Annotated in this window: 48 protein-coding genes and 1 tRNA gene (2 of these 49 running past the window's edge); 21 read left to right on the top strand and 28 right to left on the bottom strand. The window is 47.3% G+C overall.

Going from position 1 to position 57,671, the window contains the following annotated elements:
• Positions 1 to 598, bottom strand: partial view of a peptidoglycan DD-metalloendopeptidase family protein gene (locus IKW96_RS09125; protein ID WP_296573494.1) — the 5' end (the start) only. 740 nt of this gene lie to the left of the window's left edge; 598 of the gene's 1,338 nt are visible here — the first part of the coding sequence; the start codon lies at positions 596 to 598; the stop codon falls past the left edge of the window.
• Between the two features lie 193 nt (positions 599 to 791).
• On the opposite strand from IKW96_RS09125, the gene IKW96_RS09130 reads away from it, so the two are divergent.
• From IKW96_RS09130 to IKW96_RS09140, 3 genes are all read left to right on the top strand, one after another.
• Entirely contained in the window at positions 792 to 1,043 is a 252-nt protein-coding gene (locus IKW96_RS09130) for a heavy-metal-associated domain-containing protein (RefSeq protein WP_296573498.1), read from the top strand.
• A gap of 199 nt (positions 1,044 to 1,242) precedes the next feature.
• Positions 1,243 to 2,139 carry a hypothetical protein gene (locus tag IKW96_RS09135; protein WP_296573501.1) on the top strand — a complete coding sequence of 299 codons (897 nt, stop codon included), beginning with the start codon at positions 1,243 to 1,245 and terminating at the stop codon, positions 2,137 to 2,139.
• A 98-nt stretch (positions 2,140 to 2,237) separates the two neighbouring features.
• On the top strand, positions 2,238 to 3,089 hold the full coding sequence (locus tag IKW96_RS09140; protein ID WP_296573504.1) for a patatin family protein: 852 nt from the start codon (positions 2,238 to 2,240) through the stop codon (positions 3,087 to 3,089).
• 35 nt (positions 3,090 to 3,124) lie between these two features.
• Here the strand turns inward: IKW96_RS09140 and IKW96_RS09145 are convergent, their stop codons facing one another.
• From IKW96_RS09145 to IKW96_RS09155, 3 genes are all read right to left on the bottom strand, one after another.
• A complete protein-coding gene (locus tag IKW96_RS09145) occupies positions 3,125 to 3,874 on the bottom strand; it encodes a hypothetical protein (protein ID WP_296573506.1) in 750 nt (249 codons plus the stop codon).
• On the bottom strand, positions 3,864 to 4,361 hold the full coding sequence (locus IKW96_RS09150; protein ID WP_296573509.1) for an RNA polymerase sigma factor: 498 nt from the start codon (positions 4,359 to 4,361) through the stop codon (positions 3,864 to 3,866). Before IKW96_RS09150 ends, IKW96_RS09145 begins: the two co-directional genes overlap by 11 nt.
• Positions 4,362 to 4,625: 264 nt before the next feature.
• Positions 4,626 to 5,189: a biotin transporter BioY gene (locus tag IKW96_RS09155; RefSeq protein ID WP_296573511.1), complete on the bottom strand. Its 564-nt coding sequence runs from the start codon at positions 5,187 to 5,189 to the stop codon at positions 4,626 to 4,628.
• A 179-nt stretch (positions 5,190 to 5,368) separates the two neighbouring features.
• Here IKW96_RS09155 and IKW96_RS09160 point away from each other — a divergent pair, with 179 nt between their 5' ends.
• Positions 5,369 to 7,762: a cation-translocating P-type ATPase gene (locus IKW96_RS09160; protein ID WP_296573514.1), complete on the top strand. Its 2,394-nt coding sequence runs from the start codon at positions 5,369 to 5,371 to the stop codon at positions 7,760 to 7,762.
• A gap of 47 nt (positions 7,763 to 7,809) precedes the next feature.
• On the opposite strand, the gene IKW96_RS09165 is transcribed toward IKW96_RS09160, so the two are convergent.
• The 4 genes from IKW96_RS09165 to aroB are packed head-to-tail and all read right to left on the bottom strand — an operon-like array spanning position 7,810 to position 11,750.
• Complete coding sequence (locus IKW96_RS09165; RefSeq protein ID WP_296573517.1) at positions 7,810 to 8,403, bottom strand: DUF4364 family protein; 594 nt, start codon at positions 8,401 to 8,403, stop codon at positions 7,810 to 7,812.
• An 11-nt stretch (positions 8,404 to 8,414) separates the two neighbouring features.
• A complete protein-coding gene (gene aroC / locus IKW96_RS09170) occupies positions 8,415 to 9,494 on the bottom strand; it encodes a chorismate synthase (protein ID WP_296573519.1) in 1,080 nt (359 codons plus the stop codon).
• The gene (aroA, locus tag IKW96_RS09175; protein WP_296573524.1) at positions 9,475 to 10,707 is read right to left on the bottom strand and encodes a 3-phosphoshikimate 1-carboxyvinyltransferase; all 1,233 of its coding nucleotides are present in this window, start codon (positions 10,705 to 10,707) and stop codon (positions 9,475 to 9,477) included. Before aroA ends, aroC begins: the two co-directional genes overlap by 20 nt.
• A 2-nt stretch (positions 10,708 to 10,709) precedes the next feature.
• Positions 10,710 to 11,750: a 3-dehydroquinate synthase gene (gene aroB / locus IKW96_RS09180; protein ID WP_296573528.1), complete on the bottom strand. Its 1,041-nt coding sequence runs from the start codon at positions 11,748 to 11,750 to the stop codon at positions 10,710 to 10,712.
• Positions 11,751 to 11,985: 235 nt separating this feature from the next.
• Between aroB and IKW96_RS09185 the strand changes: the two genes are divergently transcribed.
• Positions 11,986 to 12,072 (top strand) — tRNA-Leu (locus tag IKW96_RS09185).
• Between the two features lie 340 nt (positions 12,073 to 12,412).
• Here the strand turns inward: IKW96_RS09185 and IKW96_RS09190 are convergent.
• Both IKW96_RS09190 and IKW96_RS09195 read right to left on the bottom strand, forming a co-directional pair.
• Positions 12,413 to 13,867 (bottom strand): HAMP domain-containing sensor histidine kinase, encoded by a 1,455-nt coding sequence (locus IKW96_RS09190; protein ID WP_296573530.1) that lies wholly within the window; start codon positions 13,865 to 13,867, stop codon positions 12,413 to 12,415.
• A complete protein-coding gene (locus IKW96_RS09195) occupies positions 13,857 to 14,531 on the bottom strand; it encodes a response regulator transcription factor (RefSeq protein ID WP_296573533.1) in 675 nt (224 codons plus the stop codon). The genes IKW96_RS09190 and IKW96_RS09195 overlap by 11 nt, the downstream gene beginning before the upstream one ends.
• Positions 14,532 to 15,460: 929 nt before the next feature.
• Between IKW96_RS09195 and IKW96_RS09200 the strand changes: the two genes are divergently transcribed.
• From IKW96_RS09200 to IKW96_RS09220, 5 genes are read left to right on the top strand one after another with little or no spacing between them, the layout of a single operon-like run.
• Positions 15,461 to 16,726 (top strand): 2-hydroxyacyl-CoA dehydratase family protein, encoded by a 1,266-nt coding sequence (locus tag IKW96_RS09200; RefSeq protein ID WP_296573537.1) that lies wholly within the window; start codon positions 15,461 to 15,463, stop codon positions 16,724 to 16,726.
• On the top strand, positions 16,723 to 17,892 hold the full coding sequence (locus IKW96_RS09205) for a 4Fe-4S binding protein (protein ID WP_296573541.1): 1,170 nt from the start codon (positions 16,723 to 16,725) through the stop codon (positions 17,890 to 17,892). The genes IKW96_RS09200 and IKW96_RS09205 overlap by 4 nt, the downstream gene beginning before the upstream one ends.
• A gap of 10 nt (positions 17,893 to 17,902) precedes the next feature.
• On the top strand, positions 17,903 to 19,213 hold the full coding sequence (locus IKW96_RS09210; RefSeq protein ID WP_296573544.1) for a 2-hydroxyacyl-CoA dehydratase family protein: 1,311 nt from the start codon (positions 17,903 to 17,905) through the stop codon (positions 19,211 to 19,213).
• 12 nt (positions 19,214 to 19,225) lie between these two features.
• The gene (locus tag IKW96_RS09215; protein WP_296573548.1) at positions 19,226 to 20,011 is read left to right on the top strand and encodes an acyl-CoA dehydratase activase; all 786 of its coding nucleotides are present in this window, start codon (positions 19,226 to 19,228) and stop codon (positions 20,009 to 20,011) included.
• Positions 19,992 to 20,723 carry a cytochrome c biogenesis protein CcdA gene (locus tag IKW96_RS09220; protein ID WP_296573552.1) on the top strand — a complete coding sequence of 244 codons (732 nt, stop codon included), beginning with the start codon at positions 19,992 to 19,994 and terminating at the stop codon, positions 20,721 to 20,723. The genes IKW96_RS09215 and IKW96_RS09220 overlap by 20 nt, the downstream gene beginning before the upstream one ends.
• 326 nt (positions 20,724 to 21,049) lie before the next feature.
• Here the strand turns inward: IKW96_RS09220 and IKW96_RS09225 are convergent, their stop codons facing one another.
• The 9 genes from IKW96_RS09225 to IKW96_RS09265 all read right to left on the bottom strand — a co-directional run bounded on the left by IKW96_RS09225 (position 21,050) and on the right by IKW96_RS09265 (position 29,898).
• Positions 21,050 to 24,220 carry an N-6 DNA methylase gene (locus tag IKW96_RS09225; protein ID WP_296573554.1) on the bottom strand — a complete coding sequence of 1,057 codons (3,171 nt, stop codon included), beginning with the start codon at positions 24,218 to 24,220 and terminating at the stop codon, positions 21,050 to 21,052.
• A complete protein-coding gene (locus IKW96_RS09230) occupies positions 24,210 to 24,407 on the bottom strand; it encodes a helix-turn-helix domain-containing protein (protein ID WP_296573558.1) in 198 nt (65 codons plus the stop codon). Before IKW96_RS09230 ends, IKW96_RS09225 begins: the two co-directional genes overlap by 11 nt.
• Positions 24,408 to 24,597: 190 nt before the next feature.
• A complete protein-coding gene (locus tag IKW96_RS09235) occupies positions 24,598 to 25,002 on the bottom strand; it encodes a hypothetical protein (RefSeq protein ID WP_296573561.1) in 405 nt (134 codons plus the stop codon).
• 13 nt (positions 25,003 to 25,015) lie between these two features.
• Positions 25,016 to 26,215 carry a plasmid recombination protein gene (locus tag IKW96_RS09240; protein WP_296573563.1) on the bottom strand — a complete coding sequence of 400 codons (1,200 nt, stop codon included), beginning with the start codon at positions 26,213 to 26,215 and terminating at the stop codon, positions 25,016 to 25,018.
• Between the two features lie 430 nt (positions 26,216 to 26,645).
• Entirely contained in the window at positions 26,646 to 26,828 is a 183-nt protein-coding gene (locus tag IKW96_RS09245) for a hypothetical protein (protein WP_296573566.1), read from the bottom strand.
• 111 nt (positions 26,829 to 26,939) lie between these two features.
• Complete coding sequence (locus IKW96_RS09250; RefSeq protein ID WP_296573568.1) at positions 26,940 to 28,280, bottom strand: AAA family ATPase; 1,341 nt, start codon at positions 28,278 to 28,280, stop codon at positions 26,940 to 26,942.
• The gene (locus IKW96_RS09255; RefSeq protein WP_296573571.1) at positions 28,277 to 28,603 is read right to left on the bottom strand and encodes a hypothetical protein; all 327 of its coding nucleotides are present in this window, start codon (positions 28,601 to 28,603) and stop codon (positions 28,277 to 28,279) included. The genes IKW96_RS09250 and IKW96_RS09255 overlap by 4 nt, the downstream gene beginning before the upstream one ends.
• Positions 28,584 to 29,690, bottom strand: a complete 1,107-nt coding sequence (locus tag IKW96_RS09260) for a site-specific integrase (protein ID WP_296573574.1) — start codon at positions 29,688 to 29,690, stop codon at positions 28,584 to 28,586. Before IKW96_RS09260 ends, IKW96_RS09255 begins: the two co-directional genes overlap by 20 nt.
• 4 nt (positions 29,691 to 29,694) lie before the next feature.
• The gene (locus IKW96_RS09265) at positions 29,695 to 29,898 is read right to left on the bottom strand and encodes a MarR family transcriptional regulator (RefSeq protein ID WP_117731963.1); all 204 of its coding nucleotides are present in this window, start codon (positions 29,896 to 29,898) and stop codon (positions 29,695 to 29,697) included.
• A gap of 204 nt (positions 29,899 to 30,102) precedes the next feature.
• Between IKW96_RS09265 and IKW96_RS09270 the strand changes: the two genes are divergently transcribed.
• Together IKW96_RS09270 and IKW96_RS09275 are read left to right on the top strand one after the other, a co-directional pair.
• Positions 30,103 to 30,588, top strand: coding sequence for a helix-turn-helix transcriptional regulator (locus IKW96_RS09270; RefSeq protein WP_296573578.1), 486 nt, complete (start codon positions 30,103 to 30,105; stop codon positions 30,586 to 30,588).
• Positions 30,557 to 30,874 carry a hypothetical protein gene (locus IKW96_RS09275; RefSeq protein WP_296573581.1) on the top strand — a complete coding sequence of 106 codons (318 nt, stop codon included), beginning with the start codon at positions 30,557 to 30,559 and terminating at the stop codon, positions 30,872 to 30,874. Before IKW96_RS09270 ends, IKW96_RS09275 begins: the two co-directional genes overlap by 32 nt.
• Positions 30,875 to 31,041: 167 nt before the next feature.
• Here the strand turns inward: IKW96_RS09275 and guaA are convergent, their stop codons facing one another.
• A complete protein-coding gene (gene guaA, locus IKW96_RS09280; protein WP_296573584.1) occupies positions 31,042 to 32,595 on the bottom strand; it encodes a glutamine-hydrolyzing GMP synthase in 1,554 nt (517 codons plus the stop codon).
• Between the two features lie 332 nt (positions 32,596 to 32,927).
• On the opposite strand from guaA, the gene IKW96_RS09285 reads away from it, so the two are divergent.
• Both IKW96_RS09285 and IKW96_RS09290 read left to right on the top strand, forming a co-directional pair.
• A complete protein-coding gene (locus tag IKW96_RS09285; protein WP_296573586.1) occupies positions 32,928 to 33,530 on the top strand; it encodes a hydrolase in 603 nt (200 codons plus the stop codon).
• Positions 33,531 to 33,543: 13 nt separating this feature from the next.
• Positions 33,544 to 35,133: a DUF1653 domain-containing protein gene (locus IKW96_RS09290; protein ID WP_296573589.1), complete on the top strand. Its 1,590-nt coding sequence runs from the start codon at positions 33,544 to 33,546 to the stop codon at positions 35,131 to 35,133.
• 47 nt (positions 35,134 to 35,180) lie between these two features.
• Here the strand turns inward: IKW96_RS09290 and IKW96_RS09295 are convergent, their stop codons facing one another.
• Together IKW96_RS09295 and IKW96_RS09300 are read right to left on the bottom strand one after the other, a co-directional pair.
• Complete coding sequence (locus IKW96_RS09295) at positions 35,181 to 36,047, bottom strand: NAD-dependent epimerase/dehydratase family protein (RefSeq protein ID WP_296573592.1); 867 nt, start codon at positions 36,045 to 36,047, stop codon at positions 35,181 to 35,183.
• On the bottom strand, positions 36,044 to 36,508 hold the full coding sequence (locus IKW96_RS09300) for a GNAT family N-acetyltransferase (protein WP_296573595.1): 465 nt from the start codon (positions 36,506 to 36,508) through the stop codon (positions 36,044 to 36,046). Before IKW96_RS09300 ends, IKW96_RS09295 begins: the two co-directional genes overlap by 4 nt.
• A 163-nt stretch (positions 36,509 to 36,671) precedes the next feature.
• Here IKW96_RS09300 and uvrA point away from each other — a divergent pair, with 163 nt between their 5' ends.
• Positions 36,672 to 39,494: an excinuclease ABC subunit UvrA gene (gene uvrA / locus IKW96_RS09305; protein ID WP_296573599.1), complete on the top strand. Its 2,823-nt coding sequence runs from the start codon at positions 36,672 to 36,674 to the stop codon at positions 39,492 to 39,494.
• 121 nt (positions 39,495 to 39,615) lie between these two features.
• Here the strand turns inward: uvrA and IKW96_RS09310 are convergent, their stop codons facing one another.
• Positions 39,616 to 40,407: a class I SAM-dependent methyltransferase gene (locus IKW96_RS09310; protein ID WP_296573604.1), complete on the bottom strand. Its 792-nt coding sequence runs from the start codon at positions 40,405 to 40,407 to the stop codon at positions 39,616 to 39,618.
• A gap of 296 nt (positions 40,408 to 40,703) precedes the next feature.
• Between IKW96_RS09310 and IKW96_RS09315 the strand changes: the two genes are divergently transcribed.
• Positions 40,704 to 43,451 carry a cellulose 1,4-beta-cellobiosidase gene (locus tag IKW96_RS09315; RefSeq protein WP_296573607.1) on the top strand — a complete coding sequence of 916 codons (2,748 nt, stop codon included), beginning with the start codon at positions 40,704 to 40,706 and terminating at the stop codon, positions 43,449 to 43,451.
• Between the two features lie 62 nt (positions 43,452 to 43,513).
• Here the strand turns inward: IKW96_RS09315 and IKW96_RS09320 are convergent, their stop codons facing one another.
• The 3 genes from IKW96_RS09320 to IKW96_RS09330 form a co-directional block, all read right to left on the bottom strand.
• Positions 43,514 to 44,236: a MerR family transcriptional regulator gene (locus tag IKW96_RS09320; RefSeq protein WP_296573610.1), complete on the bottom strand. Its 723-nt coding sequence runs from the start codon at positions 44,234 to 44,236 to the stop codon at positions 43,514 to 43,516.
• A gap of 100 nt (positions 44,237 to 44,336) precedes the next feature.
• On the bottom strand, positions 44,337 to 45,116 hold the full coding sequence (locus IKW96_RS09325) for a PhzF family phenazine biosynthesis isomerase (protein ID WP_296573614.1): 780 nt from the start codon (positions 45,114 to 45,116) through the stop codon (positions 44,337 to 44,339).
• A 5-nt stretch (positions 45,117 to 45,121) separates the two neighbouring features.
• Entirely contained in the window at positions 45,122 to 45,754 is a 633-nt protein-coding gene (locus tag IKW96_RS09330; protein ID WP_296573617.1) for a GyrI-like domain-containing protein, read from the bottom strand.
• A gap of 141 nt (positions 45,755 to 45,895) precedes the next feature.
• On the opposite strand from IKW96_RS09330, the gene IKW96_RS09335 reads away from it, so the two are divergent.
• The 3 genes from IKW96_RS09335 to IKW96_RS09345 all read left to right on the top strand — a co-directional run bounded on the left by IKW96_RS09335 (position 45,896) and on the right by IKW96_RS09345 (position 51,725).
• Positions 45,896 to 46,597 (top strand): GTP pyrophosphokinase family protein, encoded by a 702-nt coding sequence (locus IKW96_RS09335; protein ID WP_296573620.1) that lies wholly within the window; start codon positions 45,896 to 45,898, stop codon positions 46,595 to 46,597.
• A 34-nt stretch (positions 46,598 to 46,631) separates the two neighbouring features.
• Positions 46,632 to 46,967 carry a hypothetical protein gene (locus tag IKW96_RS09340; protein ID WP_296573624.1) on the top strand — a complete coding sequence of 112 codons (336 nt, stop codon included), beginning with the start codon at positions 46,632 to 46,634 and terminating at the stop codon, positions 46,965 to 46,967.
• A gap of 459 nt (positions 46,968 to 47,426) precedes the next feature.
• Positions 47,427 to 51,725 carry a glycoside hydrolase family 2 TIM barrel-domain containing protein gene (locus IKW96_RS09345; protein ID WP_296573627.1) on the top strand — a complete coding sequence of 1,433 codons (4,299 nt, stop codon included), beginning with the start codon at positions 47,427 to 47,429 and terminating at the stop codon, positions 51,723 to 51,725.
• Between the two features lie 50 nt (positions 51,726 to 51,775).
• Here IKW96_RS09345 and IKW96_RS09350 read toward each other — a convergent pair whose 3' ends face one another.
• Positions 51,776 to 52,471 carry a hypothetical protein gene (locus tag IKW96_RS09350; protein ID WP_296573629.1) on the bottom strand — a complete coding sequence of 232 codons (696 nt, stop codon included), beginning with the start codon at positions 52,469 to 52,471 and terminating at the stop codon, positions 51,776 to 51,778.
• Between the two features lie 289 nt (positions 52,472 to 52,760).
• Positions 52,761 to 56,135 carry a glycoside hydrolase family 97 catalytic domain-containing protein gene (locus tag IKW96_RS09355; protein ID WP_296573632.1) on the bottom strand — a complete coding sequence of 1,125 codons (3,375 nt, stop codon included), beginning with the start codon at positions 56,133 to 56,135 and terminating at the stop codon, positions 52,761 to 52,763.
• Positions 56,136 to 56,351: 216 nt separating this feature from the next.
• Here IKW96_RS09355 and IKW96_RS09360 point away from each other — a divergent pair, with 216 nt between their 5' ends.
• Together IKW96_RS09360 and IKW96_RS09365 are read left to right on the top strand one after the other, a co-directional pair.
• Positions 56,352 to 56,696 (top strand): hypothetical protein, encoded by a 345-nt coding sequence (locus IKW96_RS09360; protein ID WP_296573635.1) that lies wholly within the window; start codon positions 56,352 to 56,354, stop codon positions 56,694 to 56,696.
• A 148-nt stretch (positions 56,697 to 56,844) separates the two neighbouring features.
• Positions 56,845 to 57,671, top strand: the 5' portion of a protein-coding gene (locus IKW96_RS09365) for a hypothetical protein (RefSeq protein ID WP_296573638.1). The gene runs 235 nt beyond the window's last position; only the first 827 of its 1,062 coding nucleotides appear in the window; its start codon is at positions 56,845 to 56,847; its stop codon lies beyond the right edge, outside the window.

Raw genomic sequence — 57,671 nt, forward strand, 5'->3', positions numbered from 1 at the left:
CTGCACAGTCGGCAGTACAGCTGCAATCGTTCTCCACAGCTGTCGGAGGAGCCACAGTCGTTCCGCCGCCCACATTGTCTGAATATGTGAAATAAGACAGCGGATCGTAGTATGTTTTCGCAGGCCAGCCTGACGATAAACTTGTGCATATTCCGAAGTGCAGATGATTTCCCGAGGAATTGCCGGTACTTCCGACCTTAGCAATGATATCGCCCTGTTTTACAGCCGCACCGCCGCTTACGAGAAGCTGCGAAGCATGGGCGTAGAAGGTATAAACTCCCAGATCAGCATGATAGATTATGACCGTGTAGCCGTAACCGTCCTTCCATTCCGCGGAAGTGACCTGACCGCCGTATGCTGCAAAAATACTGGTTCCGCCGTTTGCTTCGATGTCGATACCGTTGTGATATCCAGAAGCATCGCTGATATTGCGGTTAGCGTCAAAATAAGTGGTTATGTTTTTGTACTGCGGCTCAGTAGGCCATACAGCATATACGGCTGCATAAACTTTATTGGCCGAAGGAAGCCTTATCTGTGCTGTGAATATCAATGCTATGGCAACAAGGACAGCCGAAGCTCTCCTGATAGTATTTTTCATATGTAAAACTCCTTTTTAAGAGGCAGATTCAATTGTCCGAAATACATATTACCATATTTTCACAAAAAAGTCAATCCGCGCTCACATGACGCTCCCCTTTCGGAGCTGTGTAAACGTAAAAACTCTTGACTTTTGTATCAAAATGAGCTAAAATTAATTCGTAATTATATGCTAACCGGAAGGAGTTTTATATATGTTCAAAACTACTATAAAGATCGATGGCATGATGTGCAATATGTGCGAGGCTCACGTAAATGATGCCGTTCGTGCAGCTGTTTCCGCTTCAAAGGTGAATTCTTCCCACAAAAAGGGCATAACAGAGGTCATTACCGACAAAGAACCGGATGAGACAGTCCTCAGGGAGGCTGTTGAAAAAGACGGATATAAGGTCCTCGGAATAACCACTGAGCCCTATGAGAAAAAAGGACTTTTCGGCAGAAAATAACTTCATACAGCTGCGGCTGAAGCTTTGCCCGTCAGAAAAAGGGCAGCAGCATCTCCTTTTTGAAATTGCTTTTTCACTATAGGGTCAAAATCGGCTCAAATTAAACGGAAAACCGTTTAATAAGAAAAAATAATTTTCAACTTTGTAGGAATGCACAAATCAAACTGATAAAAATTGTTGGCATTTAACAGGAGCAGTCATGGATACACTAAAAACCGAAGAATTTATAAAAGCTAATGCAAGACCGCTTGAAAAAGCGCTTTTCAACTATTATTTCGGAAACGGAACTCGTCAGCAGGTAGTTCATAGAGTCATGGAATTTCAGAACGACGACTGCGGCTTCGGAAACGCTATCGAGCCCGACTGCTGGAACCCGAACTCCACACCCATCGCCACGAACGACGCTGTATTCACTCTTTTCAGAGTGGGAGCTCTCGATGAGAAAAGCAGAATGACCGACAGGATAGTTCATTATCTCAGCTCGCACGACTCCTTTGACGAGGAAAAGAAGCGCTGGCTTTTTGCGATAGACAGCAATAAGGACTTCCCTCATGCAGTATGGTGGGAGAAGCAGGGGGACGGCATAAGAGCTTTCAATCCTTCTGTATCACTTGCTGCGTTTATGTGCTGTTTCTGCGAGGAAAAGCAGTTTTACGTTCAGATCTGCCTTGACGCATTTAATGAAATTGCCGAGCAGAATGAAATGATAGCAGACGACCTCAAGTGCTATCTCCTTGCATATGAGCTTATGGAAAGGCATAATATTTCTCTTATCGGCAGCAATTTCAATGCCAAGGCTCTGCTGTGCGAAAAGCTGGAACAGGTGATATGCAGCGATACTTCAAAATATGCGTCGGAATACGTCCCTAAGCCCTCCGACTTCTTCTGCGGTATGTTCGGACAGTTCATAACCGATAAGATACGTCCGCTGATAAAGGCGGAACGGGAGATACTGGCTGAGGTACAGCAGGAGGACGGCGGCTTCGATATCCCGTGGCAGTGGCACACGGACTATAAGGAGTTCGCACAGGCAAGAGAAATGTGGAGACCGAGAGTAACACTTGATAAGCTGCTTTTTTACAGATATAATGCCTGAGAGTTGTTAGTTATCAGTGCATTGTCCGGACATTTTCCACTGCTTACTATTTACTGATCACTAATAACTAACTACCGGCAACTCACAAGGAGAAAAAAATGAAATACGGACTTGTTCTTGAGGGAGGCGCTATGCGCGGTCTTTTTACCGCAGGCGTCATCGACGTCCTCATGGAAAATAATATCAGATTCGACGCGGCTGTGGGAGTTTCAGCAGGCGCTTGCTTCGGCTGCAACTACAAATCCGGTCAGATCCGCAGAGCCATCCGCTATAATACAAGATTCTGCAGGGACAAACGCTATTGCAGCACCCTTTCCCTCATAAAAACGGGAGATATGTTCGGAGCGGAGTTCTGCTATCACACTATCCCAGAAAAGCTCGATATATTTGACAAAAAAGCCTTTGATTCTTCGCCTATGGACTTCTGGGTGGTCTGTACCGACGTTCATACGGGCAAGGCTGTCTATCACAGGTGCGGTCCGATAAACTCGGAGGAAATGGAGTGGATCAGGGCTTCCGCTTCAATGCCTATCGCTGCGAGGATAGTCGATGTAGGCGGATACAAAATGCTGGACGGCGGCATTTCCGACTCGATACCTTTGAAGTTCATGGAGAGCAGAGGCTGCGGCAAAAACGTGGTTGTCCTCACTCAGCCACGCGACTACGTTAAAAAGCCTTCGGGCGCAATGAGGCTCATGAAGCTCAAGTACCGCAGATACCCCGAGCTTCTGAAAGCCGTTGCCAACAGGCATAAGATGTACAACAGCGAGCTGAAATATATACGCGGCGCCGAGGAAAACGGCTCCGCTTTCGTTATGGCTCCCCCTGAGAAGCTGCCCGTGGGTCATATCGAACACGACCCCGATGTTATGCGCGAGGTCTACCGCATAGGCAGACGTATTGCCAATGAGAACCTCGAAGCGCTCAATAGATTTCTTGCAGATGAATAAGATCAAGACCTGTTCGGCTGAACAGGTCTTTTTTGCTAATATTTTATTGCTGCGATGTCGGGAGGAGTGCCGTTTACCATGGCGGAAACAGTATCCGAAAGTCTTTGGCTCAGCTGTTCGCTTTCCTCCTCGTCCCCTGCAAGCTCTAAATATACGGAGGTTCCGTTTATTGCAAATTCGGAAAAGAATACTATCCGTTTTATGCCTTTGCTGTTTGGTTTTGATATGGAATAGCCCGTTTTTACTGTTGTTCCGTTTATATCTGCCGTGCTCTCCTCGCCTGTTATGATACAGTCAGTGAGAGGAAGTCCCATTTTGGCAAGATGTATATGGACATCATCGGCTGTCAGCTCTGTGCGGAGCATTTCCCCTGTTTCTGATTTGAATACGGCATAAGGGAGACCGTTTTCTTCCGGAACTGCTAATGACGGCAGAAGATCGTGGAGTTCCTCCACGGTAAGACGCCTGTCTGTGACCTCGTAATCGTATGCGTAACAGGCTTCACCTTTGACATCTGATCTGCCGTATATGAGCTTTTCGCCGCTTTCGAGTAATACGGTGTAGTTTTTTGATACGAACCAGTTATTGCGTATACCTAAAAAAGCCGCGAATGATATTACAACTGCAAGGCAGGCTGCAAGCGGAAGAAGCCTTTTCACAGCGGCTGTAACAGGTGCTTTTCTATTTTTGCGGCTGTACTCCATGATATCGGAGAGCATTCGGCGGTTTGCGGCTTCATCGGGAAGTATCCTGTCCCATGATGCAACGATGACGTCATTTTTCATTGAAATACTCACCTAACCTTTCCTTGAGAAGTCCGCGGGCTTCGTGAAGATGATTACGCACAGTCGATCCCGGCTTTTTGAGGATTTCGGCGATCTCGGCACTGTTATAGCCCTCGTAGTAATACAGGTATATCACCGTCTTGTACTTGTCGGGGAGCTCCATAACAGCTTCGAGAACTTCGTCCGTTTCAATGCTGTCCCCTGTCCGGAGCTCTGTGTGTTCGTCGATATCCTCACATTTCCGCCGCCAGTGTTTCAGCTCGTCCTTGCAGATGTTGGCAGCCGTCCTTATGAGCCAGGCTTTTTCATGCTCAGCGCTTTTGAACCAAGGCCCTTTGTTTATGAGCCTGTAAAAGGTCTCCTGTACTGCGTCTTCCGTGTCCGCGGGATTTTTCATATAGGCATAGCAGACGCGGTATACGGTCTTGCTGTGCCGTTCGTATAATTCTTCTATTTCCTTGTCCGTACGCAACAAAGATCTGAACATCGTCCCGCCCCCTTTCACTCATAATACGATCGAGACCGCCGAAGTGTCGGATAAATTTAAAAAGCGGCGAAATGTTCGCCGCTTTTAACTGTCAAAAAAACTGTCTTATTTAAGGAGACGCCCTCACTTGCGGAGCGCCTGTTGAATGCGGCGCTTTGCCCCACTCCCCACAATGGCTTTCACCCTTGACCTGACCAAAGGGTTGTAGCCCATTTGGAATCCCTTACATGGGTAAAGCGGCTTTTGGGACAAGCTAAGCTATTTTTACAGCTTTACGTGCTTTCTTATACGGTAGGATATCACAAAGGCAAGCACCATTTTCAGAAGATCAAAGGGTACGAACGGAAATACGCATATCTCCGCAGCTTTTTTGAAGCTCATGACGCTTTCGCCGTTTGAATAGCCGTATACGAACCATAATGTTCCGAATGCATAGCAAACAAGAAGCCCCACTATAAGCAGCGCGATGCGCGCTAACAGCTTTTCACCGAAAAGCTTCGTTCCTGCCCAGTATATGAGCGCCATGAATATGAAGCCGAGTATATATCCGCCCGTGGGTCCGAGAAGAACTCCTGCGCCCCCCTTGAAGCCGTTGAATACGGGAAGTCCGATAGCTCCGAGAAGTATGTATGCAAGACATGAGAAAAGTCCGTTTTTGCCGCCAAGAGTCAGCAGCGCACAGAATATCGCAAAGGTCTGCATGGTAAAGGATATGGCTCCGAAAGGAACGGATATCCATGCACATACCGCCGTTATTGCCGTAAAAAGTGCCGTAAGTACTATTTCCTTGGTGGAAAAACTCCTTTTTGCCGTGTTCTGTTCTGTCATCTGTAACATCTCCTATGTTTTTGTATCTGTATTATAGCACATTCAATTCCGTTTGTCAACTAGTTTCTTGAAATTTGGTTGACATTTTTGCACACACGTTTTTTACCCTCATATCTTGCTATTTTAATTATATTATGTTATAATAAAATAAGTATTTTACGCGAGGTGTTTTTAACATAATGAAAACCAGTGAATTTCGGGACATCGTTGATTATAAACGCATAAAAGCGGATTTCGACACGGGTCTTACCTCCGAACAGGTAAAGCAGCGGTTGGAAGAAGGTCTGGACAACCAGCCTGTCGAAGCTCCGTCCAAGACTGTAAAAGATATACTCTGCGATAATATCTTTACCTACTTCAACCTTATTTTCGTTATCCTGTCAGTGCTTCTGATACTTGTGGGCTCGTACCGTGACCTTACTTTCATGCCCGTCATCATCGCAAACGCTCTGACGGGTATCATTCAGGAGCTGCGCTCAAAGTCCGTGCTGGACAAGATATCCATGCTTAACGCTCCCGTTTCTACGGTGGTCCGCGACGGAGAAGTGCAGAAGGTCCCCTCAAAGGAGCTCGTTCTCGATGATATCGTCATATTCAAGGCAGGTAATCAGATATGCGCCGACGCTATCGTTGTGGACGGAAACGTTTCCGTAAACGAGTCGCTCCTCACGGGTGAATCCGACGAGGTAAGCAAGAAACCCGGCGATACACTTATGTCGGGAAGTTACATCGTTTCAGGCTCCTGCCGCGCAAGACTTGAAAAAGTGGGCAGGGAATCCTATATCTCAAAGCTGACAATACAGGCAAAAAAGACCAAGAAGGGCGAGCAGTCGGAAATGATACGCTCACTCAACAGGATAGTTAAATTTGCGGGCTTCGCTATCATTCCTATCGGTATCATTCTTTTCTATCAGGCTTACTACCTCAACCATGAGACTATCAGAGCCAGCGTGCAGTCAATGGTCGCCGCTGTCATCGGAATGATACCTGAGGGACTGTTCCTCCTTGCCAGCGTGGCTCTCGTTATAAGTACCATGAAGCTCGCTCTCGGCAAGGTCCTCGTTCACGACATGAAATGTATCGAGACTCTTGCGCGGGTCGACGTTCTCTGCGTGGACAAGACCGGTACTATCACCGAAAATACCATGTCCGTATCGGCTGTCGTAAACGCCGCGGAGGGCAACGATGACGACCGTATACAGGGACTTCTCAGCGACTTTGCTGCCGCTCAGGACTCCGATAACGAGACTATGGCTGCGATAAAGAGCCATTTCCACTGTCCTGCAGGCCGCACGGCAGTTGCCGCAACAGGCTTTTCCTCTGAGTTCAAGTACAGCAGCGTTACCTTTGACAAGGATTCCTATGTTCTCGGAGCTCCCGAGTTCGTGCTGAAAGAGAATATCAGGGAACACAGGGAGCTTATCGACTCATACAGCCGCAAGGGCTACCGTGTGCTAGCTTTCGGAAAGTACAGGGGCATTCCCGACGGCAAGGAACTCACATCGGCTGCTGAACCTGTGTGCTTCGTGATAATGTCGAACCCAATAAGGGAAAAAGCTCCCGAAACATTCAGATATTTCGCGGAACAGGGTGTGGAGATAAAGGTAATATCGGGAGATAACCCAGTTACCGTTTCGGAAGTCGCAAAAAGGGCAGGTATCAGGAACGCAGGCGACTATGTGGACGCTGCTACCCTTACGACTGACAGCGCTATCAGGGAGGCTGTTACAAAATACACCGTCTTCGGACGAGTTACCCCCGAACAGAAGAGAAAGTTCGTAAGAGCTCTCAAAAAAGCAGGCAAGACCGTTGCTATGACGGGCGACGGCGTCAACGACGTACTTGCTCTGAAGGACGCGGACTGCTCCGTGGCTATGGCTTCGGGAAGCGACGTTGCCGCTCAGGCAGCTCAGCTCGTGCTCCTCGAATCGGACTTCTCAAAAATGCCCGATGTTGTTGCAGAAGGACGAAAGGTCGTCAATAACCTTGAACGCTCGGGAAGCCTTTTCATAGTAAAGAACATCTTCTCGCTGATAATCGCTATCCTTTCCATATGCTTCGGCATGAAATATCCGCTGCTCCCCGCACAGATATCACTCATAAGCGTATTCACTATCGGACTTCCTGCGTTTTTCCTGTCGTTCATGCCGAACCGCGACCTCATACGCGGTAGGTTCATCATGAATATCCTGCTGAAGGCTCTGCCTGCGGCGCTGACGGACGTGCTTGTGGTCGGTGCTATGATATATTTCGGCAATATCTTCAGCGTCGGTCAGAACGACATAGCAACAGCTTCGACCATACTCATGAGCATTGTGGGCATGATGATACTCTATCAGATATCAAAGCCCCTCGATGTGCTGAAAATGGGCATATGGGTGGGCTGCGGACTCGGTCTCATATGCTGTATGGTATTTGTCAGCGACCTTTTCGCTATATCGTCAATGTCAAACAGATGTATCATTCTCTGCATAAACTTCTCTATCATCGCAGAACCGTGCCTGAGGTACCTGACGCTCATAACCAAAAAGATACAGAACTTCTTCATCAGGGAAGAATCTCACAACGAATAAAAAATCTCCCGGAAGCAGCAAAAAACTGCTTTCGGGAGTTGTTTTTTTCAGTTATCTGTAAGGTCGTAGGGCGGCTCCTCGTTGGAGAGGGCTACTTCTATGACCTTTCCGTAAAATCCGGCAGGATTGAGAAGTATCTTCTCGCCTATGAGCTTCGCCTGTGTCAGGTCGGGGGCGTAAAGTCTCAGGTCCATAAGGTCAAATCCTGTATCCACGCACCTTACGTGGGTATAATAGCCGTTTCCCACAGGCTCGTACTCTATCTTCAGCTCCTTTTCGTACTTTATCCTTGTAAAATAACGCAGAGCTGCAAGTACAAGCTTGTCCCTGTAGGACTTGGGAGCGTAGTTTTTCAGCTGCTTGGCACATTCCCTGCCCTTCGGGTCAAGTACATAGGTCTCGCTTCCGTTTTCGTCCTTCCGTGAGGAAACCAGTCCGTTTTTCAGGAGATAGCCGATAGAATCCTGATAGTAGAAATAGTTTATTATCCCCGTGCCGATAGCTATATCATATAGCTGCTCGGGACTTACGGGGCGGTCTATTTTGTAAAGCAGATAGCAAAGAAGAATATTCAGCGTAGGAACGTCCCTTATCTCGGTATCGGCGCGTTCCGCCATTTTCATTATATTTTCGTCCTGCATAGTTTTTCACCTTAACAGAAATTCGGATAATCCAGCATATGCGACAGAAGCGCGATGTTCACAGCAGCCTCCACACACGGAACTGCCGCAGGTACTGTGCATGGGATATGCTGCTCGCTCTCGACGGTCTCGCTGGTCATTTCACGGTAATTCACGGCTGTCTGAGCGCCTGCGGTGTACTCCGAGGGCTTCATGGCAACTCTCAGGGTTATCGGCATACCCGAGGATATACCGCCGATTATGCCACCGTGATTGTTTGTCTTTGTGAGCACATGGCCGTGGTCGTTGACATAGAACTCGTCGTTGTTCTGACTTCCTACCATTTTCGCCGATGTGAAGCCTGCGCCGAACTCAAGTCCGCGTACTCCCGGGATACCGAAAACAAGCTGTGCGATGTTGTTTTCAAGTCCATCGAATACGGGAGAGCCTATTCCTGCAGGGACGTTGACTGCCGCGCACTCGATGACTCCGCCGAGGGACTCGCCGCCCTCATGTGCCTTATTTATGTCCTCTATCATATCCCAGCCCTTGCGGTCGTTTATTACGGGGAACTTCTTGGCTCTCACGCTGAGAACGCCGTCACGGGTGATATTTACGGGGTCAAAGGGATTATCCTTTATATTGTGTATCTGAAGTATATGCGCGCCAGTGTAGATACCGCGCCTTTCAAGTATCTGAGCGCATACAGCTCCCGCAAAGCAGAGCGGAGCCGTAAGTCTGTCGGAAAAATGTCCGCCGCCGCGCACGTCGTTGAAGCCCTTGTAGCGGACAGCTCCCGTATAATCGGCGTGTCCGGGACGTACAAGGTTGTCCGGCTCTTCATGCTGAGGGGCTGAGGTCCCGGTATTCTGCAGGAAGGCACAGAGCGGAGAGCCCGTTGTGCGGTCGTTGAATACTCCCGACATTATATGCGGAATGGAATTAACAGGAGAAGAGCTTCCGCCCGAATACCGCCTCGCCATAAACTCTCCGAGGGCCTCGGCGTCGATGTACTCCCCTGCGGGAAGGTTGTCAACGGTCACGCCTATTGCGGGACCGTGAGCTTCTCCGAACATGGAAATTGATATCCTGTTATTCCATACTGATGACATTTGCTTTACCTCCGAGCATTCTGTAGTCGTCAAAGAAAGCAGGATAGGACTTTTCGGCAGCCTCCGCGCCCTTTATGACTACCTCGCCGTCTATGCGCGTTGCAGCAACGGCAGCAGCCATAACTATCCTGTGGTCGCCGCAGCTGTCGACTGTTCCGCCGTGCATGGCGTTTGTGGGGCGGATAATAAGTCCGTCATCGGTAACAGTGACATCTCCGCCCAGTGCATTCAGCATGGCAGAGGTACTTTCAAGGCGATCGCTTTCCTTTATTTTAAGTCTTTTAGCGTTATAAATGACAGAGTCGCCGCTTCCGAAAGCTCCCAGGACAGCCAGTATAGGCACAAGGTCGGGAATGTCCGAGCAGTCGGCTCTGTAATGTCCGATATTGCCATTATAACACATATTGCTGATAATTTCAAGGATTTTCTTGTCGCCCTGAACACTGTTTTCATTCAGATTGTGCAGCTCCACCTCCGAACCGAGGGCGTTTGCCACGCAGAAAAAGGCTGCCTGGGAATAATCTCCCTCTATTTTTTCGTCTCGGGCAGTATATCTCTGTCCCCCCTTTATGTGGAAACCGCGGTCGGTCTCCTCAGCGGAAACGCCGAAACGACGGAGTGTTTCAATGGTTATATCCACATAGGGACGGGATTCGAGGTGAGAGGTGAGGACTATCTCGGAATCCCCTTCAAGTAGAGGAAGAGCAAAGAGAAGTCCTGTTATGAACTGTGAGGAGACGTTGCCCTCTATCTCAAAAGTCCCGCTTTCAAGTCCGCCGCTTACAGTAAAAGGCATGGTATTGTGATAATCAAAGCGGACTCCGTTTTTTCCGAGCTCGCGGATAAATATATCTATGGGACGCTGCGGCAGACGTCCTCTGCCGCGAAATTCCGTGCTTTTTCCTATGGCAGCTGCAACGGGTATGATAAAACGAAGGGTCGAACCGCTCTCGTTGCAGTCGATAACGCAGCTGTCAGCGCTTTTTCCGCCTGTTCCCCTGACGGTTATGTCTCCGCCGTTCACGGTGAATTCAGCTTCGAGAGCAGTCATTGCGCCGATTGTTGCCTCAATGTCCTTCGACATCGTAACGCCGCTCAGATGTGAGACTCCCTCCGCAAGAGCAGCGCAGATTATAGAACGGTGAGCGCAGCTCTTTGACGCAGGAACGTCAAGCTTTCCGCGCAGCACCGATGGCCTTATGCTGATATCCATAATTATTCACCCATAAGACGGCAGAACTCGCTGAAAGGTACCTTTACTATCTCGCACTTGCCGACTTCCTTGCATATAATGTAGTTTATGTCCTTCTTTTCGTTCTTCTTGTCCTTTGAACAGAACGGCAGCAGCTCGCTCATGGGGATATCGCTGCCTGTTGGGAGCCTGTACGCCGCACAGCACTTCTTCAGCCTTTCGGAGAGCCGCGGTGCCAGTTTATCGGTTATCATGCACATTCCTGCGGCAACTCCTGCGCCGTGAGCGTAATCAGTGTAGTTGTGCCAGCCCTCGAGAGCGTGTCCGAGTGTATGTCCGAAGTTGAGTATCATGCGCTCTCCCCTGTCAAACTCGTCATTCTCGACAACTGCACGCTTTATATCAATACATCTGTATACCATTTCATCCATTATTTCGTCCAGGGTCTCAAGATCGTGGGACTCCATGAGCCCGAAGAGCTTTTCATCGCGTATCATGCCGTACTTTATGCACTCGCCCATTCCCTCTGAAAGTACCTCGGGGGGAAGAGTTTTCAGTGCGTCGCTGTCGCAGATGACCAGTGCAGGCTGCTTGAATGCGCCTACCAGGTTCTTGCCGCCGGGGATATCTATGGCAGTCTTGCCGCCTACAGAAGAATCCACCTGTGAGAGAAGTGTCGTGGGTATCTGTACGAACTCTACTCCCCTAAGATACGAAGCAGCCGCAAAGCCTGTGATATCACCGACTACTCCGCCGCCGAGAGCTACTATGATATCAGACCTTGTGATGTTGCTCTCGCAGAGAAAATCGTAGATATTTCCGAGATTTGCAAGGCTCTTTGAGGGTTCGCCGTTGGGGAAGGCAAATACGCTGCACTCAAAGCCTGCCGCCTTCATCGAGTCCAGTACCGTCTGCAAATGCAGCTTTTCAACGATATCGTCCGTGATAATCGCTGCTTTCCTTGAATTTGTCACCCTGGATATGTATTCACCGCTTTTTGCAAGTCCGCCGCGCTCTATGAGCACCTCATAGGGGTGACTTGTTTTTACGCTTATCTTCTTCATACTGCCAACCTCCGAAAACGTATTGGGATACTGCTATGCGGCAGTTTCCCTGCGCTAATAGAAATTATACCATACAGTATAAGGACTGTCAACACTTTTTAGCTTTAAAACTTTTAATCGCTGAAAAACTTTTTTCATCGAGCCATAAAAATCATGCTGCCGAAAAAATGAAGCATGATTTTTAACTATTTGCTTGACAATCTACCGCTTTCTATGATATAATATTTACTGATGTGCCGATGTGATGGAATTGGCAGACGTGACGGACTCAAAATCCGTTGGTGGCAACACCGTGCGGGTTCGACCCCCGCCATCGGCACCATATTTAGACGTCACAATGGAGATAATACTCATTTGACGTTAGTGAAAATCATACAAAAAGAGCTATCCGATTCGTAAATGAATCAGATAGCTCTTTTCTTTGCAGACAATTATTATATCACTGTTGCCGATAACAAGGATATCTATGCAACCAAAAGCACGGTATTACGATGCTTTGACATTTATCTGCATTTTTCGCTCGATGCCTTAACAAGTTTTTCATGGTATCTGATATTTTTATTGCCTATTTTACGTAGTTTTTATATTCCATATTTTCACAATTATATGCAGTTTTATAATGTCAAAACAGTATCAGTGATACTGAATAAAACCATTCTTTTTTATTTGTTAATGTCAAGTTCGATACTGAAAACACTTCCTATGCCTACCCCGGACTCTGCCTTGCAAACGCCGTTATGCTGGCTGACGATCTGCTTTACGATTGCGAGTCCCAGTCTGGAAACGCCCTTGCCGCTGCGCTGACGCTTGGTATAGTATCTGTCCCAGATGTGTTCAAGCTCGTCGGGAGCAATACCGCTGCCATGGTCGGATATTTCAATAATTGCCTTATCATTATCGGTTCTTAACGAAATACCTGTCCATTTGTCCTCTCCTGCATGGCGGACAGCATTATCCAGCATGTTGTACACCGCTCTCTGAAGACGTGAAACATTGCCTTTGACATGAATATCATCAGTAATACTCCGCTCAAAGACATAGCCTTCCTTTGAATACAGTTTCTCAAAGCTGTCTGCAACAGATGTTACTGTTTCACTGAGATCAACGTCATTCATCACAGTTTCGTGGTCGAACATCTGCAGCTCGGAATATTCAAGTATCTCATTTACAAGAGCAGTGAGCCTGTCCGTTTCCTCTACGATAACTGCTACGTCCTCGGCGCACTGTTTTTCGTCCTCACGGGATATATCTATTATCATTTCGGCGTATCCCTTTATCATAGTCAGTGGAGTACGCAGGTCATGGGATACGTTTGCAAGAAGTTCGTTCTGGAATTCCCTGTTCTTTTTCAGCTTTTCCGATGTAGTATCAAGAGTTTTGTTCAGCTCGTCAAGCTCTGTGCAGAAGCCCTCGCTGAAAGCCATATCATCATCTTTTTCGCCAAGCTTATGTGCTTTTTCATTAAGCTGTGAAACAGGCTTTGAAAAGCTCTTTGACATGAACAGAGCAAGCACAAATCCGACCACCACAGACAACAGTGTGACCCATACAAGCAGTATACGAATGATACGAGCCGCCGAGCCTACTGCATTAAGGGTAGTTCCAACGTAAAGAACAGCTTTTTCATCGCTCCCATACAGATCAATAAGCTTACCGTATACATAAATATCCTCGGTTTGCATCTCTGATTCACCATTTTCAGATGCAGTAACATCGTTAATGAATGCTTTATAATATTCCGGAAGCGACCTGTAATGATAATGATTGTGCCTGTTCATTTCCATTCTTTCGTCTGACCATTCATTGTAATCTGCTATGAATCTGTGACCCTTCTTGTATTCATCAGAACTGTATAAAACATTGCCGTCAGTATCGGTGACAAATATAAGAACTGAATTCTCTCTTGAAACATCATCAATATACGACGAAATATCGCCGCTTTGACTTTCCGAGGATATTTTACCGGCAACCTTTACGGTATTCCTGATTATCATGCCGTTGTAGAATTTTTGCAGAAAAACCGTCTGCAAAAGCCACAGAACAGTGAATATCACGACTGTAAAAAACATAAACCAGCTGAGCAGCTTTTTCCGGAACGAATTTGTTTTACGCTTCAAATTTATATCCCACCCCTCGCACTGTTTTTATGCTGTCACGGTATGCTCCGAGCTTGCTTCGGAGAAGCTTTATCTGCCAGTCAACGGTTCTGTCAACGCCGAAACTGTCATAGCCCCACACCTCGTTGAGTATCCTGTCACGGGTAAGAACTATACCCTTGTTTTTCACGAGAAGCAGCAGAATTGCATACTCTTTTGCGGTCAGATCAGCCTTTTCGCCGTCAACAGTAACTGTCAGCCCGAGCGTGTCTACCTCAATCCCACTGACACAAAGCTTTCCGCTTTCCGATTTCTGTTCGATGATCCTGCTGTGGCTGAGTATGACCTTGATACGTGCTATCAGCTCCATAGGAGAAAACGGCTTCGTTACATAGTCGTCAACTCCCACCTCGAAGCCGAAGAGCTTGTCGAACTCCGTACCTCTTGCGGACAGCATTATCACGGGAATATCCTTGAATCCCTTTATCTTCTTGCAGGCGGTGAAACCGTCCGTATCGGGCATCATTACGTCCATGATTATAACGTCGAAATCCTCGGTCTTGCACTTATCTATGGCTTCACGTCCGTCATAAGCGGTAACGATATCATACCCCTCACGCTGAGCATAGCGGCTTATGAGGGTGACTATATTCGGTTCGTCGTCAACTATCAGTATCTTCGGCATGGCACACCTCCGCAGTTTTTATTGTAAATATTATACATGAAAAGCGCCCTTTTGTAAAGAGCGCCTTTGTTTCAACGGAACTGTCTGCCGCCGTGATCTCCCTGCTGTGTGCTTTGGAGAGATGTGTTTGTTTCGCGGTAAAAGCCGGATCTATAATCTGAACATCCGGAAGGTCTGTATCGCATTTCACAAATTCATCACATAATGATTGCCTTTATTCCACATTACAACTGTTCATTCCACACTAAATCCATTTATCTTTCATAAAAGCACGTTATAATACAATCAAGCAAATACTCACAGACGAAAAGAAGTTATTTTATACTTACAGAAATAATTTATGCTCTGTATATTTTTAAGATTTATTTAAGGTCTGTATATTATCATGTAATTATTTGATAATGTTAAACCTCCGAGTCCATTTTCGTTCAGTAGTACGCTCTCTGAGGTTTAAGTTCGGACATAACAAAAAGTGGAATTTGCCAAGCCCTCTCCTTAGCTTATAAATCGGCGGTTATTGCGCTTTACAGTCAAATGTTGTGATGTTTTGTTTGCATCTGATTTTTGATAAAAACGCCAAATAATTGATATACTTCTTTGAGCTTATTTATTACAATACTTTCAGTAATATGTGCGCGCCGATAAACTTTAAGTATCATAGCACCTTGCTTTTCTGCATACGATCAGCTTTTTATCATAATATGCTTTTTTCAACTTCATCAATGCAGGATATTACACTAAATAAGGAATACAAAGCAGTTTCAGCACAGGTGAGATCTATGACACAAAAGTGTATTGAACCGCTTCAATACATACAATGCAATAAACAGCTCTCATATCTCCGCAAAAAGCTTCTGTTAAGGAAATATGACTGCCGTTTTATATAATATCTCAACATCAAGTCTTGTACAAAAGGGAACGTGATCGAAATGATAAGAAAAAACGACAGGACCGGTGTATATGCAGGCGAATACAGCGACACCCTCAACAGCATAATGTCACATCAGGAAAAATACCTTCCTGAAATCAAGTATTTCCTCGATACCGAATATACATGGTCAAGCAGCAAAACCAAATCTCAGCAGCGCCCCTCAGTTGTTATCCTCGGAACTGGCATACCCGAGGAGCTCGTTATGGCGGCAGGAACGGAACCCTACTGGCTTATCGGCGGAAGTCTCGGCTCGGCTGCATGGTCGGACGAGCTTGTGCCCCGGGATACAGATCCCGTGAGCCGTTCTATCCTCGGATATATCCACCAGCCTGACGGAGCAGATTTTTCAGAATCCCTTTTTATTATTCCGATCACGAGCGACAGCATGAGAAAGATCGCATATCAGCTCAAGGCTGAGGGAAGAAAAATATGTCTTGTGGACGTTCCGCCTGACCGTAGTGATGACAGGGCCAAAGAAAAATGGCAGCGCCAGATGATGGACATGGTGGAAACTATCTCTGCTCATACAAGGAAACGTATAAAAAAAGACAATATAGAAGCGGCTGCTTTAAGAGTATCCAAGGCCCGCTGTGCATTATCGACTTTTCTCAATGTTTCCCGAGGACGTTCCGATATAATCTGCGATGATGCACGACTGCTCGTTCAGGACAGCTATTACCGCACCGCAAATCTTGATGAATGGACGTATCATGTACAGCTTCTCACCGCCAATGTCACTGACATGGCAAGCCGTTACGTCAATGCGGGAAACAACAGACCGAATGTTGTCATAATGGGCTCCCCCATAGCTTTCCCCAATTACAAGATTCCGTTTCTTGTTCATGATGTCGGCCTGACCCTGCTGGATACCATCGACTGCTCAGCATTGAAGCATGAGGTCCTGCACGAAAGAAACAGTCTGTCCGGCAGCTGCGAAAGCATGATAAGAAATATTGCTTCGTTATGGTATGACAGGGACGCTTCATCTGCATTTGTAAGGAACAATGCCCTTTTTGAATATATTTCCCGTCTTGTCAGAAATCGCGATATCGAGGGCGTGGTATACCATGTTCTCAAGGGACAGATAGAATACGACTTTGAGCTTGAACGCTTTGAAGCGCTTTTCTCAAAGTACAATATACCCGTGTTCAGACTTGAGACAGATTATCAGTATCAGGACGTTGAACAGCTCAGGATACGCCTTGAAGCTTTCTCGGAAATGCTCACGCAGAACCGCTACAAAGAGGTGAGAAAAGCAAAATGAGAAAGAAAAAACGTATTATAGCTGCAGGCATTATATGTGCCGTTTTACTTGCGCTCGCTTATTTTGCCGCATATCTGCCTTTTTATAAATTCGGAGAGGGCAGCTACGCTACAAGTCTGAAAAAGATATTTTCATCTGAGTACATAAAGACTGTTGCACCGCTTTTCATCATATTCGCCGTTTCTGCTCTCGGTATAGTTCTGATAGTGTGTATCAGAAAAAAACTGATGAGCAAGGGAAGGAACAGCTCCGTATATGCAAACAGATACAGCGTCAGAGGCGCGGGAAAAGCTCCGAAGCAGAAGCTGTCGCTGTTTATGATGATTCGCTGGGCATTAATGACAGCATTTACTGTTTTTATGATATGGGGCGGACTGCTGTCCGGACTCAGGAATGAGAACATCAGCATACCTGTGTTTTCATGTCCTGCCAACACAGTTCAGCCGACAGAAGCAAGCTGCTATTTCCTGTCACATCTGAACGTGCTTTTTACTCTTCCCATAAAGAATATCATAATCTTTTTTGTAAGCACACTGCTCTTTACGATATTGCTCGGACGCGCCATGTGCGGCTTTCTGTGTCCTATGGGACTTATACAGGACATCATGGACAAGATACGCAAAAAGACAAAAACCAAGGGCATATCTGCCAATGAAAAGATGTATTCGGCGTTCAAGCCTATAAAATGGTTCATGATACTGCTGTTTATCGGTCTTTGCTTCATAGGCGGAAATTTCTGTGATTTCTGCCCTGCGATAACTGTATCGCCCATACTTGCAGGTCTCGGAGTGAGCCTTTATGTCAGCGGATTCCTTATGATATTCATTCTCATAGGCAGCTTCTTCAAGCGCAGGCTTTTCTGCAACGTCTGTCCTCTCGGATATCTTGTGGGACTTTTTCACAAGGTATCGCTGTTCCGCATAAAGAAGGACTGCACAACCTGCACCGAATGCGGAGCCTGCTATGAAGCCTGTCCCATGGGAATAAAGACCATATACACCGAAAGAGAAAAAGCAGACGTTACCGAAGCCAACTGCATTATGTGCGGAGAGTGCGTAAAATGCTGTCCCGAGGACAATGCGCTTTCCCTGACAGTTGCAGGAAAGAAGCTGTATACCGCTTCAAGGAAAAATGTAATGTCGGGCTATGCTCCGAAAGATCATTGAGGTGAGAACCATGATAACAATATCAAGAGATCAGGAGCGAAAAGCTCGTCAGGACAAGCGTTTCATAAATAAGGAAACGCAGACTTCGGAAAAATACCTGCGCCGTATTGAGGAGCTTCCGGGAGCTCCCGAAGGAATGAAAGCTTTTCTCGACGTTCTGGAGCATATATATGTTGATATGCACGGTGTGGATATTCCCCAGAGACAAAAGACCATAGGCACTTACTGCGTCATGGTGCCGCAGGAGCTTATATACGCTGCAGGAGCTGTTCCTGTAAAGCTTTGCAGCGGCAATTACACGGCATTTTTCATAGGCGACGATATCGCTCCCCGTGACGCCTGTCCGCTGGTAAAGGCGGTGGCAGGCTTCAAGCATACGGGACTCATGCCAGTTTATGAGAACTGCTCCATGATGATTGTTCCTGTCACCTGTGACTGCAAAAAGAAAATAGCAGGAATGCTCGGCGATTACTGTGACGTTATGACCATGCACGTGCCTACTACCAAGAACGATGACGATATTGACGAATTTGTGGATCAGCTTTACGACCTTGCGGAAAGGCTTGAAAGCATCACAGGAAATAAGATAACCTACGATTCCCTTTCAGCTGCATTCTATAAAGTCGGACGGGCACAGTATGAGCTTTCAGAGTTTATAAAGCTGAAAAGACAGAGCCCCTACCTTATAAGAGGCACTCACGCTATGACTATAATGAACGCTTACGGATATATGCCTGCGGATAAATGGGCAGATGCCCTCAGAAGCGTAAATATGTCCCTCAGTCTCCGTGCAGTGAAGGGTGAGAAGGTGACCGCAAAGAAACTGCCGAGAATACTTCTGACAGGCTCTCCCATAGTGTTCCCGAACATGAAGATACCGCTTCTTATTGAAGAAATGGGCGGTATTGTCGCAGGTGACGAGACCTGCATGGGCGAGCGCGGTATGTGGGATCCTCCCGTGATAACCGATAACAGCTTTGACGGTATGATGAGAGCTCTTGCGAACCGCTCCCTCCGTCCGTGTCCGTGTCCGACCTTTGCCGACAACAGTCAGCGTATATACCGTCTGAAACAGCTGATAAAGGAGAATCAGATACAGGGTGTTATCTACCACGTTCTGCGCGGCTGTCTCGTATACGATTTTGAGTACAAGCGTATCGAGGACGAGCTCGGAAAGCTGGATATACCAGTTATACGCCTTGAAAGCGACTACAACGAGGAAGATGTCGAACAGCTTCGCATACGTATTGAAGCTTTCATTGAGCTTATCAAGCTTCGCCAGCCAGTTGAAAAGAATACAAATATACGCAGGGAGCTTTAAGGAGTAAAGACAATGGGAAAATACTACATAGGACTTGACGGCGGCTCCACTTATCTTAAAGCCGCTCTTATCGGAAATAATAAAGTCATTGACACTATGGTGCGGAATACGGGAATAGACAATGACGGTACCGCACGTAAGCTCGTCCGTGAGCTTTGTGACAACAATGGCATAACGCCATCGGATATAGGCTATATAATGGCGACAGGCTACAGCCGCAAGGTGCTTGAAGTAGCTGACGACGATATCTCGGAGATAACCGCTCACGCATATGGTGTGCGCCTTACTGCGCCAAAGGACTACCGCCCAGGAATGATAATCGACATCGGCGGTCAGGACTCCAAGATAATTTATCTCGACAGCAAATATGCAGTGAAAAATTTCAGTATGAATGACAAATGCGCCGCAGGAACAGGCAAGTTCATGGAAGTCATAGCACAGATACTTGAAACTACCATCGACAACGTGGGTCCTCTTTCACTGGAAGCTACAAATCCATGTGATATCAACAGTACCTGTGTTGTTTTCGCGCAGTCCGAGGTCATATCGCTTGTTGCAAGAAAGTATGACCGCCGTGATATACTTGCAGGTATGCATATCTCAATGGCAAGACGTATCGTAAAGATGATGAAGAAGTCCGAGAAGGACGGAGATATCCTTATGACAGGAGGAGGCTCCCTGAATATAGGTCTCCATAAAGCCTTCGAGGAAGAGCTTATGAGAGATGTGTTCGTAGCTGATTATCCGCAGTTCAACGGTGCAATAGGCGCCGCGCTAATTGCCAGCGAAAGAGGTTGATCCTATGGGCTTTTCGGTACTGATAGAGAGCATGACAGCGGCGGCTTCCGTCGGAATGGGCTGCGGTACCTGCTGCGGCTCGGGAATAAGTGCGGCACTGTATGGTTATCTCACAACTCATACGAAGAACATCAAGCAATCTGTCAAAGCGTTTCTTGATTTCTTTTTCGGAAAATTCCTTGCAGTGATACTGCTTTGCTGTGCAGCTTCACTGGTCGGTTCAAGCGTTATAGACGATGACGGACGAGTATTCGGTATAAAAGCTGCACTTATAGTTGACGCTGTTATGCTTGCTATGGGAATATGGTTCCTTATAGGCTGGATAAGAGAAAGAAAAGGCGTCCACAACTGTAAAAGCTGTAAGAGCTGCAAGACAGACAAAGCTGAAAAGCTTACAGCAGATAAAACACATCACGCGGCTCTGATAGGCATGGGCTTCGGCTATGGTATATCGCCCTGTGCGCCGCTGATACTTATAACGGGCTATGCAGCGACTCTGCCTGTCGGTTTTGCGGCAATTCTCGGTGCTGTATTTGCTCTTGCAAGCACGATTTCTCCTGTGCTTTTCATAATGCTTATCTCAGGTGCCCTTGCAAAGAGAATGAATAAAGAGATACCACAGTATCTTACTTGGTTCAGACTTGGCTGCTATATCCTGCTGATAGTGTTATTTTCTATAGGTCTCGTAAAAGAGGTCATTAAAATTGCATGAATGTTACTACATTTTTTCACATATCAGAGAAATGATGCTCTGTACGGACTCAGAAATTAAACAAAACCCTGACTGAAATTACTCTGTAAAATCAGTCAGGGTTTTGTTTAGTATCAAGAGCCTGTCAGTGGTGATACAAACGGCGTATCCAAGTCATTTGTTCTGAGAAGGTTATTATTCCCACTCGCTCCTTGAACCGTAATCTTAACCAGTTTGAGTTAAGTTTTATCGCTCGTGGTATCTCTATTATCTCAGTTGTCTGTCAGATTTGGAGTATCTGATTTTTTGTTGCCATTGTGTTGCCGGAAGAAGCTGAAAGTGAAACTTTAAATGTTGACTTTCTGATCAATTAGCGCTTGAAGTTTTTCGGCAATGTCTTTCTTGCATTGTTCAACCGCCAAATACTTCGCAGCTATCTCTTTCTGTGCATTTAAATCTATATTTCCGTCTTTATCAACAGGAACAGGTACCATTACGTCATCTAACATTGAAGGATAGAGCTTGGTGAACTCATCTTCTCCATTATCGCCTTTACGTCCTTTTGCCATATCACGGAAAATAGGCTCTAACGTGAATTTCATATAATCGAAATCAAGGTCCGTTCTTCCGTCTCTTGGAACTAAAATTCCTCTGTCACCATTGATTGAAAATTTTCCATCAAGTATGAGTATAGTGCCAGCAAACCCATTTGTTGACCATGTCATATATTTTCCGTTATAATCATAGGTGTTAATATATGTCAATGGTGCAAAACTCGAAGCAGAATATACGGGATATTCTCCACTATTAGTATTTCCATACTTCTTAGTGTATTTTGCTAATCCCTTTGTTGTGGAGAACAGTAATGGTAATTTAAAACGAGTCATAGTATAGCAATCTAAATCTAGTTCAACTTTCAAATTATCCACTGTATTCTTATGGCATTTTAAAGTCTCAATTAATTCGTCATAATAATGATAAATTTCAACTATATCTTTTTGCTTGTTTACATCAAAAATGCCCTCTGAATTTGTAGGAATGGTTATTTCTATCGGTCTTAGGTTTCGGGCGTTAGCTTTATGCGCATGATTGAAACCATATTTTGACTTAATATCCCTAAGCATTGCCAAAACAAATTCAATAACAATAGAATTATTAACGGATCGTATGGCAATTCTATCAGTATTAATATAGAATGGTTTTGTATGAAGGATGAAGTTTCTGCCAGCAGATCCATCTCCATTTGTAGCAACAGACAAGATTGGAAATGCTTCCGAAGCATCTATTGGTACTTTAGATTCAATCCTTTCAATATATGCGACCGGATATTTGCTTGCTGAAAAAACAGGAATATCATCTTCATTATTTGTGTTAAGCGAGGAGAGAATGGTATTGTTTTTCCCAATCGAAGATGTTACCAACTGAAAACAAGAATCATCTCCTATTTTTACAGTTGCTATTTGTCCGTCATTCACGTTTTTTTTTTCAAGCTCTTTTAGCGGTTCTTGGAACTCAAGAATAGAATCTGACACATCAGATATAAATGAAATAAAATTAGATAAGCTTATTGATGATTCACGTTCTTCAATGCCAAGATTAATTCTTTCTTCATGTGTCCACCAACGTTCAACACACCAGTGAGATCCTTCATAAAAGTCTTTGATATCAACAATCTTACAGCGCTTATCCTCAGATTTAAATTTGCTTTTAGCTCCCTTGAACATATTGAACAAATCTGATGCGACTTCTAAATCATTCTGCTCAATGTCGAAGCGATATACATCACGGGTCTCGCCAATCTCAGAACACAGATAGGTAAATACTGGAGTAGTCTGTTTCTCCAATGTTGGTGTACCGTTGACGCTAATAGGTTCTTTCTTTGTAAGAGCTAAAATATATGTTTTCTTATTGGTCGTAAAGAACGTATTCAAAGGCAAGGAGATTACAGCATCTATTATACAATTCTCTAATATAAAATCCCTGAGTTTCTTATCGTTACTACGATTCATTATGCCATCAGGAACAACAATAAATGCTTTACCATTAGGCTTAAGAGCACGAACAATCCATTCCATGAATAAACCTTCTATACCCATAGCACTGATAGTATAGTGAGCCTTTAATTCATCTTGCTTGGAGATTTCTTCTTTCAGATTGCTACTTCCGCTCATAACATAAGGCGGATTTGTAAGTATCAAATCGTATTCTTCTTTTATAGGCTGAGCCAATGTACCGAGAATCGTATTAGTCTGCAAGAAAAATGTTTTATTAAACAATTCAGAGAATTGCTCGGTAATGCCAGGGTTTTCTTTGATCATGCTTGACATATAAATCAGCATATTTGCTTTGGCAAGTATAATTGTCTTCTGTTCTTCCTTATCAAAGCCCTTATCAAATCCTGACAAGGAAATCTGAGGAGAAAGTACCCCATTCTCAACCTTAAAGTATTTATGCAGATCATGAAGAATAGGTTCAAGCAGGAATTTACCAACTCCACAAGCCGGATCGCACACTTTCATTCCAGTTGAAAGCTCTACCATGTTAACAATAGCACGAACAACTTTTAAAGGTGTAAAATACTGTCCCCAGTTCTTCTTGCTTATTGATTCCTTAAGGAATGTTTCAAACAGTTTACTCTTGAAGTCATAGTCAATGTTTTCAAGAGTACCGAAATCATTAAAGCGATTAAGAATACGTCTGAAGACTGTGGCATACCCCGAAACAGCCTTATCATCTTTTGAAACAAAGATAGTGCCGTTGATAATTGTGGTCTTGTCTTTAGGATTCCACGGGAACAACTGTTTAATCTTGACACGGATTGTTTGAGCGTAAAAATCGAGAACATCATCGTCAGTATTACTGCCATACTGAGATAATAGGCTGTAGAAAGAGTGAACTCCCTGAAGAACGCCTAAATCACTGAGGTATTTAAAGATGAATATCTCAACAAATGTGTAAAGACAGTTTTCTGGTGTCGCACCGGAAACAGCCCATAAATCCTGCCAGACTTTCTGTGCTAAAGGCAGCGGATCTACAGCAGAGGGTGGTTTGATTTGATCATTATCTGATGTTATGGACGCAGTTATCTTGTTGATTAAGTTTATACAATCTGTGCTATTCTTATCAAAATTTAAAGTGATATTGCTTCCGTCTTCCTGAGTGATTTCATTACCCGTCTTAGGATTTACCCAAATAGATTTTTTGCCATCAGTAATGATGTATATTTTAGCATTTAATGCTCTTGCAGTACCGAGTTCTTGAGCAATTGCCTTTTCAATCTGCTTTTGTGTGCGTAACTGCTGGGGAGTTTTATACTCGATGGCTGCGATTACAATAGGCTTTTTGACTATCAAAGCATCAGGTTTTTTCTTTTCGTACTCATCATAGTCATGATCGGGGATAATCTTGGCACTTTTCAGAGCTTTTAGTGTTGTAGCTCCGATGTTGTAAAAATTCCAATCTCCCATCTTTTCAGGAGAATCAACAAGATTACGCTGAATCAATTCCTCACTCATCATTATCACCTCTATCAGAACTATTTGCAGTATCCCTAATATACTTGTCTATATCAGTATTCTTAATGCGCCAACGATTTCCAACTTTTGACGCAGTAATCTTTTTTGTATTTATTAAACGCAATATGGTTTTATTACAAACCTTTAAATATTCTGCCGCTTGCGAGACAGTCATCATTTCGTCTGACATATAATACACCTCTGTAGCTTAACTATAGTTATTATAACACCATTCAAAGAAAAATGCAAGACTTTTCTGGCGTTTTACGGAATTTTAAGAAATAACGGGCATTATAAATGACTTTTAAGAACTTAATGGTATTTTAAAGGACATATTAACAATGGGGGGATACGGTCAGTACCCCCATTGCATTGTCTACTCAAACATACACCATAGTTGCATATATCGGCTCTCTCGCACACAGGCGATCCATGTTTTCCAGACCTCTTGCTTTTGCGAGGTCACCGACCGCCACAGCTCTGAGATACTCAATATCATTTTCAAGCATCTTTTCGACCTGCCGTTCAATGGCATCTGTCACGGAACGGTCAAGCTCGGTCAGGTAGCTGAGTATCGTGCCGTCGTTGACGAGCTTCTTCAGCCTTGCAGGACGGTACTCCGCCGAATAGTGCAGATGATACTTGATGTGGTTGGAGCTGAATGTTGTCACGCTCGGCTCGGCATCGGGTATGTTGTGGGTGACGGTCATGGCATCGGTGTCGAGAACCCATACGGGCTTGTTCTTTCCGTTGATCTGAACCTTGTCTTTGCTTCTGATAATCATAGTTTTTTCCTCCTTATTCCAGCACATTCTTTCTTGTAGTGCTGTTGTACTTGTACTGCTGATAATCGGAACTCAGTCCGCAGGCAGAAATAAAAGCCTTTGCCTTTTTCAGTTCACGCGACAGCTCATCCTCACGGCTGATTCGCTTTGCTTCTTTTTTCAGCTGATCACGGGTGAAAAGTCCCTTTTGCTCCTCGGTTTTCTTGTAAGCGGCAAGCTCCGAGGAAACCGCTGATAGCTTAGCTTTCAGTTCGTCACGCTCCCGTACAGCTTCATCACGTTCCTTACGAAGTTTCTTTGTCTGTTTCTGCGTTGCTACTTCCTTCTTTGCAAGGTCGGTAATGTTCTGCCAATCCTCCTGCGACACCGTGACCTTACCGCCGAATACAGTCTTACCTGTTTCGATGCTATCTATCTCCGCAAGTTTAGCGGTTTTCTCCTTGACCGCTTTGAGTGTTTCACGTTTTTCCACAAGCTCCGCTTCGACCTGAGCATTCTGCTCTGCCAGTTCATCTGCCTGACGGCGCTGTTCCTTATACTCAGGTATCTCAACCGTCCCTCTTGCCTTTTCGGGAGCGAGAGGCTGGATACCGTGTTCAAGGCAGATTTTGTACAGCACTTCGACCTCGGCAGCTCTCCACTTGGCGATAGCCATTTTTCCTTCGCCGTACCCCATTTCTTTCAGAGCCTGGGCGATACCGTTCTGAACGTCCTGTCCTCGCTTGTAGTGACCGACAGGAATGTAGTCGATGTGCAGGTGCGGCGTTGCCTCGTCCATGTGCAGGACAGCGTTAAAAACGTAAAAGTTCGGATTGCGATTCTGGAAACCTTCCATGTACTCTTTCAGGCAGTCGGCAACGAGCTGAAAGTCCTCAGTGCCGTACCCCGAATCTTCCTTCTTGCCGATCTGAACAACGTCCTCATAAAAGCTCTTGCGCTTGTCGGCAGCAGTGCGGACAGTGTTGCAGGGCTTCACGCCAAAAAGGTGTTCGTAGTAGCTGCCGTGAACCTTACGGTCGTTACGCTTCTGTTTGGCATTGTAACGCTCGGTGGATTCAGCAAAAAGCTGATCGTATGCTTCGTCTATCGGCTGACGCACGAAGGTGATGTTTTGCGGAGTGCGGAGCGGATCAACATTGTCCGCCATGAACTCTCTATTGTTGTGAGTCAGAGAACCCTTTCCCTGACCGAATGAGATTCTTTTCTGTTTCATAGTTTTGCCTTTCTTGTTCATTGGATTTACTTCTCTATCTCTACGAAATCCAATCAAAAAATCATAGGCATCAACTCCTTTCTTGACCGCTAAGGCGGAAGGGCTATCGCCAGCCCTGACGGGCAATTTCCCCTGAACGACACAAGAGATGGTCGCAGGGAAAAAGCTGCGGAGCAGCGGTTACAACGGTGCAGAGCGCCGCTTGTAACTCCGTAGTACTTGCGGCAGCATCAGACCGCCACAAGAACTACTCCGCCCTGCGGGGCTATCCCTTACGGGAGAAGAACGGCTGTCGGAGCAGCCGAAAATGTGGGTACATTTATTCATAAATCTGCACTACATTTTTTGAAAAACACCATATTGGAAATGATATTTTCTGTAAAAATCTCTGCTCGGATTTTGTAAAAAACTCACTCCGAGATCATAAGAATCAGAACGGCGGCTCCTCCTCGACATCGAGAGTTTCGAGCAGATATTCTATCTCCTTTTTATAGAGATAGCTCTCATATCCATCGAGGTAGTGAATGTTGCGAGCAACAGCTTCACGAATATCAAGACCGCTTCTTTCTTCAAGGATAGAAGTCAGCGCTTTTACCTTTTCCATATCGACCATATAACTCACCTCCTTCCTCAAAATTCCATCGTGTTGTTTCTGCGTCGATGTGCGTCGGTGGTGACGATGTTTTATACACCCCTCAAACCATCGACGCATCGACGCACATCGTCACGCTAAAGCATTGTCGATCATCTGCTGATAAGCTCGGTCATAATCTTCACCTGCAATATCATCGACCGTGTCGGCGCTGATGATAAGTTCTCCTTTAACGACAGGAACACCATCTATTCCTTTTTCGGTTTCTTCTTTTTCAGGTTCAGGCGAGATAACAATCGGGTGATCAGCATCATAGCGGAGCTGAATCAGCTTTGCTTTGTGTGTCCGCTTATTGCTATACTGCACGAAGTAAAGATTATACAGCTTTCCTGCGTTGACATTCAGTTTCAGCGACAGGGCATTCGGCTTGATGTCAAGCTCCAGCTTTTCGATCAGCTCGGTCGCCGTACCCTCCCAAGTCGGATTGTCTGCATTGATGAAATTGCCGATAGCTTCAAGCACAGGTTCAGGCGGCTCTGTGTATTCGGGAGACTTCTCACCGCTCAGTTCCCAGCACAGCGTTTCTTTATTTCGGCTGAGCATGAACTTCTTGTCCGGCTGATCTCGCCCTGATACCTCTATCGTGGCATCACCGTCAGAGCGTTTATTCTTATACATGATGAACGCTCCGTCCGCTGCACCGAGCAGACCATTCGTGCCTGAGATGCGGTCGAAATTATCATCGGACTTCTGCTTGCGGGTGTGGTGAACGAGTATCAGGCAGATGCCTGTCCTGTCTGCAAACGCTTTCAGCCCTGCGATAATATCGTAATCACGGGCATAGCTGTAAGTGTCGCCCTCCGCTTCACGGACTTTCTGCAACGTGTCAATGATGACAACCGAGGTTTCGGGGTGTTCGTGCATGAACGTGTCGAGCTGATCGAGTAGACCCTCATTCAGCGACTTTGAAGCGACTGAAAAGAAAAGATTGGGTGTTGTCTCCGTTCCGAACATTCGATACAGGCGCTCCTGTAATCTGCGGTAATCGTCCTCCAATGCAAGATACAGCACCGTACCCTTGCGGACGGAATAGTTCCACATCGGCGTTCCTGAGCTGACATGATAGGCGATCTGAGCCATCATAAAACTCTTGCCGACCTTCGGCGCTCCCACGAACAGGTACGTTCCCGGATAGAGGAAGTGGTCGATGATCGACGGTTTGCCCGGATAGACCATCTCATAAAGCTCCGGCATCGAAACAGTCTGCATAAAGCCGGGTGAAGCTTCTCGCTCCACCTGAGCCTGTGCCTGCATTTCCTGTTCGTACTGCATCTGCGCCTCGAACATTTCCTCGGCTGATGGGTTGAAATCCTCCCCGTAATCTGGTATAATAATAGGTGTTAAATCAGGTGACTGCCCGACCTCTGCGCCAACAGAGGTCATAGGGGCGGTCATTTCTCTTTCTTCGGTCATTCTCTATCTCCTTTCAGACCATTCAGAGTTGTTGTAATGAGCTGTATCGTAGACTGCAGCTCATCGTCCACAGCAGAGCCGTTCTTAATCCTTTTCAGCTCTCCGAGGACTTCTGCAAGCTGATTTTTCAGAGCCTTGTATACTCTCGGATTGCCCTGCACCACCACATCACGGCACAGCAGCCGCTTCACGATGTAGTCCTGCTTGGTCAGTCCTGAGAGAGCCACAGCGGAATTGATCAGCTGATCTTCTTCGTGCGAGACACGGAAACCGATCGTTCTTGCCCTGAAACGTCCCTTGCTGTCAAGATTTTTCGCTGACATCTGAATCACCTCCCTCCGCATCATCGCTTCTCAGGTCACTGAGCCTGTCCGCCATTTCGTTCTGCGTACTGGGGAAAAGGTGAGCATAACGATAAGTAATATCAATGCTCTCGTGTCCAACCCTGTCTGCGATAGCTACGGCGGAGAACCCCATTTCAATGAGCAGAGAGATATGCGAGTGTCTGAGGTCATGAATACGGATACGCTTTACGCCTGATTCGTTCGCCCCTCTGTCCATTTCGTGATGAAGGTAGCTCTTTGTTATCATGAACATACGGTCATGTTCTCCGATACCGTAGAGCTGTCCGATGAAATCCTGTATCTCCTGAGAAAGAAAATCAGGCATCTTCACGACACGGTTGCTCTTGGGTGTTTTCGGATCAGTGATAATATCCTGTCCCTTGATACGCTGATAGGACTTTGTGATCGAGACCGTCTGCTTCTCAAAGTCGAAATCGGCAGGGGTGAGGGCGAGAAGTTCACCCTCACGGATACCGCACCAGTACAGCATTTCAAAGGCATAGAAAGAAACAGGCTTGTCCATCATGACCTCTGCAAACTTCTTGTACTCCTCCTGCGTCCAGAACAGCATCTCTCGGTTCTTCGCTTTTCCCATATTGCCTGCCTTGGCTGCGGGATTGCTCGGCAGTCCGTAAAACTTGACCGCATAGTTGAACACGGCACTGAGCTGATTGTGGAGCGTTTTCAGGTACACAGGTGAGTAGGGCTTGCCCGTCTTGGTCGAACCTTCGAGCATTTCATTCTGCCACGCTATCACATCTTTAGGCTGAATGTCGCACATCTTTCTTTTCCCGAAGAACGGGATCAGCTTTGTGCGGAGGATATGCTCCTTGGTGTGCCATGTGTTGTCTTTCAGACGCTTCTTCATGTCCTCGAAGTAGATCTCCGAAAAGCTCTCAAAGGTCATATCAAGGCTGGATTCCGTTTTGTTCATCTGCTCACGCTCCCACGCCTGAGCTTCTTTCTTTGTGGAGAAACCACGCTTCTGTGTCTGCTTGCGTTCTCCACGGCTGTCGGTGTAGCGGTAGATCACACGCCACTTGCTGCCGTCTTTATAGACTGACATCGTATCACTTCCTTTCGCTGTCCTCAGCAGAACCGCCATAGCAAGTTCTTTCGAGGAAGTACTGTCTGTTTACTCTGCCTGAGATCGTGATATATCCCTTGGCTTCAAGCTCCTTGTTGAGCTTCTGCACTATTTTATATGCATAGGACTTGGATACATCAAGCTCCCTGGCAACATCTTCTACTCTCATAAAATTTTTATCTGTCATTAAGAGTATCTCCTTTCTCTAACTTAACTCTAAATCGTTAGGTTCTGATTATATTATACTAAACATATACCGTTATGTCAAGTATAAAATCACTAAACATTTTTATTTCTACTATCTTGACAAACACTAAGCATATATGTTATAATTGATTTGTGAAATATGGCGGCACAGATCGTCAGCCGATTGAAAATGGAGGGCAACAATATGGCAATAGGTGAGAGGATCAGGTTTATCAGAAACCTCAGAGGTATGACGCAGAAGTTCTTAGGCTTGCAGGTCGGCTTCTCGGAACGGACAGCCGATATTCGTATGGCACAGTATGAATCAGGCTCACGCACACCAAAGGCTGATCTGGTGGAACAGCTTGCCGATGCACTTGACGTATCGACTGAGGCTCTGAACGTGCCAAACATAGACAGCTACACAGGGCTTATGCACACGCTGTTCGCTTTGGAGGACTTGTATGGTTTCAAGATCGACCGTCTGGATGACGAGATCTGTATCCGCATCAACAGGCAGAACGGCTCGACCTTTGCGAAGATGACAGGTCTGCTCGAACCCTGGGAGGAAATGGCTCAGAAATACCGCAACGGTGAGATCAGCCGTGAGGAGTATGACCAGTGGAGATACAGGTATCCGAGGTCGGAAGCGGAGCGGAATGAAGCTGCTCGCAAAGAAAAAGGAGATTAAAATGATTCAATCCTATGATTTCTTAATACACGCATATCGTAACGAAGAATTTCGTCAGGAAATAAATGAGCACATTCTTATGAATGAAGATAGTGAATTGACTCATTATAGTGCTCTACTTAAATTCGACAGCGCAAATAGGATTATAAGAGAATTTCCGCTTGAAGGTGCTATGTTTGCTTGTAAGATCATTCCAATGGAAATCAGTTATGATGACTTTTCAGCACTGATGAATGGTGATGATACTTTCCCTTTACTTGAATCAGCTTGTAAGTTTCTTGAATAAAACAAAAAGAGCTATCCGATTCGTTATTGAATCAGATAGCTCTTATCTTTTCAGACAAATATTTTTATACTGTTGCCGATAATCGAAAAATGTTGCCAAATCGTTGCCATTCGGCTTAACTATACCACAAAAAGTACGGTATTAAGCCGTTTTAGCAAGCGTTCGCATTATTCCCACTCCACTGTTCCTGGCGGTTTCGAGGTAATATCATAAACTACCCTGTTAACGTGCTCGACCTCGTTGCAGAGGCGGTTTGAGACCTTAGCAAGCACGTCATAAGGTATCCTTGCCCAGTCAGCTGTCATGAAATCGTCGGTAGTTACGGCACGGATAGCGATAAGATGATCGTATGTGCGGTGGTCGCCCATTACGCCGACTGTACGAACATCGGGAAGGACTGCAAAGAACTGCTTGAGCTGCTCTTCGATACCGCTCTTGCGTATCTCGTCGCGGAAGACCGCGTCGGCTTCCTGCAATATCTTGATCTTCTCCTCGGTTATCTCGCCGATGATACGAACTCCGAGTCCCGGTCCCGGGAATGGCTGACGCCATACAAGGTCGTGAGGGATACCGAGCTTTTCGCCGACCTTTCTTACTTCGTCCTTGAAAAGGTCGCCAAGAGGCTCAATAGTGCCTGCGAACTTGATATCATCGGGCATTTTTACCATATTATGGTGAGTTTTTATAACAGCTGTGCTTCCGTGACCTGCCTGATTGCCCCTGCCCGATTCGATACGGTCGGGATAAATTGTTCCCTGTGCAAAGAAGCCGTCTGTTCCCTGTTCTCTGATCTTGTCCCAGAAAACGTTGTAGAACTCCGTACCTATGATCTTACGCTTCTGCTCGGGGTCAGTTACGCCTTTAAGTGCGGCAAGGAACTTGTCCTTGCAGTTCACGCGGACAAAGTTCATATCGAAGAGCTTTGTAAAGGTCTCCTCAACGAAATCGCCCTCGTCCTTACGCATAAGACCCTGATCCACAAACACGCAGGTGAGCTGCTTGCCTACTGCGCGGCTGAGAAGTCCTGCCGCAACGGAGGAATCCACTCCGCCCGAAAGGCCGAGTATTACCTTCTTGTCGCCTATCTGCTCGCGGAGCCTTGCAACTGTATTCTCTATAAAGTCGTCCATTACCCAGTCGCCCGTGCAGCCGCATACATTGTAGAGGAAATTATGTAATATCTGCTTGCCGAACTCGCTGTGAGTTACCTCGGGGTGGAACTGTACGGCATATATCTTCCTTTCGGGAGCTTCAAAAGCCGCACAGGGACAGTCGTCGGACTTGGCTGTAACGCGGAAGCCGTCGGGAAGCTTGCTGACGAAATCGGTATGGCTCATCCAGACAACGCTCTTCTGCGGAACGTCCCTGAACAGCAGGCTGTCGGAATCCTGAGTGATCTCGATCTTTCCGTATTCGCTTTTTTCACAGCTCTCGACCTTTCCGCCGAGGGTATAGGCAACGAGCTGACAGCCGTAGCAGATACCGAGAACAGGCACGCCGATGCTGAATATCTCCTCGGAGATATGGGGCGAGCTCGGGTCGTAAACGCTGTTGGGACCGCCTGTGAAAATGATAGCGGTTGGGTTCATCGCCTTGATCTCGCTGATAGGCATGTCAAATCTCTTGATCTCGCAGTATACACCGCACTCACGGACTCTTCTTGCAATGAGCTGGTTATACTGACCGCCGAAATCAAGGACGATACAGAGCTGGTTAGACATAAGTCCCTCCTTAACTTCCGCTTTGCGGCAGCGGACGCCATATTTCTAAATGCATAATGCCTAATGCGTAATTCGTTATTCAAATCAGTCGGCATAAGCCGACACATTAATTACGCATTATGAATTAAAACATGGTTTTGCCAAGCAAAACCATGTTTATATTATGCCACATTTCAGAGGAAATTTCAAGGGCTTGAGAAGATTTTTTTGCCGTCTGAAAAGTTGTATTACCAATTATGGTTAAAATTCATAAAATAATCATACAGACCTATTGAATTTAATAACATTTTGTGGTATACTATATATGTATCGAATAACAAGGGAGTATACAAATGACACCAAAAGAAGAATTTATCTCAATATATAAAGAAAACATCAAGCGAGAGGGAGCTGACAAGCTCCTGGAGTACCTCGAAAAGAGTGATTTCTTTACAGCACCCAGCAGCACACGCTACCACGGTTCATATGAAGGTGGTCTCGTTCAGCACAGCGTGAACGTGTACCACTGCCTTAAAGATTACCTTTCCCGCCCCCGTACCAGGGAGCTCTACGGTATGGATTACTCAGACGAAACGATCGCGCTGGTATCGCTCCTTCATGACGTCTGCAAGATCAATTTCTATACCGTCGAGATGAGAAACAAAAAGAACGAAGAAACGGGTCAGTGGGAGAAAGTACCATATTTCGCAATAAATGATACCCTACCATATGGACACGGAGAAAAATCTGTGTACATACTCTCAGGCTTTTTCTACGGAGACAACCGTCTTACCCGCGAGGAAGCTTTTGCAATACGGTACCACATGGGCTTCTCGGGAGTTGAGGACAAGAATACCATCGGCAGGGCACTTGAAATGTACCCGCTCGCTCTGGCACTGAACGTGGCCGATATGGAAGCCTCTTACTACCTTGAAGGCTCAAATAAAAAAATGTAAGGAGTTTTTTATTATGAACTGGTATGATAATGCTATTATCTATCACATCTATCCTCTCGGCTTTTGCGGTGCGCCGAAGTTCAACGACGGGAGCGAGGATGTGACCTACCGGCTTGACAAGATCCTCGAATGGATACCTCATCTCAAGGAGATGAACGTGGACGCAGTCTATTTCGGACCTGTTTTTGAGTCCGTCGAACATGGCTATGATACCATTGATTACAAGAAGATCGACCGGCGCCTGGGCGATAACAATTCATTCCGCTTTATCTGCGACAGGCTCCATGAGAACGGAATACGCATAATACTGGACGGAGTCTTCAATCATGTAGGCAGAAGATTCCCTCAGTTCATCGACGTGCAGGAAAAGGGTCAGGCGTCCGAGTACTGCGGCTGGTTCCAGAATCTCAATTTCGGCGGTCCGAGCCCCTACGGCGACCCGTTCTGGTATGAGGGCTGGAACGGTCATTACAACCTCGTAAAGCTCAATCTCCGCAATCCCGGCGTTTGCGACCATATCATCGACGCAATAAACTACTGGATAGATTCCTTTGACATCGACGGTATACGCTTTGACGCCGCAGACTGCATAGATTTTGACTTCTTCAAGAGGATAAGGAGCTTCTGCAAGGGCAGAAAGCCTGATTTCTGGCTGGTCGGCGAGATAATCCACGGCGACTACAACAGATGGGCAAATCCCGAAATGCTCGACAGCGTTACGAACTATGAGTGCTACAAGGGCTTATGGTCGTCACACAACGATAAGAACTACTTCGAGATAGACTATTCCATCAACAGGCAGTCTGGAGCAAACGGCGGTATCTACCGCAATATCAACCTCTACAACTTCGTGGACAACCATGACGTCAACCGTCTTGCAAGCACTCTCCACAACAATGCACATCTGCCCCTCGTTTATACACTCATGTACACAATGCCAGGTATACCTTCTGTTTACTACGGAAGCGAATACGGCATAGAGGGCAGAAAGGAGAACAATTCAGACGACAATCTCCGTCCGTGTCTCCATCTTAATGACCTTTCCGAGCACGGAAACAAGTCGCTTTACAGTCATATCGTAAAGCTGGGACGCATTTACCGCTCATATCCTGCCCTCAGAACAGGCAATTACGAGCGTATAATGATAACCAATCAGCAGCTTCTGTTCAAGAAGACACAGGGCGAGCAGACAGTTTACGTTGCTCTCAACCTCGGCGACTACGAGTACGACCTCAACTTCAAGACCCACATGAAAGGCCTTGTGAACGTATTCACAGCAGAGCCGCTCAGGATAGATGACGGAAATGCCTATGTCCGCATGAGACCGTACACAGCAATGATAATAGTTGCCGATGATATCGTAAATACCCAGCCGGAAGTTGAAGAGACTGTCCCCGATGAGGATACAGAGATCGTTATCGGCGGAAAGTACCGCCACTTCAAGGGCAATGAGTATGAGCTCATCGCAGTAGCACGCCACAGCGAGACGATGGAAGAGCTTGTTGTATACAAGTCTCTCAAGGACGGCGAGGTCTGGGCAAGACCAAAGTCCATGTTCATCGGGAAAGCAGGTGACGCCAGGCGATTCACAAAAATCGACTGACAATAAGGAATAATATCAGCGCCGATACAAATGTATCGGCGCTTTTTTCAATATCCGATAAGGTAACCGTCAAGCGTTTCATGCACTGCCTTTTCCAAATCGCCGAACATAAAACCCGAAGCCTCCGCTTTTGAGGTGTCAAGAGTCGCAAAGGACGGATATCCGTTATACGGAGCAGCTTCACCGCTGTCCGAAAGCAGGGCTTTTCTTCCTGTTTTCTGCTCTATAAAGCCAATTATCTCCCTTACAGAGATATCTCCGCGGCAGCAGCCGTTTACAGCTCCGAAAATTTCATTTTCAGCAGCATATGCAAGGAACTCTCCTGCTTCACGCTCATGAATGAAGCTTATGCGCGAGTCCATATCATCTATATGCATCGGCTCCCCTGCAAGTATCTTTTCCGCATAAAACCTGAGTCTGCCGGTATAGTCATGACTGCCTATGACCACGGGACAGCGTACAGCTGCGTATTTCTGTTCCGGATAGCGCTGCACAAGAGCGCACTCTGCCTGTCTCTTTGCTTCGGCGTAATCAAAGTCAGCCCTTTCGCACCATATGAGCCTGTGTTCTGCGGGGACAAAGCTGCTTTCGGGCGTTGCCCTGCCGATATCCGCATACACGGAGGAAGTCGACATAAGTATGTATTTCCCGCACTCCACATGGTCAAGCAGCCTTTTCACATCGTTTGACGAGTATGCTATCTTGTCGATGACAGCGTCAAAGCGCCTGCCGTCAAGCGCAGCCGCGATACTCGCTTCATCGCTCCTGTCAAGGCACAGCCTTCTGACTCTGCCGCCGAAGCTGTCAGGAGTCCTTCCCCTTGTTGCTATTGTCACATCATGACCGTCGGCAATCAGCTTTTCTGTCATCGGTATGCCGAAAAAACGGGTACCGCCCACAACAAGGATATTCATTTCAGAAGCTCCTTTTTCATATAGTCATAGCAGAGATAATCGCCGTTTTCAGTGAGTATCTTATGAAATCCGACTTCCTTGTAGCCCTTCCTGAGGTAGATTTCCTTTGCAGGAAGAGAGGAGCTGAGCTCCGCAAAGCCGTATTTTTGCGCGGCAAGCTCCTCGGCAAAGGCAATGAGCCTGCCGCCGAAACCATTTCCCTGATATTCGGGAAGTACGAAAAGTCTGTTTATCTCACAGCCGTTTACTGTTACCGTACCTGCCGCGTTTCCCTTGTCATCAGTCAGCAGAAAAGCGTTTCCCTCCTCAATGTCCTTTCTTATATGCTCGTCGGAGTGATGAGCGAGAAAGAAATCCACAGCTCCCGCAGGATAATAATGGGGATATACCGCCTTTATCGTTCTGTGGGCTATGTCCTTTACAAGCCCGAGCTCCGAAATATCTGCCTTTCTTATATCCATTCCGTTCATCTCCTTCATAAATGGTATTATAAAGCAAAAAATGGGAGATGTCAATGCTTGCAATTGCAGACTTATCGTGATATAATATATTTGTATGCGCCGCCTGCCAACTTGCAGGCAGCAGTCTCAGAAAGCAATCTTTTATCACCGAAAAGGAGATTTTATGACCGATAAGATCATCATTAAGGGTGCAAGAGCAAACAACCTTAAAAATATAGACCTTGAACTCCCACGTGACCGCCTGATAGTCATGACGGGACTTTCGGGCTCGGGCAAGTCCTCCCTTGCCTTCGACACAATATATGCTGACGGTCAGCGCCGTTATGTGGAAAGCCTTTCCTCCTATGCGAGAATGTTCCTCGGACAGATGGAAAAGCCCGACGTTGACAGCATTGAAGGACTTTCCCCCGCTATTTCCATTGACCAGAAGACAACGTCGAAAAATCCGCGCTCAACAGTGGGAACAGTCACCGAGATATACGACTATCTCCGTCTTCTCTACGCAAGGATAGGTATTCCTCACTGTCCCGTCTGCGGAAGGGAGATATCACAGCAGACTATCGACCAGATGGTGGATACTCTCATGGCTCTGCCTGCCGGTACGAAGCTGCAGCTCCTTGCGCCTATCGTAAGAAACCGCAAGGGACAGTATGCAAAGGAGCTCGAGAGCGCAAAGAAATCAGGCTTTGTACGAGCACGTATCGACGGCATAATGTATGAGCTCACTGAGGAGATAAAGCTCGACAAGAACAAGAAACACAACATAGAGATAATAGTTGACCGTATCGTCATCAAGGAGGGCATAGAGTCACGTATCACCGACAGCCTCGAAACTGTATTCAGCCTTTCGGGCGGACTTGCCATTGCTGACGTTATCGGCGGCGAGGAGATACTTTTTTCGCAGAACTACGCCTGCCCCGAACACAATATCAGTATCGGCGAGCTCGAACCGGTCATGTTCTCATTCAACAATCCCATGGGAGCCTGCCCGAAATGTACGGGTCTCGGTGTTTTCAGACATATCGACCCCGAACTCGTAATCCCTGACCCCGACATCTCCATTGAAGACGGAGCTATCAGCGCTTCGGGCTGGAACAGCCTTGACGAAACTTCCATAGCTACCATGTATTACCGCGCTATCTCGAAAAAATACGGAGTTCCCATAGATGTTCCCGTAAAGCAGCTGAAAAAGGAACAACTCGACCTGTTCCTCTACGGTACGGGCGATGAAGCTCTCGACCTCAATCGTCCTGCCTCACTTGGCGGCGGTAGCTACCGCTCACCTTTTGAGGGCGTTATAAACAACCTCGAACGCCGCTATAAGGAGACCTCCAGCGAATACTCACGCAACGAGATAGAGGAGTACATGAGCGAGGTGAACTGCCCCGTATGTAAAGGCAAACGTCTCCGTGACGAGTACCTTGCCGTTACTGTTGGCGGAAAGAACATCAGCGAGATAACCGACCTCTCCGTAAAGGAGTGCCTGAATTTCTTCGGCGGACTGAAGCTCTCAGAGCATGATTCCTTCGTGGGAGAGCGCATTATCAAGGAAATAAAGGAGCGCCTCGGCTTTCTCAGCAGCGTGGGTCTCGACTATCTCACACTTTCGAGAGCCTCGGGTACTCTCTCTGGCGGTGAGAGCCAGCGCATAAGGCTTGCAACTCAGATAGGCTCATCACTCGTGGGAGTTCTCTATATTCTCGACGAACCAAGTATAGGACTTCATCAGCGCGACAACGACAAGCTCATAGCAACGCTGAAACGCCTGCGCGACCTGGGCAACACCCTTATAGTAGTCGAGCACGACGACGATACGATGCTTGCCGCCGACTATATTGTCGATATCGGTCCGGGCGCCGGGATTCACGGCGGCGAGGTGGTCTTCGCAGGAACCGTGGACAAACTCCTCAAATGCAGGACTTCCATAACCGGACAGTACCTCAGCGGCAAAAAAAAGATCGAGATACCGAAAAAGCGCAGGAGCGGAAACGGAAAGTTCCTGACAGTACGCGGAGCCTGCGAGCATAATCTCCGAAATATCGACGTACAGATACCTCTCGGCGAGCTCGTGTGTATTACAGGCGTTTCGGGCTCGGGCAAGTCATCTCTCGTAAACGAGATAATCTACAAGCACCTTGCCTCAAAGCTCAACCGCGCAAAGACCAAGTGCGGCGAATTTGCTTCAATGGAAGGCGTTGAGAACCTTGACAAGGTCATTTGTATAGACCAGTCCCCTATCGGCAGGACCCCGCGTTCAAATCCTGCGACTTATACGGGAGTTTTCAGCGATATCCGCGACCTTTTCTCAAAAACTCCCGACGCAAAGGCTCACGGCTACACAAGCGGACGTTTTTCCTTCAATGTCAAGGGCGGACGCTGCGAAGCCTGCGAGGGCGACGGAATAATCAAGATAGAAATGCACTTTTTGCCCGATATATACGTTCCCTGCGAGGTCTGCAAGGGCAAGCGCTACAACCGCGAGACCCTTGAGATACACTACAAGGGAAAGTCAATATACGACGTGCTGGAAATGACGGTTGACGAGGGCGTGGAGTTTTTCGAGCATATCCCCAAGATCGCAAGGAAACTGAAGACCCTGCAGGAAGTCGGCCTCGGCTATATAAAGATCGGTCAGCCTGCCACTACCCTTTCGGGCGGCGAGGCTCAGCGCGTGAAGCTCTCCACTGAGCTCTCAAAGCGCTCGACGGGAAGCACTATCTATATCCTTGACGAGCCTACCACGGGACTTCACACAGCCGACGTCCACAAACTGATTGACGTTTTGCAGCAGCTTACAGACCAGGGAAATACGGTACTTGTCATCGAGCACAACCTCAACGTGATAAAGGTTGCGGACCACATCATCGACCTTGGACCCGAGGGCGGCGACGGCGGCGGAACTGTAGTCGCACAGGGTACTCCCGAAGAAGTGGCAAATTGCAAGGCTTCATATACGGGACAGTATCTGAAGCCCTACCTGAAATAGAATAAAACTGAAAAAAATCCCCCAAGCGTTCAATTTTGCTCGGGGGATTTTTTAATCCGTTAGCTTGCAGAGGACGACGCCGCATCGCCCCGAAGCTGAACATTGTATGACGGCCTGAGGGCTATATCTTTTTAAGTATGGCAATTGCCGCATAGTGCAGCACATCGAACTCCTCGGGAGCAATGCTGTTCAGCATTGCCATATGCTCGCGCTCCCACGCCTCGGTCTCCTCTTTGCTCAGTGAAGCCTCAACTCCGCGGCAGGCTTTCATTCTGCCGTTCCAGCTCTCACGGGTGAAGTGCACATTCACGTCGGACTCCACACGCTCTGCTATCCTGAACCTTTTCAGCACCTCGTTATCAATGAATACAGGCCTTCTTGTCCAGCCGCCGCCCGTCCATGTGGGATTGTATTTCAGTACGAGCTCCTCGCTCTTTCCTGCTATTTTATCTTCAAAAGGCAGCCATGCCATCTGCATTATAACAAGACTTCCGTCGTTTTTAAGCAAATCACAGAGCTTCGGTACAAGCTTCCTGCAGTCGAAGTACCAGAAGCACTGACAGGCAGTGATAACGTCAAAGGTTCCGCTCGGAAAATCTATATCCTCCGCAGGCGAAGCAATGAAGTCAATGTCCATGCCGCCCTGTTCCGCAAGGAGCTTTGCCTGTTCTATCTGATTAACGGAAATATCGCTTCCTGTCCACTTGGCTCCAAATCTGTACATGTTACGCGGGATAACTCCCGTTCCTGTTCCGAGGTCAAGTACGGACTGCCCCCTGACGCAGAGTCCGCGCTTAACGAGAGCTTCATAGAACTCCTGTGGGTAAATGTCTCTGTACTTAGCATAGTTTGCGGAAGTTCTGCCCCAATCGAAAGCTTTTCCGCCGTCGATATCCTTATTTACGATATCCATTTTCATAGCTCCTTTCAAAATAAAAAATATAGTATATGATATCACTTTTCCTCCTCATTGTCAAGGAATGGAACTGCGTTTTACGAAGCGATCCTGCTTTTGGTATGACATATTATGTCATATATCATTAAATTTTACTGCATTATTTTACATAAGCAAAGCCGTTGTGGACAAAAAAGTGTAAAAACGATACAATAAATCATTGCAAAATTATGAATAAGCGTGTATAATATAATGGACGAGGACCGCAGTCCTGAGATCGTGAAAAAATAAAAAAATTGACTGGGGGAATTACAATGAACCTGAAACTGAAAAAAATAGCGGCTGCTGCTGCCTCTCTCGCAGTTGCCGCAAGCTCAAGTCTTAGCATGGGAACTTCTCTCATTGCTGACGCTGCCTACGGAGTCGGCGGCAACGGCTCCGCCATAATGGAATACCTCGACCGCGGAATCTATGCTATCAAATCGGGCAACGGAATGTTCATCAGCTGGCGATTCAATGCCAACGACAAGGACGACGCCGAATTCCAGCTCTTCCGCGACGACCAGCTCATCTACACAAGCAAGGCAGGCGAAGCCACCAACTACTGGGACGCAAGCGGCAATTCAAGCTCAAAGTACCGCGTTGACACTCTTGTGAACGGAAATGTCGTTTCTTCCGAGGACTGCCGCTTCACATCCGGCTCGAATTACTTCGATATACCTCTCGATGTGCCGAGAGGAGGCACTATCAACGGAGAAGCTTACACCTACTCGCCCAATGACTGCTGCGCAGGCGATGTTGACGGCGACGGACAGTATGAGATATTCGTTAAGTGGGATCCTTCAAATTCCAAGGATAACTCTCAGACTCACAATCCCGATAAGGGAATACAAGGTTTTACGGGAAATGTTTACATTGACTGCTACACCCTTTTCGGCAAGAAGCTGTGGCGTATAGACATGGGCAGGAATATCCGCGCAGGTCAGCACTACACGCAGATGGCAGTTGCCGACTTCGACTGCGACGGAAAGGCTGAGCTTATCACTAAGACCTGCGACGGAACTGTTGACGGCAGAGGACAGGTCATAGGCAACGGCAATGCCAACTATCTTGACAGCGCAGGAACCGTATTGCAGGGTCCCGAGTACATGACCCTTTTCGACGGTGCAACAGGTGCGGCTCTCGATACTATCGACTTCCCCGTTTCCCGCGGTGACGCTACGAGCAATACCGCCAAGAGCACATGGGGCGACAACTACGGAAACCGCTGCGAGCGCTACAACTGCGCTATCGCATATCTCGACGGAGTTCATCCATCTGTTGTCTACGGCAGAGGATACTATACAAGGCTTACAATGTCGGCTGTGGACGTTCAGAACAAGAAGCTTGTAAAGAAGTGGGTATACGATACGGGCTTCAACTCGAGTGATCCGGGCTACGGCAACGGAAACCACAACGTAATGGTCGCAGATTTCGACAACGACGGCAGACAGGAGGTCTGCATGGGCGCCTGCGTTATCGACGATAACGGAAAGCTTCTCTGGTCCACAAAGAAGGGTCACGGCGACGCTATGCACGTCGGCGACCTCGACCCGAACCGCGAGGGAATAGAGGTGTTCCTCTGTCACGAGAGCGGAAACTACGGTATCTCACTTGTTGACGGTAAAAACGGTCAGATAATCTGGCACTATGACGGCGATAAGGATACAGGCCGCTGCTGCGCGGACAATATCGTTGCCGGCAACAGCGGTGCAGAGTTCTGGGGCTCAAGACCCGCCAATGCGGTATATGACGTTTCAGGCACGCAGATAGGCAATAAATGGCCTGCTACAAACTTCCTTATCTACTGGGACGGCGACCTGGAGCGCGAGCTTCTTGACGATATCACTATTACAGACGGTGCGGCAATAAACAATTATCCGACAATTTTCACAGCAACAGGCTGTGCTTCAAATAACGGCACAAAGGCAGTTCCCTGTCTTACAGCCGACCTCTTCGGCGACTGGCGCGAGGAGCTCGTTCTCAGAACTGAGGATAACTCCAAGCTCCGCGTATGGTGCACAAATACCGAGACAAAGTACAGGCTGACGACTCTCATGCACGATATGCAGTACCGTATGCAGTGCGGCTGTCAGCAGTCAAGCTACAATCAGCCACCTCACCCGAGCTTCTACCTGGGCACAGAGGCTCAGCTCCCTGCAAGACCGAATGTAAAGCTGAACAATACTCCTCCCGAGCCTGTAAACGGAAAGCTCGTCAAGAACCTTATAGTCAGGGACTACGCTAATTCGGGCTACTGGAAGCTCATGGATTCCAACAGCACAGGTGGTCTTATCTACGGCGACAGAGACTTTACATACACATCTCTTCCCTCAGAGCTTGAAAACTGCGAGTACATAATGACTGCCTGCAACTCCAAGAATACGGACAGCGACCTTGCAGAGTTCACAACTTCCGACAAGACAGAGGTATACGTCCTAGTTGACACCCGTGAGGAGGAGGCAAATTCTGTTCCCTCATGGCTAAGCAGCTACACAAGAACGGACCTTACAGCAAAGTCAAGCAACGAGGTAAACTTCGTAGCTTATAAGAAGTCCTTTGAGGCAGGTCAGAAGGTAGTTCTCGGAACCAACGGCATGACAGGAAACGTTATCAATTATTCCGTTTTCGTAAAGGCTCCCGAGATCGTTACAACAACATCAACAACAACTACAACAACTACTACCACAACGACCGAAACTACTACCACCACAACCACTACAACAACTACAGCCCCCATAACAACAACTACCACAAACGGCGGTGTAACAGTTATCACATGGGGCGATGCAAACTGCGACGGCGGAATAGATATGTCAGACGCAGTCCTCATAATGCAGAGCCTTGCAAATCCTGATAAATACGGAGTAAACGGCTCCAGCGACAAACACATAACCAATCAGGGCATAGCAAACGGCGACGTTGATATCAGCAGCAAGGGCATCACTTCAAACGACGCTCTCAGGATACAGGAGTATCTGCTCCATAAATTCACAAGTCTCGACCCTATGGCAAAGGATTAAAAAACACAGCCGCTCAGAACTGTGACATACAGTTCTGAGCGGCTTTTTGCCTGATATAGTATTTATTTGCCGCAGTAAGCTTCGATAGCCGCCGCTGCAAATTCAGCCGCGCCGCTGCCGCCAACACTGTTGATATGCTCCCTGAACTCGCTGTCTGCGGCGTACATTTTGCCGAGACCACTGAGTATCTCATCAGTGCAGGTGTAAAAATGCTCGGTTATGAAACCTTTCAGTTTCTTCACCATAGCCTGCGCTTCATCGCTTTCGGGACTGCCGTTTTTCAGCTCGCCGAACTCTGCAAAAAGCTTCATAAATTCCTCCATGAGCTTTTCGTTTTCGCTCTCGGAGCGCTTTCTGGACTCAAACTCTTTATAAGCGGAAGTATCCCCCCACTTCTCCTTGGCCCTTTTTGTGTATTCATCAATTTTTGATGTGTCAAATGCAGAAAAATCCACTGCTCTCACTCCTATTAATTTTATTCCGCGAGCGAAGCTGATGAGGTTCTCAAGGTGCTCCTTTTTAAGTTCAAGAAGCTCAATCTGCTGCTCCAGAGCCTTTTTACGGTCGAAATCGTGACTGCTCACAATGCGTTGAATGTCCTTGAGCGGAAACTCCAGTTCGCGAAACAGCAATATCTGCTGGAGCCTTTCCAGATCCGTATCGTCATACAGCCTGTATCCGCCTCCGGTATGCGACGCAGGTGGCAGAAGTCCGATCTCGTCGTAATATCGGAGAGTGCGTATACTCACTCCCGTCAGCTCGCTGACCTGCTTGACCGTCATCATGTTATCAACTCCTCTCGTGTGATTTCAGTATAGACCATGACGTAACGTGAGAGTCAATAGGCTTTTTCATCTTTGTAGGAACTCACAAAAATCAGTCTGCTTATTTGTGCACTATTATATCTGAAACTGAAAAAAGCACTGCTCTGCCTGATATCTTTACTCTGTCGCCGCATATCTCGCATTGCAGCGATCCTGTGCGCTCAGAAGCCTGATACGCGGTTATTGTTTCCTTGTTCAGACGCTTGCTCCAGTATGGTGCTATCATGCAATGCGCCGAACCTGTGACGGGATCCTCAGGTATACCGTATCTCGGGGCAAATACCCTTGATACGCAGTCATATTCTCTCCCCTTTGCAGTTACCGCCACACAGGCACATTCAAGCCGGGAAAGCTGTTCCAGGTCAGGATTCATATGCCTGATCTCATCCTCGTCCCGAAACACGAACATGATATCCCTGTCACGGTAAGCCGCAAGCGGTATTGCTCCGAGAGCGTTTATCATTTCATCTGTTATCTCATAGTGTTCAGGTCTATAGGCAGGAAAGTCCATCTCTATAAGGTCACCCCTGCGCTTCACTGCAAATCTGCCCTTTGCCGTTTCAAAAACTATACTGTCGCTGTTCTGCTCATAGAAACTGAACAGCACGAACGCCGCTCCAAGAGTTGCATGACCGCAGAAGTCCACCTCGCCTTTCGGTGCAAACCACCTCAGACGATAACCGCTGTCCTCCTTGACTAAAAAAGCAGTCTCGGAGAGATTATTCTCCGCAGCAATGCTCTGCATGAGCTTATCCCCCGGAAAACTGTCCGAAACGCAGACCGCCGCAGGATTGCCGCTGAAAAGCTTATCGGTAAAGGCGTCAACTATGTACTGTTTCATTTTCATCACCTCTTTTTAACAGGGTGGCGTATAACGGTTTTCAGCTTTTCGGGAGCAGTTTTTCTCGGGTCAGAGAGGTATATCTCATGGTGAGGGCGGCTGTCGGAAATGTCCGTAACATAGCCCATGCTCCCGGCAAAGCCGTCCATAAGCGCCACTGTTGCAGGCTCGTCGTCATACGAGCCGATGTGCATACACTGCACACAGGCTCCCTCCTCATATGTCATGAACTCCGCCTTTGAGCAGTCCAGCTTTTTCTTCGTGGCAGCCTGCTCCACAGCCCAGTCGAATTCGGCTTTTGTAACAAAATCAGGAAGCCTTATCATAGCCGTCCACTCAAGGTCGGACTTGCGGCTGTAGTCAATACCTACAATGCCCTCCTGTTTCCACAAGCCCTCGAGGGGCGGTACAACGAAGTCAAAATACCCGTCAATCCGGTGGTCGGTCATCTTGCTCATTTTTATTGTATAGGCAACCGCATAAAGGACTTCGAGAGCCTTTTTGTACTCGCCGCCCTCTTCATTCGGGTCGCCCTTTCCGCGTACTGCTATAAAATGCATAGACGGAATCGTTATTATCTCAGGTTTATTCTTCGGCATATAGAACTCCCTGTACTCTTTTTTGAAATCCAAAGCCATGACTGACGCTCCTTTTTTATTAGTTAAAATAAGTATATCATACCGCTGTTGCAGTGTCAAATGCATTTCGCATTAAAACGATTGACCTTTCCGCACTTTAATGCTATAATGTATTCATAAAACCATATGTGAGGAAATAACATGGACAAGAACAAAAACGCCATTATGACGCTTCATGAGATAGCCGAATCGGATATGTCCGAGACAGAGTTCCTGCAGGCTGTGGAAAACAACATGATACCTCTGAAGGAGTTTTTCACCTACTACAAATGTGCCATTATGGAGATCGAGACCAAATTCCGGGTGCTCAACCAGCAGTTTTCCATAAACGGCGAAAGCAATCCCATTGAGTTCATACAGTCAAGGATAAAGAGCTACGGCAGTATTTTCCGCAAGATGATCGACAAGAATATACCGCGTACTCTTGACAGCATAGAAAAAAACGTATCCGATATCGCAGGAATAAGAGTCGTATGCTCCTTTGTGCAGGACATTTATCACCTTGCGGACTGCTTTCTCAGTCAGGACGATATCTTTCTCATCGAGAAGAAGGACTACATAAAAAATCCCAAGCCCAACGGCTACAGGAGCCTCCACCTTATCGTGGAAGTGCCTATCTTCCTTGAAAATGAAAAAAGACTTGTCAGAGCCGAGGTGCAGCTCCGAACTATCGCTATGGACTTCTGGGCAAGCCTGGAGCATAAGCTCCGCTACAAGAAGGACCTGCCGCAGAACAAGCTGGATATGCTCACCGACGACCTGAAAAAGTGCGCCGACCAGAGCGCAGAATGGGATATACGTATGCAGGATATCAAAAACATAATCGAGAACGATCAGGTGTGATAAGCCGATCTGCTGAGTTACATGGAGGTCTATTATGAGCAGAAGCTATAAGCACAGGAAAAGTCCTGTTGTCCACATAAAAGATCCGAACAACAAATTCTGTAAAAAAAAGGCATCTGCGGCAGTTCGCCGAGCTGCTGACGTTCCGAACGGAAAACAGTACCGAAAATTTTACTGCTCCTGGGATATAAGCGATTATGCATGGACCGAAACGAAGTACACACGGGAGGAATTCCGACGCAAATGGTTCGATACGTCCCATTACAATGCCGACAAGTACGGAAAAGACAGATTTAATTATTACAGAAAAAGGTTCCGTAACTGGCGAGAAGCATACCGTGACTATATCAGGGATCACAAAACAAAGTAGCTGCTCCGCTGCAAAAAGTGTAAACAACTATTCGGTGTTCGGAAGCGGCTGGGCGTTTGTGGTATAATAAGCAACTGCGAACGCCGTATGTTTAATAAACCACCCAAATCTTAACATCCACCCCAAAACCTTACGTCTGCGTCTTCTGATATTCAGACTGCTGATGTAAGGTTAACTAACACTTTAACTCCCCCTTTTCATGACATGAAAAGGGGGTTTTTTGGTAAAATTACGTATAGAAATATTATTATAATGTTCATTTTCTTATTTTCTTCCAAAAAACAGTTGCAAAAAACTCATAATTATGGTATATTAAACATAATGACAGGCGTTGTGCGCAATAATCATGTAGATATCTAACAATATCTATTAACAAACAGTCTGCCATACACAATAAATAATTAAATGAGCGGAACTCGGTTCCGTCAGGGGAATTAAAATTCAAAGGAGGAATTACTTATGAAACGTATCGTTTCAGCAGCTGTTGCCATAATGACAGCAGCAATGTCCGCAGGGACATTATTTCCTGCAACTGTAAGTGCAGCAAATGTTTCATTTACCGGCAGTGAGTGGACAGGAAAAAACGGCGCAGAGGACGTTTTCGCAGTAAACCGCGAGGCAGCTTCATGCAATCCTGTCCCCTATCAGAGCACAGAAGCCGCAGTAAACGCTGTATGGGACTACAATGCCCGCGAGCAGTCTGACTATCTGCAGATGCTCACAGGCAAGGATCAGGACTGGGATCTTGTAGTCGTTCAGAACGCTCAGCAGGCTCAGTCACATATCAATGCAGGCTGCTTCAAGGCTGACTATCAGCCCTCTGCGGAGCATGGCTGGAAAACGGTTCAGCTCCCGAAAAGCTGGCCTTCTCTCGGATTTGATTTTTCGATTTACACCAATATAGGCGAGCCCTGGCAGGCTAAGTACGACGGCAACGTACCTGTGCCCCAGGCTCCCACAAACTACAATCCTGTTGGACTTTACCGCAAGAAGTTCACGGTTGACAGCGGGATACGCCAGTCGGGCAGACGTACTTATCTCGAATTTGACGGCGTTGAGTCGGCTTACTATGTCTATGTCAACGGACAGGCTGTCGGCTACAGCGAGGACACTTTCAGCCCTCACCGCTTTGACGTTACGGACTATCTCGTTGACGGCGAGAACACTCTTGCTGTGGAAGTCCACAAATTCTGCGACGGAACATGGTTCGAGGATCAGGATATGATCTACGACGGCGGCATCTTCCGCGACGTTTTCCTCGTAAGCGCCCCCGATATGCAGATCAGGGACTATAATGTCCGCACCGATCTTGACGATTCATACACAAATGCAAGCCTCGAGATATCCATGGATATAGCCAACCGTTCAGGCAACTCCAGAAGCGGCTGGAGCGTTGTTGCAGAGGCTTACGACGAGGCAGGAAACAATATCCTCAGCGGAGCTTCCGTGAAGCTTGACGAGCTCGCTTCCGGAAGAAACGGCGGAGCTGTCATTAAGACGAACGTGAAGTCGCCAAAGCTCTGGTCGGCTGAAACTCCGAATATATACGCTCTCGTGCTTAAACTCACGGACGACAGGGGCGATGTACAGGAGATAATCTCCACACAGCTGGGCTTCCGCGAGATAGGCTTCACTTCCGCACAGGTAGACGGCTCCTACAGAGTTACCACCAACAGCTGGCAGCCTATAACCATTAACGGAAAGAGACTCCTCCTCAAAGGCGTAAACCGCCACGATACCGACCCCTTCAACGGCAAGGCTATCCCTCAGGAGACTATGCGCGAGGACGTTACTCTCATGAAAAAGAACAACGTCAACGCTATAAGAACTTCCCACTACAGCAACGATTCATACCTCTACTGGCTCTGCAACAAGTACGGTATGTACGTTATGGGCGAAACAAATATGGAGTGCCATGCCCTCCAGGACGGCACTCACAACAATGAAAAGGCTCTGTTCTACGAGCTTGCAATGGACAGAACGGAAACAGCCTACAAGAGACTCAGGAACAATCCGTCGATCGTTGCATGGTCTATCGGAAACGAAATGGGCTATACAGGCAACCCCGGTGACGCAGGCGGAATGTTCCGCGATATGATATGGTACTTCAAGAAGAACGACGGAACCCGTCCGGTGCACAGTGAGGGACAGGGATTCGGCATGGGCGTCGATATGGGAAGCAATATGTACCCCAACGCCGATGTTATAGGCAACAACGCAGGCAAAGGAAAAATGCCCTACGTTATGTGCGAGTACGACCACGCCATGGGCAACTCCGTAGGCGCTCTCAAGGAGTACTGGGACGTCATAAGAAGCGCTGACAATATGCTTGGCGGCTTCATCTGGGACTGGGTCGACCAGTCAAGAGCCGTTAACGTTCCGAACGGCGGCTGGGACTACTACTCGGAGTCCTATGCAAAGACCAACCTATACAAAAACGAGGCAAAGGGCAAATACTACGGCTACGGCGGCGACTGGGGCGACTGGCCAAACGACAACAGCTTCTGCGAAAACGGACTTATCAGCCCGGACAGAACTCCTCAGCCCGAACTGGCGGAGGTAAAGTATCAGTATCAGAGCTTCTGGTTCTCCGCTGACGCTTCACAGCTTGACAAACAGGAAGTATCCGTATACAACGAGAACAACTTCCTCAATATAAACGATTTCGACGTTACTTGGACGCTTCTTAAAAACGGTATCGCCGTAAAGAGCGGAACTGTTGAGAACGCCGATGTTGCACCGCTCACAAAGGGCACTCTGAAAGTTCCTTTCGAGCTGCCGAAGAAGACCCTTTCGGGCGATGAATACTACCTTGATATGTCCGTCAAGGTTAAGAACGGCACAGACCTGCTCCCCGAGGGCACTGAGGTTGCTTACGGACAGATAGCGCTCGCTTCAAACGGTACTGCCGCTAAATACGACAGAGGAAGCGACGCCGTAACTGTTGTGGATACCCCCGACGGCTATGTGCCTACAAACAAGAACTTCAACTTCCTCATAGACAAATCCACAGGTCTCCTAAAGAGCTATTCATACAAAGGCGAAACTCTCATCGCCGAGGGACCTGCTCCCAACTTCTGGCGCGGCAATGTCGAGAACGACACAGGCTGGGGTGCAAGAGGCGAATTTGACGGCGCATGGCGCGACGCCATGAAGGGAGCTAAGTGCACAGGCATCGACGTCAAGGACATCGGCGGCGGCGAGCAGATGATAGTTTCACATCTGTCGCTCCCGAACGCAGGCGGCACGACCGTTGATATCACTTACACAATACACTGCGACGGCAGCGTTGATATCGAGTTCAACGTCAACGCAGTCGGCAAGGGTCTCGGAAACTTTATCCGTGTGGGCTCTCTCATGAAGCTCCCCGAGGGCGCCGAGAAGCTCAGCTGGTACGGAAACGGTCCCGTCGAGACCTTCAACGACCGTAAGACAAACGGCAGAAAGGGCGTATGGGAAAGCACAGTCTCGGATATGTTCTACCCCTACATGAAAGCTGACGACTGCGGAAACCTCACGGACGTGAAGTGGATAGCAGTTCAGAACAAAGAGAAGAACATGAGCCTCATGATAGCAGCTGAGGGAACTGTGGAAGCAAGCGCTCTCCACTTCACTCCCGAGGATCTGCAGAATGCAGACCACCCCTACAAGCTCAAACCGAGAAGCGAGACCATACTCAGCGTTGACTACGGCTCAATGGGTACGGGAAGCGCTACCTGCGGACAGGCTACTCTTGAAAAGTACCGCCTGTCATCGGGCAGACCATACTCATGGAAATACACTATCGTGCCTGTTGCTTCTGCAAGCACAGGTCAGGATATGACTACACTTTACGCAAAAATGCGCTCCGACGGAGCAGTTGTACAGGACAAGAGCAGCAACGCGCTTACAATACCCGTTTCAGGCGGAGCTAAGCTCGGTCAGAGCAGCGACGGCAACTGCATTTCGGGCTCAGTGAGCATTCCTCACAACAGCAGGCTCGATTCGGCTCTCGAAGGCAAGAATTCCTTTACTGTTGAAGCAAACGTAGTTCCCACAGGCTCGCAGCAGTACAATATGTTTGCAAGCAAGGGCGACTACTCCTTCGGTCTCAGAGCAGAACCATCTATCCTCTATTTCTTCATCTACGCAGGCGGAGAATGGCACAGCGTCAGCGCTTCGATCGGTTCGGACTGGATCGGAAAGAAGCATCAGGTCGCAGGTATCTACGACGCTGAGAACAATGTCCTCAGGATATATCTGGACGGCAAAATGGCTGCTGAAAAGGAAACAGGCACAACAGCAGGCGTTGCACATTCAGGCTACAACCTCACGCTTGGTGCCTGCCCCGAAACAGGAAGAAATTCTCAGGCCAACTTCTACGAAATGAGAGTTTACAGCAAGGCGCTCACAGCAGCGGAGCTTTCCTCGCAGAATACAGCTTCACCCACATACGGCCCCGACAGCGAGTACGTACAGCTCTGGCTTGATTTCGACAATCTTGCGGACGCTCCCGAGGACGTTCCCGATGACGAAACAGTCTACGGCGACGCGAACTGCGACGGCGGAGTTGATATGTCCGATGCGGTGCTCATAATGCAGAGCCTTGCGAATCCAAACAAGTACGGCATAAAAGGTGCGGACACGAAGCATATAACCGAACAGGGACAGCTCAACGGCGACGTTGACACATCTGTAAAGGGTATAACTTCAAACGACGCCCTCCGCATACAGGAATACCTGCTGGGCATAGTAAAGGCACTCAAACCCGAGGCATAATCAAACAGACAGAGCCATGACGATTTGTCATGGCTCTGTTTTTGCGTATTTTATTCTATAGGCTTTGCATTTTCAGCAGCTGTATCAACAAGACGGGCAAGCTCTTTCTTCATATCATCATCTGTTGTATGAGAGAATGCGATAAATACAGCAGGCTGTTTTCCAAGTTTTGGGAAATCCATTATACCGAAATAGCCGGCATATGCATAATCAATTTCTCCATTCAAGCTGTCACAATGATAAACACCAGCCTGTCGTATAAAATCACAGCCATTTACTTGAACAGCTTCTTCACTTTCTACTTCATTATCTTTTATGCTTAAATATGCGTCTTCAGCAGCAAGAATGTCTTTTTTAATCGGACGTCCATAGAAATAATCCATAGCCCCTTGCGCTGTCATAGGATCAAGATCTTCTTCTGAAAGTAACGCACACTGTGGAAATCCTGCACTTCTATCAATCGTATATTCAGCAGGACGATATATATTTAACCCGAACCAGTCAAAATAATTCTCACTGTCAGCAGAATCAGCTTTTGCTTCTGTCGCTTTTTCCTCTTCCATGCTGTCAGACTCGGTCTTTTCCTCTGTTTTTTCCTCGCCAGCCTTGCTTTCGGCGGTTGTGCTTTCTACAGTAGTGCTCTCAGTCTTGCCTGACGGCGAAGACGGGCTGTTTTCAGCGTTATTGCCGCAGCTAACACAGCCGAGAAGCGCTAAAACCGCAAGCATTGAAATCATTTTTTTCATAAGATCTCTCCTCTTTGAATAATAAAAATAAAAAGCACAAAGGAATATGCTTCCCTTGTGCTTATAAGCGTATAGAAAACGGGTATGACAAAATCACACAGTTTACGCTGTGCTGAGCTGTGCCGTTGAAGTTATAGCCGCATATCAGCATATTTGTCAATCCACTTTGCCATAAAAATTCACCTGATTATTCTATCACATATTGTGCTTAATGTCAATAGGTTAAACTAAATTTTTTCTGACAAAAAGCAGGGCGCACAATTGTGCGCCCCAAACTTATTATTTGTTCTCAGCTCTTCTCAAGTATCATCTTACGGAAACGGATCATATCATAAATATCGGCATTTCCGTCGCTGTTAAGATCAGCCGCCGCAAACTGCTTCTTGTTGAAGTTCTCTGCACCGAGGAGATATTTCTGCATGAGCACAAGGTCTGCAACGCTGAACTCTCCGTCCAGGTTTACATCGCCTGTAACGTCCTCATAAGGGATAGCAACGGCGATACGGTCAATGGACGGACCGTTTCCGCCTGCGTTGTAAAGCTTGACAGTATTATTTCCTGCCTTGAAAGTTACCTTTGTATCGGCTGCTGCAATACCCGACCAGTCGTTCCTGTTAGCGTAGAGTCCGCTGAGGTCCGCAGCCTTTGAGCCGTTCACGTCAACGCTCAGGTTCCTCCTCTCGCCCGAAACATAGTAGATACGGAGAGTATACTCCCCTGCCTTGTCCACGTTCACATTCTCGAAAGTTACGGCATTGTCTGCACCGCCGCCGATATATCCTACATATGCGCTGCCTGAGCTGTACTTGCCGTCCTTACCTGAGGTTATCCTTGCATTGCCCGATATCTTTGCATTTTCAGCTTCATAGAACTTGAAGTTGCTGTAAGGAGTTGTAAGTCTCATACCGCTCTTTGTTATCTTCATTGCGAAACCGCCGTTTGCAAGGAGATCGCGTTTTATGGAACTGTCCTTTGTAAGATTTTCCAATACAGTTACCTCTATTTCGTTGCCGTCCTTATTATCGCCGAAGATATAAGCCGTATATACTCCGTCGTCGTCAATCAGCTTTGAGAGATCAACGGTCACGTTTCTTGCAGAAAGTGTTGAAGCTCCGACGTACCAGCTGCCGCCGCTTCTTCTTGCGGTCACGTTGAACTGCATGGGATAGCCGTCAAGCACTTTCATATCGTCCCATGCAACAGGCACGTCATTGAGGAAAGGCAGAGCCTTGTTGCCCTGATAGGTGTATACCGAATGTGCAAAATGCTGTATACCCGACTCTATGGTAACAACGTCCGCAAGTGCAAAGCCTGCCGTTGCCTTTATGCCGTATATCGGTATTCCCGTAGGAGTAAAGTCTGCCGAACCCACTACATTTCGTGTGAATGTGTAGGATACGCGGTTTGCAAGTGCGGGAGCATCAAACCATTTATAATACTCCGTACCGTTTACAGCCTCAAATGACACTATATTCGGGTAAGTCCTGCTCTCTCCGCGCGGTATTGTACAGCCGTGGAAGAGCACCATAAGATGATTTTCCGCAGCTATCCTTGCACAGAGGTTCATCTGCTTCATGGTCTCCTGAGTATCGCTCTCGTAGTAGTCTACCTTGACGCCGCTTACTCCGAGGCCTCTTATACGCTCGAACTCGCGGACTATAGTAGCCTCGTCCAGCAGCGAATAATAAGGATATGCAGGATTTCCTCTGCTGTCCTTGTAGCCCGAGTGGCCCTTGTTGTTTACGCCGTACCAGAGATAGATGCCTATGCCCTTTGCCGCCGCATAATCGCAGAGCTCCCTGACCTTTGCTTCACTGTCGTCCCAGAGCGCCCAGCCGAAATCGAGACATACGAAGTCCCAGCCGTTGTCTGCCGCGAAGTCGATATAGTCCTTCTGAGTATGGTACTCAACAGGTGAATCGCCGCCGCTGCTCCACCATGACCAAGCAGTCTTTCCCGGGCGTATCCAGCTTGTGTCCTCTATTACAGAGGGGGGATTGAGGTTGAGTATCAGGTCGCTTGAAGCCATTTCGTCAAGGTCATCGCCTATTACTACAGCTCTCCACGGAGTATGGAAAGCATTTTTCATTGAGATGGAGCTTACCTTTACACCGCCCTTGAATCTCAGTCTGTGATAGTTGCCCACAAACTGAAGAGCACCTGCACAGTAGGGCTCGTCCTCGTTGAAAACGCCAGCCTCCGTGACAGTGACCCAGTATTTATCGTTGATAACTCCTGTATAAGGACAGGAATATGTTGCATTAGTCTCGTTTGCCCTGTCTCTCGGCAGCTCCACCATGTCCCACTCATAGGTGGCGTTGGGCCAGTTTCCCCAGAACCTGCTCTTGTCAGGGAACATAACCTGACTGGTCTCCTCCTTGATAGTCGCGCCGTGATCAAGGGAATATCTGTAGCCGATACCGTCGTCATACGCACGGAAGTACACCGTCAGCGTGGAATTTCCCTTTCTGAGAGGGAATGAGAGCTCGGTATAATTGTCGCGGATAGTCGTATGCTTGCCGTATGGCATTTTGTAGGTCTCGTCATGCTCTACAAAGGAAGCTGACGGAGCTGTCTGTGAAAAGCCTGATGAAAGGTCCTCGGAAGTAGTGACAAGTCCCAGTTTAGAGGGCTCTATGACCATAGAGCTTCTGCCTGCACTTTGCTTGTACACGGAATAGTAGTAACTTCCGCGCGGATCAGTCCAGAACTTTATCAAAAGCGATCTATCGGGAGAAACAGTCTCCAGCGACGGAAGCCCCGTGAGTGGAGTACCGTCAGGAGCGGCAGTTGTCTCCTCCTCGGGAAGCGCCTCGCCCTCCTTTACAGTGTCCTCCTCAAATGTGAAATAATACAGCTCATCGTCGGGGAGCTTTGCAGCCTGAGCCGCCGAAAGCGCATAGCCGTACATTCTGATATCGTCCACACAGGCACGTATATCGCTGTCCGTATACACTGAATGGCCGATGGAATTATATGTGTAGGACGGGAGAACTCCCTCGCCGAAAAGACTTTTCATTGTATCGGAGAGGGTATCGCTGCCGCTTGTTGAGAGCTTTTTGCCGTCCATGTAGAACTGAGCGTCAGTCGGCGAATATACCGCTGTGAGCTCATGCCACTCCATGCTGTCGGGAGCTGTGAGAAGATCGAATATCGCCCTGTGCTTCTCGTCGTTTTCGGTCGTACTTCCCTTGCCGGCGAAAATGCTTGTCCTGTAGGACTTCTTATCCTTGAGGTCTACAGAAATATCGGGCGAAGAATAGCTCGGAGCCGCTCCTGCGCCGAAAGCAACCGGCGAGAACTGGAAAAGCCTTGTGTAGTTTTCTGCTTCGCTGTCCAGCCTGAATTTCAGCGAAAAAGTGAAGCCGTTTTCGCAGCCCTTGCCGAACATACCGGCAGGCAGCTGCAGCCAGCCGCTTCCGAAGCTGTCGCCGTGCAGGTCGAGCACATTTGAACCGAGCTTGCCGTCAAACTCAACACTTGCGTTCATGCCCTTGATAACGGCGTTTCCATTTGCGCTGCCGCAGTTTTCAACAACAGCGTTGGCATAGCTTGATAAAGCATTCGCCGTCATCGGCTGTGGTGTGAACTGTGCAGCGGACTGTGCTGTGATACATAATGCAGCCGCAATCCCCACGGTTCGCCTGATCAGGTTTTCCCTCATTTTAATTCCTCCTTCTTGAAAGTTCAAAAGCATATATTTATGTGCATTATTTATAATTTATTGAACTTTCTTAGATTTTAATTATCCCCTATGCACATTATATCGCAATTTATACAAAAATTCAACCCCAAAAACAAATAACAGGTGGAGATTTTACCATAAATAAAAGCTTTACACCATTTCTGTGTTATGGTACAATATTTCTGAGGTGATACCATGAATATCGACTACATACACGAGCCTACCGACCTCCAGTGCGGACAGGCTGTACTGGCTATGGTACTGGGAAAAACTCCCGAATATATATGCTCTCTCCTCGGTAACGACAGGGAGACCGACCTGAAGGAAATGAAGTCGGTTTTCCGCTCTCACGGAGTCCTGATATCCGACGAGAGAAAACAGGCACATTCAAAAGCCGACCTCCCTCCCCTTGCCCTCCTCAGCCTTGAAACTCCCCGCTGCTGGCACTGGTCGCTGTACTGCGAGGGAACTTTTTACGACCCGGAACACGGCGTTTTCAGGACTTTCCGCAGGCTGCAAGAAAGTTTTACTGGGAACTGAGGACAGATAAGCGGTAACAGTCGCTTTTCAACGAAAAAGCCCGTGATTTCCCGATAATTTTCTATTTATCCCCTGTAATAATATCAATTGACATATATTGTCAAAAGTGGTATAATTTTTGTATGTATATATTTGGGAGGCAACTACATTGAAAATAAACAGATCCGCATATGTCATCATGGCAGCTTCTCTGCTCTCAGCAATGACAGGATGCTCCAAAACAGAGAATGTACTCGGCTCGCAGCCCGATCCCCTTGCTGTTAAAACTTCGCCCGAAAGCGTGGTCTTTGACTGGCAGGAGGAATATCAGAACAAGCTGGAGCAGTTTCAGGTGTCAGCCGCCTGCTCTGATTCATCTATGTTCGATCTCCGCGATGTCACCAATGACGGTATCCCCGAGCTCATAATCTCTCCCTCGGACGACGCTTCGGCAATGTGCGAGGTATATTCCATCATCGGCACCGAGCTTACAAAGATCGCTGTCTGCGGCTCGTTCGGAGAGTTCGATTACTTCCCGTCCATACTCGTTATCGGCTACGAATACGCAGGCGAGGAGTTCACAGTCGGCGAATATCAGACTTATACCGACGGCTTCTACAGCGTGGATTTCGATTACTATACAAATATGAACAGCGCCTCTTCGGGAGCTGTTATCCGCTACGAGATAAACGGCGACGGCGTTTCCCTTGACGAGTTTGAGGAAAGGATAAACGCCTATCAGAACGAGGACAGCTTCAGAGTCGGCAGAAAATACACATTCGGCGACGATTCCATTCAGTACGCAGTACACTGCAGCGAGAGCTGGAGCGAGGTCCTCACTGACGCTCAGAAAAAGAAATACAAGGAAAAGCTTTCCGACGTTCTTCAGAACGCTTCGTCTGCCGATTCCGCATTTGAACTTGCAGACCTTGACGGCAACGGACTTCCCGAGGTCATCGTATCCTCGGGCTCTCTTGAGGAAATGCCTGTGAGCGT

The sequence above is a fragment of the Ruminococcus sp. genome (assembly GCF_017549005.1).
In the GTDB taxonomy this organism is placed as follows: domain Bacteria; phylum Bacillota; class Clostridia; order Oscillospirales; family Ruminococcaceae; genus Ruminococcus.

Coding starts and splice junctions, on each gene's coding strand:
- IKW96_RS09235 (WP_296573561.1), bottom strand. CDS start 25,002: ATGATTATCAGAAGCAAAGACAAGGTTCAGATCAACGGAAAGAACAAG.
- aroB (WP_296573528.1), bottom strand. CDS start 11,750: ATGAAGAAGATAAGCGTAAAAACAAGTCACCCCTATGAGGTGCTCATA.
- IKW96_RS09300 (WP_296573595.1), bottom strand. CDS start 36,508: ATGGATATAAGAAAGGCAGATATTTCGGAGCTCGGGCTTGTAAAGGAC.
- IKW96_RS09345 (WP_296573627.1), top strand. CDS start 47,427: ATGAAACGTATCGTTTCAGCAGCTGTTGCCATAATGACAGCAGCAATG.
- IKW96_RS09230 (WP_296573558.1), bottom strand. CDS start 24,407: ATGTCAGACGAAATGATGACTGTCTCGCAAGCGGCAGAATATTTAAAG.
- IKW96_RS09335 (WP_296573620.1), top strand. CDS start 45,896: ATGGACAAGAACAAAAACGCCATTATGACGCTTCATGAGATAGCCGAA.
- IKW96_RS09260 (WP_296573574.1), bottom strand. CDS start 29,690: ATGTCAGTCTATAAAGACGGCAGCAAGTGGCGTGTGATCTACCGCTAC.
- IKW96_RS09320 (WP_296573610.1), bottom strand. CDS start 44,236: ATGATGACGGTCAAGCAGGTCAGCGAGCTGACGGGAGTGAGTATACGC.
- IKW96_RS09285 (WP_296573586.1), top strand. CDS start 32,928: ATGACACCAAAAGAAGAATTTATCTCAATATATAAAGAAAACATCAAG.
- IKW96_RS09135 (WP_296573501.1), top strand. CDS start 1,243: ATGGATACACTAAAAACCGAAGAATTTATAAAAGCTAATGCAAGACCG.
- uvrA (WP_296573599.1), top strand. CDS start 36,672: ATGACCGATAAGATCATCATTAAGGGTGCAAGAGCAAACAACCTTAAA.
- IKW96_RS09140 (WP_296573504.1), top strand. CDS start 2,238: ATGAAATACGGACTTGTTCTTGAGGGAGGCGCTATGCGCGGTCTTTTT.
- IKW96_RS09150 (WP_296573509.1), bottom strand. CDS start 4,361: ATGTTCAGATCTTTGTTGCGTACGGACAAGGAAATAGAAGAATTATAC.
- IKW96_RS09250 (WP_296573568.1), bottom strand. CDS start 28,280: ATGACCGAAGAAAGAGAAATGACCGCCCCTATGACCTCTGTTGGCGCA.
- IKW96_RS09240 (WP_296573563.1), bottom strand. CDS start 26,215: ATGAAACAGAAAAGAATCTCATTCGGTCAGGGAAAGGGTTCTCTGACT.
- IKW96_RS09340 (WP_296573624.1), top strand. CDS start 46,632: ATGAGCAGAAGCTATAAGCACAGGAAAAGTCCTGTTGTCCACATAAAA.
- IKW96_RS09295 (WP_296573592.1), bottom strand. CDS start 36,047: ATGAATATCCTTGTTGTGGGCGGTACCCGTTTTTTCGGCATACCGATG.
- IKW96_RS09205 (WP_296573541.1), top strand. CDS start 16,723: ATGAGAAAGAAAAAACGTATTATAGCTGCAGGCATTATATGTGCCGTT.
- IKW96_RS09275 (WP_296573581.1), top strand. CDS start 30,557: ATGAAGCTGCTCGCAAAGAAAAAGGAGATTAAAATGATTCAATCCTAT.
- guaA (WP_296573584.1), bottom strand. CDS start 32,595: ATGTCTAACCAGCTCTGTATCGTCCTTGATTTCGGCGGTCAGTATAAC.
- IKW96_RS09315 (WP_296573607.1), top strand. CDS start 40,704: ATGAACCTGAAACTGAAAAAAATAGCGGCTGCTGCTGCCTCTCTCGCA.
- aroC (WP_296573519.1), bottom strand. CDS start 9,494: ATGTCATCAGTATGGAATAACAGGATATCAATTTCCATGTTCGGAGAA.
- IKW96_RS09155 (WP_296573511.1), bottom strand. CDS start 5,189: ATGACAGAACAGAACACGGCAAAAAGGAGTTTTTCCACCAAGGAAATA.
- IKW96_RS09355 (WP_296573632.1), bottom strand. CDS start 56,135: ATGAGGGAAAACCTGATCAGGCGAACCGTGGGGATTGCGGCTGCATTA.
- IKW96_RS09225 (WP_296573554.1), bottom strand. CDS start 24,220: ATGATGAGTGAGGAATTGATTCAGCGTAATCTTGTTGATTCTCCTGAA.
- IKW96_RS09265 (WP_117731963.1), bottom strand. CDS start 29,898: ATGACAGATAAAAATTTTATGAGAGTAGAAGATGTTGCCAGGGAGCTT.
- IKW96_RS09330 (WP_296573617.1), bottom strand. CDS start 45,754: ATGGCTTTGGATTTCAAAAAAGAGTACAGGGAGTTCTATATGCCGAAG.
- IKW96_RS09360 (WP_296573635.1), top strand. CDS start 56,352: ATGAATATCGACTACATACACGAGCCTACCGACCTCCAGTGCGGACAG.
- IKW96_RS09165 (WP_296573517.1), bottom strand. CDS start 8,403: ATGCAGGACGAAAATATAATGAAAATGGCGGAACGCGCCGATACCGAG.
- IKW96_RS09210 (WP_296573544.1), top strand. CDS start 17,903: ATGATAACAATATCAAGAGATCAGGAGCGAAAAGCTCGTCAGGACAAG.
- IKW96_RS09350 (WP_296573629.1), bottom strand. CDS start 52,471: ATGAAAAAAATGATTTCAATGCTTGCGGTTTTAGCGCTTCTCGGCTGT.
- IKW96_RS09215 (WP_296573548.1), top strand. CDS start 19,226: ATGGGAAAATACTACATAGGACTTGACGGCGGCTCCACTTATCTTAAA.
- IKW96_RS09130 (WP_296573498.1), top strand. CDS start 792: ATGTTCAAAACTACTATAAAGATCGATGGCATGATGTGCAATATGTGC.
- IKW96_RS09200 (WP_296573537.1), top strand. CDS start 15,461: ATGATAAGAAAAAACGACAGGACCGGTGTATATGCAGGCGAATACAGC.
- aroA (WP_296573524.1), bottom strand. CDS start 10,707: ATGGATATCAGCATAAGGCCATCGGTGCTGCGCGGAAAGCTTGACGTT.
- IKW96_RS09325 (WP_296573614.1), bottom strand. CDS start 45,116: ATGAAACAGTACATAGTTGACGCCTTTACCGATAAGCTTTTCAGCGGC.
- IKW96_RS09290 (WP_296573589.1), top strand. CDS start 33,544: ATGAACTGGTATGATAATGCTATTATCTATCACATCTATCCTCTCGGC.
- IKW96_RS09245 (WP_296573566.1), bottom strand. CDS start 26,828: ATGGTCGATATGGAAAAGGTAAAAGCGCTGACTTCTATCCTTGAAGAA.
- IKW96_RS09195 (WP_296573533.1), bottom strand. CDS start 14,531: ATGCCGAAGATACTGATAGTTGACGACGAACCGAATATAGTCACCCTC.
- IKW96_RS09255 (WP_296573571.1), bottom strand. CDS start 28,603: ATGTCAGCGAAAAATCTTGACAGCAAGGGACGTTTCAGGGCAAGAACG.
- IKW96_RS09310 (WP_296573604.1), bottom strand. CDS start 40,407: ATGGATATCGTAAATAAGGATATCGACGGCGGAAAAGCTTTCGATTGG.
- IKW96_RS09145 (WP_296573506.1), bottom strand. CDS start 3,874: ATGAAAAATGACGTCATCGTTGCATCATGGGACAGGATACTTCCCGAT.
- IKW96_RS09270 (WP_296573578.1), top strand. CDS start 30,103: ATGGCAATAGGTGAGAGGATCAGGTTTATCAGAAACCTCAGAGGTATG.
- IKW96_RS09160 (WP_296573514.1), top strand. CDS start 5,369: ATGAAAACCAGTGAATTTCGGGACATCGTTGATTATAAACGCATAAAA.